This window comes from Allobranchiibius sp. GilTou38 (genome assembly GCF_017565325.1).
In the GTDB taxonomy this organism is placed as follows: Bacteria; Actinomycetota; Actinomycetes; order Actinomycetales; family Dermatophilaceae; genus Allobranchiibius; species Allobranchiibius huperziae.
In genome coordinates, this window is record NZ_JAGEKN010000005.1 from 55,833 (window position 1) to 112,681 (window position 56,849).

Here is a 56,849-nt window from a genome sequence, read left to right on the forward strand (position 1 = left end):
CACCCACTGGTACTCCAGCTGGGGAGCTCCCTGACGGGGAGTGAACGTCAGCAACTTCTGCGTCGGGTGCGCGCGGTTGAACGTGAGCACCTGCTGCTCCGTCGCGGGGTACATGCGGGCCTGCGAGGACCCCTTTGTCGCCTTGTCCTGCAGGGCGCGCGGCGTCTGCGAGCTCCTGCTGAGCGTGATCAGGCTCTTGAAGAACGTGTTGCGCTGCTTGACATTGCTGGTCACCTGCTCGGCGGTCGCGGCGGCGGAGATGGTGGTCGATGAGTCGACCGGGTCACTGACGCTGATCGGCAGCCCGGACGCGAAGATGGTGCGCCAGTCGGTCTTCTTGTTGTACTTGCGGATGCCCTGCAGGCTCTTCGGCACGGCGAAGACCACCGGACTGGTCGCGATCGTGCCGCCCTGGGTGACCCATCCGCTGCCCAGCCTGCTCGAAACGTCATCGACCCAGATCGGGCTGTCGGGGATCCACACATCCGGCACGCTGTCGCCGCCGGACGTGATCTGCTGGGCGACCTGGCCGGCGGGTTCGTCCACCACGGTGTACGCCGCGCACCCGCCTGCCTCCTCGGCAGCGCGAGCCTGGTCGAGGACGAGGCTGTACATCTCGTCGGGCACCGCGACCTTCACCTGGCTCTTCTTCGGGCACGCACTGGCCACGCTGCTGCTTCCTTGGCCGTAATGCCACACCAACGCCCCGGCGATCACCACCACCAGGATCAGGGCGAGGACGCCGAGCCTGGCGACCTTGCCCACGGGACCCTGCCGCCCGCCGCCCCCGGCGACGGTCGCTCCGGACACGCCACCCCCGGCCGCGCTGGACGCCGTCGATGCATCGGCAGAGAGGACGGCCCGGGACGCGCCCGTGACGACCGGGCGGGTGGACCCGGCAGGTCGGGCAGAAGGCCCCGGACGTCCCGACCTACCGGCCGACGCCGGAGTCGCGCCTCCGACCGACGGCCGTGGGCGCGGGGCAGCGGGCCTCGGGCGTGCCGTCGTGCTGCCAGAGGGTGCCGGTGCTTTCGCGGCAGGCGGCCGCCCCGGTGCCGCGTTCGGACGCTGAACTGCGCCCGGACGGCCCGGTGCCGTCTCGTCGCGCTCCTGCGGCTCGTCCGTCGGCCCGCGCCCGGAGGAACGCGGACCTCGACGTGGCCAGCGGGAGTCCGAAGGACGCTCGGGATCGTTGTCGCCTGCCATGGTCGTTCCGAGGTTACCCGGGCGTATCCACGCGCGTAGGCGATCTGCAGAAGCCTCCCCTGCAGTCACAATGGACCTGACCTGGTTGGGTGGGGCCCAGCCGTACGTGACCTGGTCACGACCTCGACGAAGGGCACATCATGACGCAGAGGCCGAGTCCGGCGTCCCTGGAGAGACCGAATGTCGAGGAACGCACCGACACCACCCGCCAGGACGCGATCGACCGCTCCCCGAACGTCGGGGTGGACCGCTCCCAGGTGATCAGCGCTGGGCTGCGCTGGAGCGCCAGCTGGTCGCTGCGGATGGTAATTATCGCCGCCGGCATCTGGGTGGCGTTCAAGGTCATCGGGATCTTCTGGAGCGCGCTGCTCCCGGTCATCCTGGCGCTCATCCTGTCCACCGTGCTGTGGCCGCCGGCCCGGTGGCTGCGCAGCAAGGGCTTCCCCCCGGCGCTGGCCGCGGCGAGCACGATGATCGGGATGTTCGTGGTCCTGGGCGGGGTCTTCACCCTCATCGGCACCACCGTGAGTTCGCAGTGGGGCGACCTGACCGACAAGGCCGTGGCCGGTGTGCACGACCTGCAGAGCCGGCTCAGCGAGGCGCCCTTCAACCTGTCGTCCACCCAGCTCAACAGCGCCGTGAAGCAACTGACCGGCAAGCTGCAGACCAGCGGGGACAAGATCGCCAACGGCGTGCTCTCCGGAGCGACCATCGCCACGCAGGTCCTGGTCTCTCTGCTGGTCGCCATCGTGCTGACCTTCTTCTTCATCAAGGACGGGCCGCGTTTCCTGCCCTTCGTCCGCCGGATCGCCGGTCGCGGCGCCGGTTCCCACATGACCGAGGCGCTGTCCCGGGCCTACAGCACGCTCGGCGGCTTCATCCGGGCCCAGGCCATCGTCAGCGCGATCGACTCGATCTGCATCGGCATCGGCCTGTGGGTGCTGCAGGTGCCGCTCGCGCTGCCGCTGGTCGTCCTGACGTTCTTCGGCGGCTTCATCCCGATCGTCGGCGCGTTCGTGGCCGGTGCCATCGCAGTGCTGGTCGCGCTCGTGACGGTCGGGCTGACCAAGGCGCTGATCCTGCTGGGCGTCATCGTGCTGGTGCAACAGCTCGAGGGGCACATCCTGTCGCCGATCTTCCAGAGCCGATCGATGGAGCTGCACCCCGGCGTGGTGCTGCTGTCGGTGGCGTTCGGAGGTGACGAGTTCGGGATCACCGGCGCGTTCCTCGCCGTGCCGGTCGCCGCCACCGTGACGGTGATCTTCCGTTACATGAACGAGCAGATCGACCTGCGCACCGGCGACGTGCACGCCGACCAGCTGGAACCCATCACACCCGAGGGAGTGATGGCCGCCGAAGCCGGCGAGAAGCACGGGATCGTGATGGCGAAGCGGTGGCGGTCAGGTCGGCCCGACGCGCAGGAGGAGTCGACTGGTCGCGTGGGTGCGCTGCTCGGTCGGGTCCGTCGTTCGAAACCCGACGCCTCTCGCGGGACGGTCGACCCGGACGTGGCCGACACCCTGAAAGACGACTAGCGCACCTGGCTAGGCGCCCCGCGCTCCCGCACAACGGACCGCGCGGCGCCCGTATGGAGCGCAGGGAGCCATCCCCTCCCACATAAGGGACCACGCGGCGCTCGTTTCGGCCCGCCTGGACCCGAACCAGCGCCCGCCGCTGGTCGCCAGCCGTCGTTTCGGCCCGCTCGGTCCCAAACGCACGGGTGGGCGACGAGACGTCAGGCCAGCCAGCTCGGCGGCCGCTTCGCGAGGAACGCGGCCATCCCCTCGCGTGCCTCGGACGAGGCGAAGAGCCGCGCGGACTGCTCGATGGCCCACTCGCGGTCGTGGTCGAAACGGGCCAGGAGCTGGCGGTTCACCAGCGCCTTGGACTCCGCGAGCCCCTGCGGTGACGCCTGCGTAAGGCGCTCGACCAGCCCGCCGGCACCCGCTGCGGCATCCTCCGCGGCTTCGGTCACCAGACCGATCTCGCGCGCCATTGCCGCGTCGAACGTCTCACCGGTGAGGAAGTAGCGCGCGGCCGCCCGGCTCGTGAGGCGTGGCAACACGGTGAGGGAGATGGCGAACGCCGCGAGTCCGAGCCGCGATTCGGTCAATGCGAAGGTCGACTTGGGGCCGGCGACCACCAGGTCGCACGCGGCGACCAGGCCTACCCCGCCCGCGCGTACGTGCCCGTCGATCTGCCCGACCACCGGGCAGCGGTGCGCGGCGATCGCCCGCATCACGGAGGTCAGGCGGATCCCCCGGGCGGTGTTCGGGTCGTCCTCGCCGGTGACTTCGTTCAGGTCCACTCCGGCGCAGAAGGTGCCGCCGGTGTGCCCGAGGACGACGACCCGCACCGACTCGTCCTCCGCCCCGCTCTCCAGCGCCTGCAGCAATTCGTCGAGCAGGCGGGTGCTGAGCGCGTTGCGGTTGCGGGGCGAGTCGAGGGTGACACGCGCGACCCGCCCGGACACGTCGTATGTGACGAGTGCGGGCGGGTCGGTGGGCTGCGCGGAGTCGGTCATCGGGCCATTGTGACCCGAGGAGCGCTCAGGCCAGGAACTCGAGCAGCGCCTCGTTGAACTCGGCCTCGTGGCTCACGTTCGCCCCGTGCGGCGCACCCTCGATGACGTGCAGCCGGCTCTGCGTGATCGCCTGGTGGGTGCGCTTGCCGGACCCTTCGAACGGCACAGTGCCGTCGGCGTCGCCGTGGATGACGAGCGTCGGCACGGTGACTTTCGGCAGGTCGTCTCGGAAGTCGGTCGTGCCGAACGACGTCATGCACTGCAGGGCAGCGAGCTTGCTGGCCTGACCGGCCATCCGCAGCGCGTCCTGCCGCGCGGCCTCGGTCACCTTCAGCTCGCCGTTCGCCGAGAAGAACTGCGTGGTCAACTCGTCGTAGAAGGTGTCCTGGTTCTTCGTCAACTGCGCGGTCATCTGCGCGGCGGCGGCCTTGGTGAGTGGACCGTCGGGGTTGTCACTGCCCTGCAGCATGAACGGCGGTACGGCGGAGGCGAACACGACACTCCGCAGCCGGCTCTCGCCGTACTTCACGACGTAGCGGGCCACCTCGCCGCCACCCATCGAGAACCCGACGAGCGTGGCGTCGCGTGCATCGAGCTCGGTGAGGACAGCGTCCAGGTCCTCGGCGAGCGTGTCGTATCCGTAGCCGGTCTTGGGTTTGTCACTGCGCCCGAAACCGCGGCGGTCGTAGAAGATCGTGCGGTAACCGGCCTCCTGCAGCGCGGGCACCTGGCCGGACCAGGACTCCCCCGACAACGGCCAGCCGTGGATCAGGACGACGGGGCGGCCCTCGCCACCGGAGTCCTCGACGTACAGGTTGGTCTTGCCCAGGATCCCGGAGCTTGCGGTCACGGTGGTCATGGCGATGAAGCCTCCTTGTCGCTGTCCTGCGGTTACGTCGTCGTGTACCCGGGCCGGCGAGACTCCATGCGCTGCACGTCAGCGACGGGACGTCGGCACGCGCCCCCGACTCAGGCTGACGGTGACCGAGCGCACCCGGTAGGAGACGAAGACCAGGCACGCCGCGAGCGGGATCTCGATGAGACACGCGGTCGCGAGGCTGATGGCCAGATCCGAGCCGGGCGCGGAGGTGGTGACGTCGAACCACGCGTCGCACAGCAGCAGCGTGGCCGCGACGATAGTGGCCGCGATGGCGATCGTCTGGCGGCGCCACAGCGACCACGACGCCCAGGCGAGCGCGCCGAACAGTGCGATGTCGAAACCGGTCCACACCACCTGCCAGTGGCCGGCGACGTAGTGCCGCGGCAGGCGGGCCGCCAGCACGACGATCCAGGGAACGAGCAGCGCGCAACAGGCGGCGAGGATCCGCGGGAACCACCGCCTCGCCCGCACCACCCTCGTGGGTGGGTGGTAGTCGGCCACAGCGAGCGCCTGCAGTCGGGCGGTCAGCCGTCCGCGTTCGGCAGCGGTCAGCTGCAGCAGCATCTCGTCGGTGATCTCGGGCACGAGAGCATCACGACCTTCGTACGCCGGCGGCCCGGCGATCGGCAGGGTGCATGCTCCAGCGTCCCATGCGACGCCCCCGCCCGACCCTGCCCGCGGTCACCGTGCGTCGCGGGCGAACGGTGACCGCTCGGCTACGATCGGGACGCTCGAACCTGCGGCGCGCCAGCTCCGCAGCGGCGAGCGCCGGTCGACGCGTCGTACGTCGTCGCGAACCGACCATCCCCGCCCTCGTAGCTCAGGGGATAGAGCACCGCTCTCCTAAAGCGGGTGTCGCATGTTCGAATCATGCCGGGGGCACGTATGTAGATCAATTTCCATTATGTATCACCGTTTCCAACCCGCGATGGGCTCTCGCACCCTGGGTGCGAGAGCCGTGACAACATCCACCCATGAGCGGCGCCGAGCAACCCGACATTTTTTCGCCTACGCTTCCCAGCCTCCGCTACGAGCTGAGACCATGCGGCAGGTTGTAGAGGGCCTGCCTGGCCGTGGGGTTCCAGCTACTGGTTGGGAGAAGCTCCTCACTGGTGGTCAAGTCTTAGTTGATTCGATCACTACGCGCATCGACGCGAGTGCGGGTCTAGTGGCAGAAGTAAGTTCCATGAACTTCAACGTTTTGTTTGAGCTCGGTTACGCGGTTGCCCGCAATAAACCAACCTGGCTTGCATTTGATGAAACAGATGAGGGCGCAATTCGAGCGTGGTCGGATGTAGCCATATTTACAACCATTGGGCGAACAGATTATGGAGGAAGCGCAGAGACGCTGATTTCTAAATTGGCGGCCGCCCCTCCCAGTCAAACCCCTCCGCTTGCTGAAACTATTCTGGCCGGCGCTAGTCCACGAGCCGCGAATGCCGTATTCGCGCCGTCTTTACCCATTAAGCTGACTGCTGCAACTAATTTAGCAAAATTTCTGGATCGTCAAACTCATTTAACAATTTTGGCATCAAGCGAGGACTTGATGATTGCGCCACTTGAGTTTTATGCTCGCGAGATTTACCGATAATCAGCCGTCGTTCTTTATCTTCTTGGATCGCAACGTCGCCGGTCGTCCGAACATAACGCGCGAGCAAGTTTTCCTCGCTGGATTTGCTCACGGCCTGGAACTTCCACTTCTAATGGTTGTACAGGCGGGCTTTGACGCCCCACTAGATTACCGTGATCTACTTTTTCAATACAACACCTCTGTGGAGCTTATTGAAAAGGTGACAGCGTGGTTAGAATCCATCCCGAAGCCTGCCGGAACCCAACGGCGGCTTGGGCGACTTGAGCTTGACATTGAACTGCCCATTCGGAGCTTCGGCCAATACGTGGCTGAGTACGAAACCGAAGAGCTGCAAAACTATTTTGTTCAAACTAGCGAATTCTCCGCAGTAGTGGATGGCAGCGCCCGAATTTTCGCCGGAAGAAAGGGGACCGGCAAAACTGCAACTATGTCGCAAGTAGCTACAGAACTGATGCGCGACCGCGAAACCCTTGTCATTCCGATGAAACCTTCCTCTTATGAGCTTTCGGGCCTGATTTCGACTCTGGAACAATTTTCCACGTCAGGACACGCAGAGTATTTCATGACAACTGTCTGGATATACCTCATAGAGACCGAGGTTGCGCTTTGTGTCATCAAGAATAGCGAGAGCCGAGCGCTCTCTCTCAAAGAACAGACAAAGATCGATGACCTGCAAGAAATATTGCGTCAGACGGGAGTGTCGGAGCAAGAGGACCTATCCATTCGACTCGAACGTGCCGTCGGTAAAGTGACTGACGGCCTGAGTACGAGTGCTGCTGATCCCGACACTGTCGCTCGATCGCTGCGCATCGATCAGCTGGACAAAATTCATAGCCTTGCCCTCGAAGCAGCCACAACCTTCAGACGCATCGCAATCTTGATTGACAATCTGGACAAAAGCTGGGAGCACGGGGCAGACCTAGGTGTCATATCGAGATTTATCCTTTCGTTGTTAGTCGCTTCAGGCAGGATTGAAAAAGAACTGGGAAGATCGAAGGCCTCTAGAGAAGCGGAGCTGCGCATCACCTTGGCCGTGTTTCTCCGTACCGATATACTCGACGCCGTTCACGCCCAAGGACGCGAGCCAGACAAAATTGGTGCAAGAACAGTCGACTGGTCAGATGAGCAACTTCTCGTCCGCGTATTAGAAGAACGCTACTCGGCAAACAGCAGAACCCGTCACCCCGACTCTATGTGGACTGAACTATTTTGCTCCGAGGTACATGGATTGGGGGTTCGCGACTACTTCTTATGGCGCACTCTCCGCCGACCACGCGACTTCATCTATTTTGCAAATGCTGCGCTGACAACAGCTATTAATCGGAACCACTCACTCATCGACGCGTCCGATATTGTTTACGCAGAAAGAGAATATTCGCGATTTGCGATAGAGGCCCTGCTTGTTGAAAGTCAAGCAAACTCGTTCGATCTTGAGGAGGTGCTATATGAATTTGCCGGGCTAGACTCGACTCTTGATGCCGACGCGTTAGATGTGGCTCTCCGAGCAGTGGTCCGAGATGCTGAACCTGTTAGGGCGTGGCTGACGTCAGCATCCTTTTTAGGCATTGAAGTCACTGAAGGAAAATTCGAATATGTCGAGGGTCAAGTCGCGTCGCGCCGTAAAACGCGGGTGGCACTTCGGAATAGTGAATCAGGAAAGCGTCCGATGCGCTACCGCATCCACCCCGCCTTCCGTCCCTATTTGGAGATTAGAGACGACGATCTTCATGACTAAATCCGGCGTTAGGCACTAACTCGCAGAAGCCCGGTCTACGCCAAGCAACTCTTGGGCTTCAAAGTGCGCGAGGAACAACCGCCGCCGCACGTCGACATCTTCTTTTTCAAAGTTTGATGCAACTTCTCAATTGCGATGGGAAACGTTCGCGGACCCGCATACTAAACTCGTTCAGCGCCCAAATGAACAGCTCTCCCTTTCACGCGGAGGTTTGGAAGCACGTAGGTTCAAGAACACGTTAATCTTCACCCGTGAGCCGTTTCCTAGCTTATGGCGTGTCAAACGGGTAGACATGGGGCAAGCAGCGTCGCTGACCCGGATTCGGCGACGTCGCTGTGCCGGCGGCAGGTCCTGTCCGCCCGGCACGACCCCATCGGACGACGTACGCCGGAGGCAGACCGTGACCAACCTGGCCGACAACCTGACCCAGACCGCCGAGCAGCACGGGGACCGTCCCGCGATCAAGCTCGACGATCTTGTGCTCACCTACTCCGAGCTGCAGGACGGCGCTCGGCGCGTGGCGGCCCTGCTGAAGGACAAGGGCGTCGGGCCTGGTGACCGGGTCGGGCTGGTGCTGCCGAACGTGCCGCCGTTCCCCGTCCTGTTCTACGGCGCGCTGGCCGTCGGTGCGGTGGTCGTGCCGATGAACCCGCTGCTCAAGGGTCGCGAGGTGAAGTACTACCTGGAGGACTCCGGCGCCTCGAGCGTCTTCGCTTGGAAGGACATGGCGGCCGAGGCCGGGAAGGGCGCCTCGGAGGTCGGGATCGAGTGCGTCGAGGTCGGCGCCGACTTCGCCGAGGTGCTCGGCGGGTACGAGCCGGACGAGGAGGTCGTGGACCGCGCGGACGACGACGCCGTCGTACTCCTCTACACCTCCGGCACCACCGGCGCGCCGAAAGGTGCGGAGCTGACGCACCACAGCATGAGCAGCAACGCCGCCACCAGCGCCGAGACGCTGCTGGAGCTCACCGAGAAGGACGTCGTGATGGGGTGTCTGCCCCTCTTCCACGTCTTCGGCCTCACGTGCGGGCTCAACGCCTCGATCCTCAAGGGCGCGTGCCTGACGCTGATCCCCCGCTTCGACCCCGACAAGGCGCTGGCGATCGTCGGCCGCGACCAGGTCACCGCGTTCGAAGGCGTGCCGACCATGTACGCCGCCATGCTGAACGCCGAGAGCGCCGACGAGGCCGACATGTCCAGCCTGCGCGCCTGCATCTCCGGAGGGTCGGCGATGCCGGTCGAGGTGATGAAGAAGTTCGAGGAGCAGTTCGACTGCATCGTCCTGGAGGGCTACGGCCTGTCCGAGACCTCCCCCGTCGCGTCGTTCAACAAGCCCGGCCAGGAGCGCAAGCCGGGATCCATCGGCACCGAGGTGCGCGGGGTGCAGATGAAGCTGGTCGGTGACGACGACGAGGACGTCGCCCAGGGCGAGGTCGGCGAGATCATCGTCAAGGGCGAGAACGTGATGAAGGGCTACTGGGGGCGCGAGGAGGACACGGCCGAGGCCATCAAGGACGGGTGGTTCCACACCGGCGATCTGGCGAAGGTCGACGAGGACGGCTACTTCTTCATCGTCGACCGCAAGAAGGACCTGATCATTCGAGGCGGTTACAACGTGTATCCCCGCGAGGTCGAGGAGGCGCTCTACGAGCACGAGTCGGTCGCCGAGGTGGCCGTCATCGGCATTCCGCACGACGACCTCGGTGAGGAAGTGGGCGCCGCCGTCGCGCTGAAGCGCGGCGAGGAGGTCAGCGAGGAGGACCTGAAGGCGTTCGCGAAGGAACGGTTGGCGGCGTACAAGTATCCGCGCACCGTCTGGATCGTGAGCGAACTGCCGAAGGGGCCGACCGGGAAGATCCTGCGGCGCGAGGTCAGCGCACCGGACGGCGAGTCGAAGTGACGACCACCGGAGCGCGGCCCCGACGCCCCCGGACGAGCACGGCCACGAAGTCGACCGGGTCGAAGCAGCTGGCGCCTCGGGCCGCGGAGAGAGCAGCCTCCGAGAGGGACGCCTCCGCCACGACGGCCGCGCAGGCCGAACGTCGCATGCACGACGTCGATGAGTCGCAGGAGGCCGCCGAACGATCGGCCGACACCGCGCTGGCGACGCCACTCGACCTGCTCCTGTCCAAGGCGGGGAGCGGGCTCCTTCGCCAGTTCGTCCCCGGTATGTCGGGGGTGCGGCTCGCCGCCGGGGTCGCCCGTCATCCGAGGGTGGTCGCGAAGCGGACGGCGGGGCTGGCGTACGAGCTGACCCGGGTCGGCCTCGGTCGTTCGCAGCTGGCCCCGGGCGAGAAGGACCGCCGCTTCGCCGAGGAGGGTTGGGCGAAGAACCCCGCCTTGAAGCGCACCCTGCAGAGCTATCTGGCCCTCGGTGCGGCGGCCCGTGGCCTGGTCGACGACGCCGGCCTGAGCTGGGGCGACGACCAGCGGATGCGCTTCATCGTCGAGAACGTGGTCGAGGCGGCGGCGCCCAGCAACAACCCGTTCCTCAACCCCGCGGTGCTCAAGCGGACGCTCGACACCGGTGGGGGCAACCTGGTCGCCGGCAGTCGCCGGTTCGTGAAGGACTTCGCGACCGCCCCGCGCGTGCCGTCCATGGTGGAGGCCGACGCCTTCGAGGTGGGCCGCGACATCGCGGTGACACCCGGCGCCGTGGTGCTGCGGACCGATGTCTTCGAGCTCATCCAGTACACCCCGCGGACCCCGAAGGTCCGCGCGGTGCCGATGCTGATCGTGCCGCCGACGATCAACAAGTACTACGTGATCGACCTGGCGGAGCACCGCTCGCTGGTCGAGCACCTGGTGCAGAACGGCCAGCAGGTCTTCTGCATCTCGTGGCGCAATCCCGATGTGCGGCATGCCGATTGGGGCCTGGACACCTACGGTCAGGCGATCCTGGAGGCGATGACGGCCTGCGAGAAGATCACCCGGCAGAAGCAGACGTCCATCTTCGGGATCTGCTCCGGCGGTCTGATCGCCTCGATGGTGCTGGCCCACCTCGCCGAGATCGGCGAGGCCGATCGCGTCGCGGCCTACAGCCTGGCGGTGACGGTGCTCGACCAGGAGCGGGCCGGCGTCACCAGTGCGCTGCTCTCGGAGGAGGCGGCCGCGGCCTCAACCCTCGCCTCGAAGGAGAAGGGGTACCTCGACGGGCGCACCCTGGCCGAGGTCTTCGCGTGGCTGCGGCCAAACGACCTGATCTGGAACTACTGGGTGAACAACTACCTGATGGGGCACGCCCCGAAGGCCTTCGACATCCTCTATTGGAACGCCGACCCGGTGCGGATGAGCGCCGCGATGCACCGCGACTTCATGGACCTCGCCATGCGCAACGCGCTGGTGAAGCCGGGCGCCTCCACCATGCTCGGCACCAAGGTCGACCTCGGCAGGATCACCACCGACTCCTACGTCGTCGCCGGGATCGCCGACCACCTGTGCAAGTGGGAGTCCTGCTACCAGACCACCCAGCTCTTCGGCGGCGACACCAAATTCGTGCTCTCCACCAGCGGCCACATCGCCGCCATGGTCAATCCGCCCGGCAACCCCAAGGCCAGCTTCCAGACCGCGCCCTCGGGCGGCGGCCGGCAGGGCAGAGACAACCCGAAGGACACCGTGAAGTGGCTCTCCAGGGCGGTGAAGGTCAAGGGCAGCTGGTGGGATGACTGGACCGAATGGCTTGCCGGTCGCACCGGCGAGGAGCGGACCGCGCCGCGCTCGCTCGGCAACGCCGCGTACCCGCCGCAGGACAAGGCCCCCGGCACCTACGTCCATGACCGCTGAGCGGGCCCGCCCGCGCGCCGAGGACCGGGTGCGCAACGTGACCGTACGAGGCGTCACCGGCCGTGTCTCGGTGCGGCCCGGCGTCGGCTCCTACACCGACCAGGTCCCGTTGCTGCTCTGCAACGGGATCGGCACGAGCCTGGAAGCGCTGCAGCCGTTGGTCGACGAGCTGCATCCCGACCGCGGCCTCGTGCGGTTCGACGTACCCGGTGTGGGCGGCTCGCAGCTGCCGCCGTTCCCCTACACGATCGCCGGGCTGGCCTCCTGGGTCACCGCGCTGATGGCGAAGCTGGGGCATCGCCGGTTCGACGTGCTCGGCCTCTCCTGGGGTGGCGGGCTCGCGCAACAGCTGGCGGTGCAGGGCCCACGTCGCGTACGCCGGGTGGTGCTCGTCGCCACCGGCACCGGGACGCTGATGGTGCCGGCGCACCCCCGCGTGCTGCGGATCATGTCGACCCCGCAACGACACCGCGATCCGGCGTACGCCGCGAAGGTCGCGCCGCAGATCTACGGCGGCTCTATGCGCACCCATCCCGCCCGCGGGGCCGCGCTGCTGCACGGCGCCACCCGATCGGGCTCCAAGCTCGGCTACTACTACCAACTGGCGGCGATGACCGGCTGGACGAGCCTGCCGTTCCTGCGCCTGCTGCGGCAGCCGACCCTGGTCATGGGCGGCGACGACGACCCGATCATCCCGATCGCCAACCCGAGGATGCAGGCCGCGCTGATGCCCCACTCGCAGCTGCACATCTATCACGGGGGCCACCTCGGCATCCTGACCGAGGCCGACGCCCTCGCCCCCGTCATCGACACGTTCCTCGACGACGAGGACCCGACCCGCACCAGGAGCACCCCCGATGAATGACGACACCCCGGCCCTGGAGGACTCCCCCTTCTCCGACTTCCTCGGCTTCGAGCTGCTGCTGCAGGACGAGGACCGTGAGCTGCTCACCCGGGTGCACGCGTTCATGACCCGTGAGGTCGAGCCGGTCATCAACGACTACTGGACGCGTGCGGCGTTCCCGCACGACCTGCTCCCCGGCATCGCGAAGCTCGGCATCGCCGGCCTGGCGTACGACGGTCCGGGCTGCCCGAACCGCGGCGCCCTGGTCGACGGGATGGTCGCGATGGAACTCGCCCGGGTCGACCCGTCGATGTCGACCTTCATGGGCGTGCACGGCGGTCTGGCGATGGGGTCGATCCAGCTCTGCGGCTCGCCGGAGCAGCGCGAACGCTGGCTGCCGGCGATGGCGCGTCTGGAGTTGATCGGCGCGTTCGGGCTGACAGAGCCGGACGTCGGCTCGGCGATCTCCGCCGGTCTCGCGACCAGCGCGCGACGCGACGGGGACGAGTGGATCCTCAACGGCGAGAAGAAGTGGATCGGCAACGCGGTCTTCGCCGACCTCGTCATCATCTGGGCGCGTGACGAGGAGGACGAGCAGGTCAAGGGGTTCGTCGTCGAGAAGGACACGCACGGTATGACGTTCGACAAGCAGGAGGACAAGATCGCCCTGCGCGTCGTCCAGAACGCCGAGATCCACCTGCACGACGTGCGCGTCCCCGAGTCCAACCGGCTGCAGAACGCGACAAGCTTCCGCTCCACCGCCGACGTCCTGCGGGTGACCCGGATGGGTGTGGCCTGGCAGGCCGCGGGATGTGCCCGCGGCGCGTTCGAGCACGCGCTGCGCTACACCACCGGCCGCGAGCAGTTCGGCCGACCGATCTCCTCGTTCCAGATGGTGCAGGACCTGTTGGTGAAGATGCTCGCCAACGTCACCGCCTCCACGGCCATGAACGTGCGTGCGTCACAACTGCAGGATCAGGGACTCCTGAAGGACGAGCACGCGTCACTGTGCAAGGCGCACTCGACCGTGCGGATGCGCGAGGCCGTCGGCTGGGCGCGAGAGGTGCTCGGCGGCAACGGCATCCTGCTCGAGCACCACGTCGGGCGGTTCGTGGCCGACGCGGAGGCCATCTACTCTTACGAGGGCACCCGCGAGATCAACACGCTGATCGTCGGACGCGCGATCACCGGCGAGAGCGCGTTCGTCTGACCCGTGTCCACGTCCCGGCGAGATGTCATTTCCGGAGTGTCCGAGCGGCGCACGACCCTCGCATATCGACATCTCGACACGGATCTTCCACTGCAGTCACCCTTCGTCCGGCGTCCCGGACGAGCCACCTGCCACCTCGTAGTTCCACACCTCGCTGTGGGTGGAAACGGGCCGCGGTGCATCACCGCCGGCCCGCTCGACGGCGGAGCGGTGGCCGTCGGCGAATGCGGGCGAGGTCACCCAGGCCTGGAAAGACGCTTCGTCGCGCCACCGGGTGATGACCAGCCACTGCTCCCTGTCGTCGGTGGGGCGCAGCAACTCGAAACCCTCGAAGCCATCGGCATCGTCGACCGCGCCCGCTCGGGCAGCGAAGCGGTGCGCAAGCTCGCTACCCGAACCGGCTGGGACGGTGATGGCGTTGATCTTGATCGTGGTCATGAGGCCAGACTGTCACCGCGCCCTTGCTGGCACGACACGCGCTCCAGACCCGCCGGCCAGGCAGCGAGAGGCAGCGGTGTCGATCGTTGCGTTGTCGCAGTAGCGCTCAGGACCCGTCGACGCGAAGGCGGCCGCCCAGCTGATGCGCGCTGACCGCGGATCCCGTTCGCTCCTCTGCGACATCCCCGGTGTCCCAGAGTCTCCGGAACGGTTCGCTGTGCGTCGCGAGGGTCTGCACAAGTTCTGCAATTCGGGCGTCGTCGGGCCGTCGACCGCCCATCAGTCGTAGTTGGGAGGCGGTCTCGGATGCGATGGCCTCCCAGTTCGCATACCGCGATCTCGCCTCGGGGTGCAGGAACACCCGCCGCGCAGAGTTGGGCGGCTGATCCATCTGGCTTACGCCGGCAATCGGGCTCGGCGGGTACCCGTTCACCTCGAGCTCCTCGCCTCGGGCACGTCGCTGGACCGTCTGAGCCATCGACGTGCGCCCAGGGAGCGGAGGCGTCCATTGGTGTTCGCACACCGGCTGATGGGCGCGAAGGAGGGGTGGAGGTATAGGCCGGGTGAGCGGCCCAGGAACCAATGAGACCCTCGCGTCCATGACACAGCCCAGGGGCTCCATGCGGAATCGGGTATGGCGAGACGGGAAGCTCGAGAAGGAGGACTTCCCATTCGAGCAGATCTCCGACTATCTGGACCAGGACGGCGCTCTCGTGTGGGTGGACCTGTGCGACGCGGACCATGACGATCTTGCGGCCTTGGCCGAGGAGCTCACCCTAGACCCGATGGCTGTCGAGGACGCGGTGGGTCACGCCGAGCGGGCCAAGGCCACGCGGTATGCGACGCATACCTTCATCACCGTGTACGCGGTCAATGCCTGAAAGGACGAGCGGCCGTTGCGGGACCCACTGACCTCATCCATCTCCATGACACGGGTCTCGGCCTTCGTGATGCCCCGCGGGATCGTCACGGTCCGTCACGGGCAGGAGTTCGATATCGACCAGGTCGTACAACGGTGGGATGAGAACCCGGACCTTCTCAAGTTCGGTCCCGGCGCTTTGGTCCATGGCTTCTTGGACTACGTCGTGGACGGACACTTCGATGCTGTGCAACTCATCGATGATCAGATCGAATCGTTGGAGGACACCTTGTTCGACGACGAGTCGTTGAGCAAGGTCGTGCAACAGCAGACCTACCGAGTGCGTCGGGACCTGGTCGATCTACGTCGCGCCGTGTTGCCGATGCGGGAAGTCGTGAACTCCGTGCTGCGGCATCGCAAGGACCTGGACTCTCCGGTCGAGCTGAATTCCTTCTACGACGACCTCTACGACCACGTGCTGCGGGCCACCGAATGGACCGAGTCGTTGCGCGACATGGTCAGCACCATCTTCGAGACGAACCTGTCGCTGCAGGACGCCCGGCTGAATACCGTGATGAAGAAGCTGACGTCCTGGGCGGCGATCATCGCCATCCCGACGGCCATCACCGGGTACTTCGGTCAGAACGTGCCCTACCCGGGTTTTGGCAAGACGTGGGGCACCATCACCAGCGACGTTGCAATCGTGGCTGTGGCATTGATCCTCTACGTCTCCTTCAAACGACGCGACTGGCTGTAGCTCCCAGGGATTGGGGGAACGCGGTGGGGTGGATGGGTCTTGAACCCAGGACCAACGGACGACGGGTTGCTTGATCCAGTGCCGGGCTGCGGGAGCCATCGCGATAGACCGTGGGCAACCAGGCGTACGCGGCCAGGTCGGAGCCAATCTGCCTGTCGACGTGGGCGAACCGGATGCAACCACGACGGCGTCCAGCAACGTGTTGACAGAGGCGCCAGTCAGCGGCCGGCCACCGGCTGGCGGATATGCAGCTCCACGTTGGCGGATTGAACGACGGTTCTTGAACCGCACCGACGCCAGACCCCGCCCTGGTCATCGCTGCCGCCTCTGCAGGCGGCGCAGCGAGACGGTCGTGCACCCGGCGGTGTGGGGCACAAGCGGGGGTATGACCCACCTCTTGCCGGAATTTGGGAGGAGCATCTCTGGGCGCAGGTTCTCAGCACTCAAATGTCGCCATCCGCACGTACAGGCCTACCGTGAGCTTGAATGTCGAGCATGTTCCTTGCGCTTCGACGTCACGTCAGTACCCACGCTGCCAGCACAGCATGGGATGGAGTCGGTTCCTCCGCGTTGGGAGGTCTTGTAGGTGGTGTTCTCAGCGGACTTGTAGTGCTTGTTGGCGTCTGGCTGGCGCAACTGCTCCACGACAGAAGCGAAGATGAAGCCGGATGTCGTCGGACAGCTAGGGGACTCATCCCGATCGTTGGCAATCTGCGAGATGCCGTCATTTACAGCCGAGGAGGACGAAGGGGCGAGTTCGACCTGTATCCCCTGCGGAACGCGCTGCTGGAGGCAGCGGCCTCTATCGCTGACACCGATGCCTACGCCGAAGTGTCAGTTCTGCTGTCGCAGTGCACGGATTACCGCGAATGGCTTCGGGCGGGTAATGGCGGCGTCGTAGCGGACCCGCAACTGCCAGAGGACTACGATCCAAACGTCGACGCCGATGAGTTCAGGGCGGTCTTCGCAAGGCATGCCGAGCACGTGTTGAAGCTTCTTAGCGCCGGACTCACCCGTACGGGGACGGGTTCCTCGACTACCTACCCGCGTCTATCTTGGTCCGTCAACCCGGACGACGTGCTTACGACCCGCGCTGACGGGTCGTGGGTTCGCCCCAGCCGGTGAGGCAGCGCGGCCGAGGTAAATATCATGCTTGCAATCGCGACGGTATGACGTGCCGACGCCAGCGTTACGGCGAGAGCTTGGTGAGGTAGTCGTCACGCTTGTGCCACCACACTTGTTTCCACTCGAGTGCTGCCGCGAACTATTCGTTCTTGCTGTTCCCTAGGTGCCGAGTCCCTAGCGCGAAGATGAGTAAGGCTTCGATGTCGGCTACAGTGTTCGCCGAGTCGGTCAGCAACTTAGTGGGGACCGTCTTAAGGTGCTGCAGGCCCCGTTCATCTTGTGACGTCAGAACGCCTCGCCAACCGAACCACGAGAAGCGATCCCACTTGCCGTGGTGGGGACTGTCGTTCGTGCCGAGCGCATGATGGCGGAGTCGGGCGCCGAGACACAACGAGTGTCCGAGCGTTTTGCCTACGTAGTAGGGCCCATAGTCGTTGTAGGGGACATATATGCCTCGTTGGTCCCAAAGATTCGCCACTTGAAGGGCGGGCTTGTTTTCGTTCCGATGTCCGAGCAGTTCAAGGCGCCCTCCTGATTCTTTGCCAGACCCGTCGACCTGGCCCGCGTCCCAGAACAAGCCGTAGGCCCGAATAAAGCCCGCGGAGGAGGTCGCCTGCTTCTTGAGGGGAGTGGCGTTCACGACATCAGCATCTCAAGAACACGCCCATCGCGGTGGTAGGGGAGCATTTCCGCAGCGGTGCTGGCGTACCGACGCGAAGCGAGCGTCTATCTGGGCGAATCCGTTTTGAGGTCGCTCAGACGCCGGCGACGTAGGCGGTGAGGAAGTGGACGCCGCGCCGGTCGAGGTTGCCGCGGGCGCGGTCGTAGTGCTCGGTGGTGCGGGGGTCGGCGTGCCGCGCCAGGATCTGCGCGTCGCGCAACGGGACGCCGGCGTCCAGGGCGTTGGTGATCGCTGCGTGACGCAGGGAGTGTGGGCTGATGTGCCGCCGGATGCCGGCTGCTTTCGCGATCCGGGTGACCATCCGATAGACATCGCGGCGGTCGAGCGGTTCCCGGACAGCGGCCGCAGCAGGAGCGGGCCAGTGGTCCGTTGACCGCGGCAGGTCTCCAACACTCGCAGGACGGGCACGGTCAACGGCATGGTGGCCGGCTTGTTGCCCTTGCCGATCAGCCGCAGCACCCGGTACCCACGGAGGAAGTCGGCGTAGTCCTCGATTTGGACCGCGGCGGCTTCGGAGGCACGCAGGGCGTTGATGCCCAGCAGGTACGCCAGGGCGCCGTGGTGCACGGTGAGGGTTTGGGCGACCTGCAGGAACCCAATCAGCTCCAGACGGTCCAGTCCTTGCGTGCGGCTCTCGTCGCGGGTCACCTTGGGTAGCCGTGCGTAGATCGCCGGGTCGGCAGCAATGAGCCCGTCGATGTGCGCGAAGCGGAAGTACCCGCGGACCGCGTGCATCATCGTGTTGATCGAGGAGTCCATAAGCTCACGTTCGCTCAGATCGCGGATGTACAGCTCGACGTGGGCGCGTTGGATCCCGGTCAACGGGTCGAGCGCGTTCGTTTCGCACCAGGTGAACCACTGGCGGAGCTGGAACGTGTACAGCGCGTGGGTTCGCCCGGAGTACCGAGCCAGGAAAGACACCGCCGCCAACTGTGCGCTCGACATCGTTGCCGGTTCAAAGGGCATCGCCATCGTTTTCGTGGACATCAGGTCACCACGCGGCGACCATGACTGACCCAGACCCCGCTCGCCGCCCGCGCGGCCAGGCAGATGGACCCTCCGACGCTACGTCGCTTGCGAGATGCGACGCCGCACCGTCTGGCGGCGAAGGACGCGCTCGCGGGGCCCATCCGAACGACGTGAGGACCGTGCCACCGCATCGGATTAGCGCGCGTCGCATACGGACTACGCACCCCGGCGACACTCAGCAAGACGCCTGAATCAGGTTGTCCTACCGGCATATGTCGAGGCATGGCTGGGTCGAAGGAATGAATACGTGCTTGAGCACGGCTTCCACGAAGGCAGCATCGGATCCGTTTGGTGGAACAAGCAGCTTCACATCCAAGGACTGGGCCAACGTGTCGGCTTGTTCGAGCATGGCGGGGCCCAGCGGTTGACCGGGGGGGACCTCTTCCGACTCGCTCAACCAGCGAGCCGGTCGGATGCAACCGACAACGATGTCCTGACATTCCTATGGCATGTTCTCGCCCGGGGAACCGGCCCGAGTCAGCGCGGCAATCGGCAGCGCATCGAAGCGTTCGTTCCTCCCGCCGCCCGCGAGCGTAACGTCGCCCGGCTCAAGGAGGCCAACTCCCACGCTCGCGACGGCGACGTCGCGGCCGCTTACCGATGCCTGATCCGGCGTGGTGGCGGTCAAATCCGCGGTCTCGGACCCGCGTTCTTCACGAAGCTTCTGTACTTTTCGTCCGAAGGTACACCCGGAACACGCTGCCTCATCTTGGACGCTCGCGTCGCTGAGAGCCTTGCTGAAGCAGGGTGGTCATCGCTCCCATGCTCCTCCCGCAACCGATACAGCTACAACTGGTTCACGACCACCTATGACAGCTACTGCAAGTTGCTTCGGGAATGGGCTGAAACAGCCAGCAACTCCCGTGGGTCCGAGGTCTGGCCCGATGAGATTGAGCGCGCCCTGTTTGACCGCGGCGCGTGACCCTGCACCCGAAACAAAACTCGCCTTGGCGTTCGACCGCCTGGTCTTTAAGGTCACCTCGCGGCGGAAGGAGCACGGGGCTGCCGGTCGAGGCGCTAGCCGGTGAAGGGTTCTGTGCACAAAGTCGCGACGGCTGAGGGCGCAAGCAATTAGGTTGACTCGATGGAGCCTGTGCGGAGTGTCCTCTTCCTCGACTTTGACAACGTGTTCAGCGGTCTGTTGAAGCTCGACCCTAAGAGCGCGTTGCGCTTCGCCGAGGACCCGCGACTCTGGGTCAACCGTCTTGCTGGTGGGACTCAGGGGGTGGCACGGCGCTGGCTCGTCCTGCGCTGCTACATGAACCCTGCTGGTTGGGTCCCGAACCCGGAGAACGATGGGGCACGGCTGTACTTCTCACGATTTCGCCCGTCTTTCACTGACGCAGGATTTGAGGTCGTCGACTGTCCGCGCCTTTCCCACACTAAGAACGGCGCAGACATCCGCCTCGTCATCGACGCGATCGACGCGCTGCGCGCCGACGTGCAATACGAGGAATTCGTAATTGCCTCGGGCGATTCCGACATGACGCCGCTAATTGTGCGGCTGCGCGCCTCGGATAGGCGAATCACGCTCCTTTCACCATCAGATTCTGCGGTGGTATTAGGAGCAGTGGCAGACCGGTTGATTGGCGGCGAAGATGTCCTCGAGTTGCTGGGTACAGAATCCGAGGAGCTGATTGACCCTCTCGTGGATGATTCTGATACCGGTCCCAGGGCCCCCGCCGCGGCGCGAACATCGGAGGTCAACCTAACGCCCGGAGAGGCCAACGAAAAGTTCAAGCTCCTTGTGGTCGAACGCTACGCTCAAGCCTCGGAACCCATCAACCTCGCGACGCTGGCAAACGATCTACGCAAGGAATTGGGTGAGGTGGTAACTACGAGTCGTTGGTTCGGTCACGACGGCTTTGTCAGGGCGGTTCAGGCCCTCAACCTTCCAGACGTCCACATGTCCCAGCACTTCCTGTGGGACGTCACAAGACACTCTCCACCAACGCTCCCAAACGATGCCCAGGATGGACCCGCGCCCCCCGATCCGGTGGCACGTGTTGTTCGCGCCCTCAAGCTCCCATCGCTTCCCACCGAGAGCTGGCGCAGCATCTCTGATTCACTAGCGGCGTTCGTGCACGCGTATGAGTTCAACCTCACCGAAGCCACCCGGTGGTCGCGCGACCAATTGTCAGCCGAAGGAATATGGGTGAGCCGTCAGGCCGTAGGCATCGTGGCACGTGGAGCGGCGTACGGCGGCTGTCCACTCTATGGCCAGCCGCGCCCGTCAGCCGATGCCATCGCCGCTGCTTTTGCGGGCAACGTCTTGAGCCGCGCGGCCGCTGCCGATGTCGACCTCTCGAGTGACGAGATCGACGAAGTCCAGAGATGGTTTGGGTTACCCTGACACGAAGATGCTCACCAACGCGGCGGTGTGACACAACGCGAACGGGGCGCGCGAGTCCCGGCGAAATGTGCGCTTGCCGAGCGGCAGCGCCAATTCAAGGCATTCCCGACACTCATGCGAACGACGATCCCGAGATCCGTGCTTGATTCAACGCTTGCGGCCCCGTCAATCGGCGTCCGTTGGACCAGGACAGGAGCGCCAGACCAGACGCCACCGCCACTCCGAGCGTCCAGATAGTCTCGAAAAGAGAACTGCACGCAATTTTGCTGTTGTTACCTTTCATGGGCGCCTCCTCGTTCTTGCGCTTGCTGGTTTCCGCCGACGGTTCAGAACGAACTTCAGAGAAACGAACCTAAAGAGAGCGAGAACCAAGAGGACGCCCAGAGCGACAAGGACTCCCGGGATCGAACCGAGAACTACCGCCCCTGACCTGACCCAACGGACACCGGAATCATAACCGAAACGACCGTCGCTCGCGACGAAATGACGCACCGGTTAGGGCAGAGGCCAGATCTCTCCACCTTCCCGGCCTGAGGTCACGGCACCCGCTGATACTGAAATCGGCGAGAGTGTCGCGAATGTGACGGTCTACTCGATTGGGAGAGCGGCAGCCGCGGCGGCGATCTTGGCGGCCACATCGTCCAGCGAGGAGTCCGCTGTGTCGAGTCCGGCGTGCGACGCGAGCATCGGGCTTACGTCGTACAGCTGGTCGAAGGTCACGCTGTGGGTGACAGGAACGACACGCCTGCTGTTGAGGAGTACTGCGAGTTCCTTCTCGGCAACGCCTTCGTTCTCGATGCTCTTGAGCAGCGCTGGCGTCACAAGAACGATGCCAATGCGCGAGTTCCGCAGCCCTTTGTCGATCTCGCGAGTCATCAGGGAGCCGAGGGGGATGTCTTCTTCGCTGAACCATACAGTCGCGCCATTCGCTTTCAGCTGGCGGTGAAGGTCAGCCGCACAGCCTTGACGGTCGTCCCAGGCATGGCACAGGAAGAGATCGCGACGGTCCGGGTGCGCGCGAGCTTGCTCGGCAGCCCTTTCGGTGTAGGGCTCGACGGAGCGCCACTCACTAGGGCTGTACGAGACCGACCTTCCAGTCCTAGTGCGTCGGGTGGCCGCGGAAGATGATGACCCGTACGACGATCTGTACGTCGACCCACCCCCGCCGCCATACGACGACCCACCATAGGACGAGTAGGAAGACCCGTAGCGCGAACGCCCGCTGCAGGCAGGGCAACTCGCAGCCGCGGCGGATGAGCGGTGACCGTAGACAGGGGCTGTGCACTGCGCCATGAAGTTACTCCTGTGGAGATGCGAAGACATAGTTCGTTGCATGCGGCGGCCGCAGCAATGAGATAACTGGACTCTTCCTCTTTTCGTGCCGATCGGCCGCCTTGGCGAGGTTCGATTGGCCATCGCTGGGCGCGGGGCTGCCAGTCGCGTCAACAATGGGGGTGCGGCCAGTCACTGCCTGAAATAGGTGGGACGGAATACGACATTGAGCGATCAGTTCGTCCGCGGTGATGCCAACGGAGTTGAGGAGCTCTAGTGAGCGTGGCATCAGTGACGGTTGTTCGATCGAGGCGATGGCCCCGGGTTCGTCGCGCCTCCAACCTTGCTGCGACATGCGGATCATCGCATTGCGGTAGGACACGTCTGAGAGACGCCCGAGCTGCCGTGCTCGGAACAAGAGAGCGCTGACGCTTACACCCCACTGCTCCTTGAGTCGGAAGAGAGTCGTCCAGGCGCTGCGGCCCATGGCTGTAGGGAGCAAATCGTGAACCTCCTCGGCCGGCATCAGGAACTCGGATGCGAAACGATGTGCCTGATCTTCGATGGCTTTGCTGCCTGGCTCTGCTTCGCCGTGCATGACCAAATGGCCGAGTTCGTGGGCGACATCGAACCGTTGCCGGTAGTAGTCCTTCTTGATGGGGTTGAGGACAACGGTGGGCCTGTCCGCTGCTGCGAAGGAGTAAGCGTCGATTGCTGCGGCGCCTGGTGGGCTAAAGACAACGAGCACACCGTGGGTCTCAAGGAGCCTGACTTGATGTCCGGCCGGTCCATGGTCCAGGTCCCACGCTTGGCGCACGTGGCGGGCGGCCAAATCAGGGCCGACTGTGTCGCCAGCTTCGACGTGGAACTCGGGCAGCTGAGGGGCTGGGAACTCGGCGTGCACCTCGATGGCGGATGCAACGTCGACAGCGATCTGCCCGTATGCGAGCGCTTGGTCGCGCATAACTTGCGATGTTGAACGAAGCGACCTGAAGTGCGGCGCGACGTCGATGATGGTGACGTCTTCGCCGCGGACCGCAAAGAACCACGGGTCGACCTTCAAGCCGATGGCGAGTTCAGCGATGTTGGCAGCAGTTGGCAGTTTTGCGCCGCCTTCCCATGCCGTGACAGCGCTTGGGCTGCGGTCGATGTTGTTTGCGAGCTCGCTCTTCCTCAATCCCGCCAGGTGCCGGGCAAGGGCTAGTCGCGTCCCGTCGAAGAACGGGGCAACTTCCTGAGCTCGTGTCCGGGGATTCACTGGTCCTCGGCGGCGCGCGGAGCGTCGACGTTGCTCATCGGAGCGGCCTTTTCGGCGGGGGTGCGCAGGCGGACCGGGGCGTCAGGGACGTTCGCCGGACCGTCGGGCTCGGTCGCCGGGAGCTTTTGGCGACCCCCGTCGGCCGGGGGAGCGGCGAGGAGATTCTCCTTCCACGCCCAGGCGTTGTCCTTCCCCTCCATCGAGGGGAGGCCGAGGTACAGCTCACGGTCGTTGGTTTCGATGTCGTGCGTGTGGGTGACGACCAACGTGGTGATGTCGAACTTGCTTGCGTGCTCAAGCGCCTCCCGAAGCTTCGCTGCGCCGGGGTCGTCTACGAGGACGTCGAGTATGGAGAACTGGTCGTTGTCAGGGTCGAATTGCTTGGCAGTGCGCTGCTTCACCTGGCTGCGATGGGACCAGTTGATCTCGTCGACCCCCCCGAACTCGGCCGAGGCGAGGAGCCAGCGCACGCCACCGAAGCTCCAGCCGGGACTACCGACGAGGTTGTCACGGCCCACGGTGCCCGGTGGGATGTGCGGGAATGTGGCCTGCTCTTCGCCGGTCAAGGTCGCGTACAGGACGTCTAGACCCACGGTGCCGGAGCTGCCTTCGCGTGTGGCGTATCGACCGCAGGAGAACACCCGGTCCAGGCGGTCGCACAGCAGTATCCACCGGTTGATGCCAACCCAGGTGGCGTTGTGTCCGGTGGGCTCGTCATAGTCCTCCCGGGTTCGGCGCGCGGCGGACTCATACGCCCACCGAATGCCCCCCAAGACCTCAGCCTCGCCCAGGACGCCCAAAATCCGCTCGCGTTCGCTCATGGCGCATACGTTACATGAAATCAGTAAATCGTGTCATCAAGTTCACCATCCGCGAACCGCGCTGGTTTCGGCTGCACTGCCGGGTGACGCGGCCAGTGCAGCCGGCTCGGCGCCCGATCTGACATTGCAGGCCCGGCTCCATCGAACCAAGCCGGATTACCCACAACGTCCGAGGCAGCGAGGCGCTCAGCAGTCACCAGATCGAGCATGAGGCACAACAGGTCACCGCGACCCGGTGCCTGTGATCGCGTCATCCTCGGCGCGGAGACGTAGCCCTAACTGGGCGGTAGGACGCGGGTCGAAACGCGGGGCCCTTGAGTGTCGAACCGGGAGTCCGTGATCAGTCCTTAACCCGTCCTTCCCATCGACGCAGACGGTGCAACACGTTCCCAGGTCAACGCTCCGCTGCGCGGCTCGCGCGTCGACCGCGCCAGGGGCCTACGTCGGCGGTGGAATGTAGGCCGCGCGCGACCAGTAGCAGGGCCTCGGGCGACGCATAGTGGGCACATGACTTCACACGACACCCAACCGGATGAGCAGTCCGACGGCCGCCTCGATGGCCGGGTGGCGCTGGTGACCGGAGGCACCCGGGGTATCGGGCTCGCCGCTGCCCGTGGGCTGGGTGCGCGCGGCGCGACCGTGGTGCTCGTGGGCCGTAGCGAAGACTCCGCCAAGGCAGCGGCCACGGCGCTGGTGCAGGAGGACATCGACGCTCTCGGGGTCGGCTGCGACGTCGGCGACGCCGAGCAGGTGGCAGCCCTACCCGCGCGGCTGGGCCCGCTGGCGACCGTCGACATCCTCATCTGCGCGGCCGGGGTGATGAGCGAGCGCACCGCCAAGACGCTGCGTACCAGCGAGACCGAATGGCGCCGGGTGATGGCGGTCGACCTCGACGGGGTCTGGCGGACGATCGCGGCGTTCGTCCCGGGCATGGTCGAACGGCGCCACGGCCGGGTGATCGCCGTCAGCGCCTGCCTGGGTCGGATGAGCGGCCCGGGCAACGCCGGCGGCCTGGCGCCGTACCGGGTGGCGAAGGCCGGCGTCAACGCACTGGTGCGCAACCTGGCCCACGAGCAGGGCATGGGGATGCGCGGCGTACTCGTCGACGCGACCTGCCCCGGCCACTGCCGCACCGATATGGGCGGACCCGACGCGCCACGCTCCGCCGAGCAAGGAGCCGAGACCGCCGTGTGGCTCGCCGGTCGGTCCGCCGACGGTGCGGTGACCGGCGTGCTCTGGGAGGACCGCGAGATCGTCCCCTGATAGGTGGTGCCCGAGGCCGGAATTGTGGAGAGTCTGCCCATCACTGTGAGCGGGCCTCGCTAGGTTCAATCGAAACCGTCGAGCCGAGGGGTGTGCCGTGGCCATCGATGCGAGTCGTTTCTACGAGAGCGCGCCGCGAACGGAATGGGTGCTGACGTTCGAGGGCGCCCTGGCTCATTTCGTCTGCCCCGACCCGTCGGCCAGGGTCGAGTTCGCTCGCCAGGTAGTAGCGGCGGCGGGCGAGGAACTGTCCCCCGATCTGGAGCTGCGCAGCAGGGGCGTGACCGTCCGACTGGCCGCCACCTTCGAAGCCGGCGGCCTCCCCGACGCCGCAGCCGACGTGGCGCCCCGCATCTCGGCCGTCGCGAAGGAGCTCGGCCTGGTGGCGGACACCGCGCACCTGCAGACGATCCAGATCGCCGTCGACGGCGGATCGGGCGCGGTGCCCTTTTGGCAGGCCGTGACCGGGTACGAACGCCCCGAGGACGCCGACCTGATCGACCCGCTGCGGCGCGCGCCCGGTGTGTGGAATCAGGCCGTCAACGACGAGCGTGAGGCGCCTGCGCGGCTGCACATCGACATCTCCGTCTCGGCCGTCGAGGCTCCGCGTCGTGTCGCGGCAGCCCTGGAGGCGGGCGGGCGCGTGGTCAGCGACCGGTTCGCCCCGCAGTGGACCACTCTGGCCGACCCGGACGGCAACCTCGTCGACATCGCGGCCTGGCCCGACCTGCCCTGACCGGTCGCGAACGGACGGCCCCGAACGCCCGTCTCAGGCGTGGGACTGCGCCGTGATGTAGTCGCGCAGCAAGGTGGGCGCGCTCCCGGCGATGTCCTGCACCGCCGGGCTCAGGGCGGCCAGTTCACCGGAGGCGATGGCGGTGTACGTGCTGACCCAGGCGTCGTACTGCCGCTGCGGCGGCTCCCGCGACCCCACGCACCCCTCACGGCTCGTGCTGCCGTTCACGACGCACGGGTGAACGCGCGCGGTGCGTGTCCGGCGCGTCACATGAGCCCGCGGATCAACTCCACCGTCCGGACGAGGTGCGGTTCGTTGCGCTGCGCTTGGTGGGCCAGGGCCAGTTCGACGGTCTTTGCAGGACGTACGAGGCGGCGGTAGACGACTCCCTCGAGCGCGAGCGCGGTGACGGGTTCGGGCACGACGGCGACCCCGAGTCCTGCCGCGACGAGCGTGATCAGCGTTGAGGTCTCCCCCACCTCGTGCCGGATGCGAGGCTCGACGCCGGCGTCGCGGAACAGTCGCACGACCACGTCGTACATCACCGAGCGCCGCCCGGCGGAGTGCACGATGAGCCCGGCATCCTGCAGGTCACTGACCCGGATCTGCGCGCGCTGTGCCAGGGGGCTGTCGGACGGCACCGCGACCACGAGGCGGTCGCGTCGCAGGGTCGTCACTGCCAGCGAGGTATCGGCCACCGGGGGGCGGAGCAGGGCGATGTCGATCTCGCCCGTGAGCAGAGCTCGCACCTCGTCTGGCACCAGCATCTCGCCGCGGAACGAGAAGTCGACCCCTGGCAGATCCACCGCCAGCCGACGGGCCAGCGCGGGCAGCAGGCTGTAGGTCGCGGATCCCACGCACCCGATGGTCAGGTGTCCCACGGCGCCGGCGGCGACCCGTCGCGCCAGATGTCCGGCGTCGTCGACCCCTGCGAGGATGGCGCGGGCTCGCGAGAGGTAGGCGGTGCCGGCGTCGGACAGTTCGACCCGCCGGGTGGTCCGGTGCAGCAGTTCGACCCCGAGCTCCTCCTCGAGACGTCGGATCGCCTGGGACAAGGGCGGCTGCGCCATGTGCAAGCGCACCGCTGCACGACCGAAGTGGCGCTCCTCGGCGACGGCGACGAAGTAGCGCAGCTGGCGCAGCTCCATCGTCAAGACCTCGCAGATATGAATAATGCCGGATATAGATATTTCACACTATCAACGTCGCGGCTTACGGTTGCCGTATGGATGCCTTCCTCTACTCCGCCGTCCGTACGCCGTTCGGCCGCTTCAACGGAGCCCTCGCCGGGGTCCGCCCGGACGACCTGGCCGCCCGGGTCATCGAGGCGCTGCTCGCGAAGGCACCGGGTCTGGACGGGGCCGCGGTGGACGACGTCATCTGGGGCAATGCCAACGGCGCGGGTGAGGAGAACCGCAACGTCGGTCGGATGGCCGCGTTGCTGGCCGGTCTTCCGACGTCGGTGCCCGGCACCACCATCAACCGACTGTGCGGGTCGAGCCTGGACGCCGCGATGAGCGGCTCACGGGCCATCGAGACCGGTGACGCGGACGTCGTCGTGGTCGGTGGCGTCGAGTCGATGACGCGCGCGCCGTGGGTGCTCCCCAAACCGGCCAAGGGATTCCCGGCACGCGATGTGACCGCCGTGTCCACCACTCTCGGATGGCGGCTGACGAACCCGCAGATGCCGAAGGAATGGACCGCGTCGCTCGGTGAGTGCAACGAGCAGCTGCAGGACAGATTCGGGGTCAGTCGCGAGCGCCAGGACGAGTTCGCGGTGCGCTCCCATCAGCTGGCCGTTGCCGCATGGGACGACGGTTTCTACGACGACCTGGTTGCACCGGTCGAGGGCCTGGCACGGGACGAGGGCATCCGCGCGGACTCCACCGTGGGCAAGCTCGCCGGGCTCGCCCCCGCCTTCCGCCCCGACGGCACCATCACTGCCGGCAACGCCTCGCCCCTGTCCGACGGTGCGTCGGCTGCGCTGCTCGGGTCCGGTGCAGCCGCCGATCGGATCGGACTGCAGCCGGTCGCGCGGATCGCAGGGCGTGGGACGTACGCGCTCGACCCGCAGGCCTTCGGGTACGCACCGGTCGAGGCCGCGAACCGGGCGCTGGTCCGCGCCGGCATCGGCTGGGACCAGATCGGCGCCGTCGAACTGAACGAGGCCTTCGCGGTGCAGTCGCTGGTCTGCGTGGACGCCTGGCTCGCGGAGGGCCTGAAGGACCCGTCGTTGGTCAACACCCGGGGCGGGGCGATCGCGATCGGCCATCCCCTCGGCGCCAGCGGCGGCCGCGTGCTCGCCACCCTGGCCAAGGTGCTGCGCGAGCGCGGTGAGCGGTACGGCGTCGCCGCCGTGTGCATCGGCGTCGGCCAAGGCCTGGCCGTCGTGCTGGAGAATCTGCAGGTGGCCGGATGAGCCAGGTGCAGCACCTGGACACCGTCGACGAGGCGGTCGCCGGCGTCGAGGACGGCGCCACCGTGCTGGTCGGCGGATTCGGGCTGGCGGGAATGCCGTTCGACCTGATCGACGGCCTGATCCGGCAGGGTGCCACCGATCTGACCATCGTCTGCAACAACGCCGGCAACGGCGAGGTGGGCCTGGCGGCGCTGCTCAAGGCCGGCCGGGTCGCGAAGGTGATCTGCTCCTTCCCCCGCCAGGCCGACTCCTACGTCTTCGACGAGCTCTTCCGCGCTGGGAAGGTGGAGCTGGAGGTGGTGCCGCAGGGCAACCTGGCCGAGCGGATGCGTGCCGCCGGCGCGGGCATCGGAGGCTTCTACTCCCCCACCGCCGTCGGCACGATGCTGGCCGAGGGCAAGGAGACCCGCACCATCGACGGGCGCGACTACCTACTGGAATACCCGATCAAGGGCGACGTCGCGCTGGTCTCCGCTCACCGCGCGGACCGGATGGGAAATCTGGTCTACCGCAAGACAGCTCGCAACTTCGGGCCCGTCATGGCCACCGCGGCGAGCACCACCGTCGTGCAGGTGCACGAGGTCGTGCCGACCGGCGACCTCGACCCGGAGGCCGTCGTGACCCCCGGCATCTTCGTGGATCGCGTCGTGCGCGTCGCGCCCCGCCACTACACCGTGCAGGGAGCCCGCTGATGGCGCTGAACCCCGACGAGCTCGCCGCGGTCATCGCCCGCGACATCCCGCCGTACTCCTATGTCAACCTCGGCATCGGCCGGCCGACGCGGGTGGCCGACCACCTCACGCCAGGATCGGGCGTCGTGCTGCACACCGAGAACGGCATGCTCAACATGGGCCCGGCCGCCGCCGGTGAGCAGATCGACACCGACCTGACGAACGCCGGCAAACAGCCGGTCACCGAGCTGCCCGGCGCGTCGTACTTCCATCACGCCGACTCCTTCATGATGATGCGCGGCGGCCACCTCGACGTCTGTGTGCTCGGCGCCTTCCAGGTCGCGACCAACGGCGATCTCGCGAACTGGCACACCGGTGAAGCGGACGCCATCCCCGCCGTCGGCGGGGCCATGGACCTTGCGATCGGCGCTCGCCAGGTGTTCGTCCTGATGTCGCTCTTCGACAAGCAGGGCCGACCCAAGCTCGTGCCGCAGTGCACTCAGCCGCTGACCGGCCTGGCGTGTGTCAGCCGCGTCTACACCGAGCTCGCGGTCTTCGACGTCGGGCCGGGCGGCGCGGTCGTGAGGGACACCTTCGGGATCACCGTGGATGAGCTGCGCGAACGGCTCGACGTGCCCCTCGCCGCGCTTTGAGGACCCGGACCCCACCCTCCTGCCGTTTGCGCGTCGTCGGTGTGAGAATTAACGCTGACACCACACAGCCCGTGCGAGGCGTGGCGACTGACCAGCAGGAGTGACGAGAACCGTGACGACACAGGGGTTGTCGCACCGACGCGACCAGGTGCGCGAGGAAGTGCTGAGGGCCGGCTACGTCCGGGTCGAGGACCTCGCGCAGACCCACGGCGTCAGTCTGATGACGATGCACCGCGATCTGGATCAGCTGCAGGAAGAGGGTTGGATCACCAAGATCCGCGGCGCTGCCACCGCCAATCCCACGGCTCTGCGTGACGCGGGCGTGGCCGAACGCAGCCTCTCGATGAGCGCCGAGAAGGCCGCCATCGTGCGGGAGGCGGGACGGCTGCTCGGGCGAGGGCAGACCATCTTCCTGGACGACAGCACCACCGCCGTCGGACTCGTCCCACTCCTGTCGGCGCACGTGCCGATCACCCTCGCGACCAACTTCGTGCCGGCGATGGCCATGCTCAGCCCATCGTCCGGCGTCGAGGCCAAACTGCTCGGCGGCGCCTACGACGAGCGTTTGCAGTCGTGTTCGGGACTGCAGACCATCGACGCGATCGACGCCCTGCAGGCCGATCTGCTGTTCATGTCGCCCACCGGGATCACCGGCGGCCGCTGCGTGCACCGCTCGGAGGCGACCGTCATGGTGCGCCGTGCCCTTCTGGCGCGCAGCCTGCGCAAGGTGCTGCTGGTCGACCACGCCAAGTTCGGTCGTCCCGCGACCCACGTGCTGTGCGGCGTCGAGGCGTTCGACACGGTCATCACCGACGACCGGGTCTCCGACGAGGACCTGCAGCTCCTGCGGGACCGCTGCCCCGACGTGCGGGTCGCCTCCACCGGCGACGAAAGCGTCTGATTCCGAACGCTTCTCGCGCGAGCGGTCACCCGAACAACTTGCCCCGCACCTGCAGGAACTGCTCGTAGCGCTCGGCCAGCACCTTCGTGCGTTCGGGGTCCGGCTCGAGCACCTGCCGTGGGCGGACGGCCGCCGTCACGGCGTCGTGCAGCGAATCGAACATCCCGATCTCGTAGGCGCCGATGAGCGCCGCACCGCGCGCACCGATCTCCTCCACGTCCGGCAGCGTCACCGGCACCCCGACGGCATCGGCGATCACCTGGCACCAGCTCACGCTGCGCGCACCGCCGCCGGAGATCGCGACCATGGTGGCCGACCCCGCACTGGCGACGCAGTCCTTCACCGCCATGCTGAGCCCGTCCACGATGCCGGCGGCGACCTCCTCGCGGGTGTGGGCGACGTCCAGGCCGAGGATCGCACCACGCGCCCGCGGATCCAGGAACGGGCTGCGCTCGCCGGCGGTGGAGAAGTAGGGAAGCACCATCGGCGCCCGGCTGCGGTCCGAGCGGTCCGCGAGCCGGATCACGTCGCCCGGCTGGTCCAAGCCGAAAAGCCTCTGACACCAACCGATCACCTCGGTGCCGACCATCGTGGGGTAGGTCAGCAGCCAGCCGCCCTCCTCCGCTGCGGGCAGCGACATGCCGTTGCCCGGCCGGTCCAGCCGGGGGTCGTCCGAGACCAGCCCGTTGCACAAGGTGGTGCCGAGGATCGCGAACGCGTCGCCCGGGCGGTGCGCTCCGCTACCGGTGGCCATCGACGCCACGTCGTACGGCGCGACGACCACCGGAGTGCCCTCCATCAGCCCTATCTTCCGGGCGACGTCACCGAGCAGGGGCGCCACCCGGTCCTTGCCGCGCACGGCGTCCGGGAGCAGACGACGCAGGTCCGCGATGCCGTAGAGATCGAGGATTCGCTCGTCGTACGCACGTCTGCGGGTGTCGAAGAACGGGTTCGCCGCCTCGCTGTCGTCGATCGCACGCCGGCCCGTGAGCTTGAAGTAGGCCCACCCGCCGCAACTGAGCAACGTCGTCGCCCGCTCGATGACCTCGGGCGAGTTCTCCTGCAACCAGCGCAACTGCGAGGAGGCGACCCCGGCGAAGCCGAAACATCCGTTGATGTCGAAGGCCCGCTGCAGCGTGCCGTCGGCCTCCCAGGCGTCGACGAGGGAGGTCGCGCGGGCGTCGTTCCAGAGCAGTGCCTGGCCGGCCGGGTCGCCGTCGGCGTCGATCAGCCAGCAGCCGTCGCCCTGGGCGGTGACGGCGACCAGCGCTATGTCGTCGGGCGACCGGTCCGCGACCGTCCGGACGACCCGCACCAGAGCGGCCCACACCTGGGCCATGTCCTGCTCGGAGTGACCGGGCGACGGGCGCCTGACCACCGAGTCCTCGGCGCAGCTGTCGGCCTGCGCCCAGTCGTCGTCGTACCGGACGGCCTTGATCCGCGAGGTGCCCAGATCCACCCCGATCACACTCATGGCTACTCCTTCAACGCGTCGGGATTTGCGCAGTGCTCCATCCGGCCACTGTCCAGATAGGCCGCCACCTCGCGCACGACCCGCAGGACCGACTCGGAGCTGACCTGCTGCGAGGCGCCCGCGAGATGCGGCGTGCCGATCACGTCGGGCCTGCCGACCAGTGGGTTGTCCGGGCCGGGGGGTTCGGGGTCGAAGACGTCGAGTGCCGCGCCGCTGAGCTGCCCGGAGTCCAACGCCTCCAGCAGGGCGGCCTCGTCGACGATCTCCCCACGGGCGGTGTTGACGAAGTAGGCACCGTGCTTCATCGCGCCGAATGCTTTGGAATCAAAGGACTTCCGCGTCTCGTCGGTCAACCGCGAATGGACGCTCACGATGTCGCTGACCGACAGCACCGCCTCCAGGGAGTCCAGCAGCTCGATCCCATCGGCACGGTCGACGTGCGGGTCGTAGGCGACCACCCGCGCGCCGAACGCGTCCAGCAGTTGCGCGACCCGCCGCCCGACGGCGCCGATGCCGACCAGCCCGACCGTGCACGCACGCAGCTCCGGACCCGCCGTCTCGTAGCGGAACGCTCTGGGGCTCCAGCGTCCGTGGACCAGCTCGGCCGACCCGCGTACGACGCCGCGCGGCATCGTGATCATCACCCCGATCACGAACTCCGCGACCGCGCCGAGGTTGCGACCCGGCAGATAGACCACCGGGACGTGGTGCGCGGTGGCCGCGGCCAGGTCGACGTTGACCGGGCCACCGCGAGTTATCCCCACCACCTTGAGCCGGTCGGCGCGCGCCAGGACGGTGGCGGTGACCGGGCCGAGATGGGTGAGCAGGACGTCTGCGCCGGGCATCAGCTCGGCGATCTCGTCGACCGATCCGGACGACTCCTTGACCCCTTCGACCGCCCCGTACGCCTCGTCCGGCCAGCGCGTGGAGTATTCGACGGTCTCGGTGTCCGGCCCGAACGCCTCCTTCGCCGCGTGGGCGAAGGAGGCGGCCGAGATGAACCGGTCGCCGACGCAGACGACGCGCATCAGGCCGTCCCGTGCTGGACGCGGGAGCGCCGGGCCAGGGAGTCGATCAGCACGGCGAGCGCCAGGACGGCACCGGTGATCATGTAGCGGTAGGCCGACGAGAGGTTGAGCAGCGTCAACCCGTTGGAGATCGACTGGATGACCAGGATCCCCAGCAGTGCCGAGTACGCGCTGCCGCGACCACCGAACAGGCTCGTGCCGCCGATGACGGCCGCGGCGATCGCGTTCAGGTTGACGTCACCGGTGCCCGCGCTCTGGCTGGACGACGCCAGCCGTGCGGCGCTGAGCACGCCGCCGACCGCCGCGAACAGACCCGTCAGCACGAAGGCCGAGGTGTAGATCATGTTCACGTTGATACCGGCGCGACGCGCGGCCTCCTCGTTGCCGCCGACCGCGAACATGTGCCGGCCCCAGTTCGTCTTGGTCAGCGCGTAGTTCGCCGCCACGATCATCAGCACGAAGATCGCGAACATCCACGGCACGCCGTTGTCCCGATTGAGGTACCACGCGGCCAGCAGCAGGACGACCAGCAGTGCGACGGCCCGGATGACGACATTCGCCGGGGAGCTCGCGGACAGGTTGGCGGCCCTGCGGCGTCGGATGTTGAGGATCCCGGCGACGAAGACGGCGGCGGCTGCGAGCACCGCGACGATGTACGCGAGGATCGGCGTCAGGAACTGCTGCTGTCCGAACGTGACCAGCCCCGATCCGTACGGCAGGTTGATCGAGCCCTGGGACCCCAGCAGTTGCAGCTGCAGTCCGAGGAAGGCGAGCAGTCCGGCCAGGGTGATCACGAAGCTCGGCATGCCGAACCTGTTGCGGACCTGCGCGTAGACGAAGCCGATCAACGCTCCCGACAACGCCGCGACGACGATCGCCAGGATCGGGTTCCAGCCCTTGTTGACGTAGAGCACACCGAGCAGGGCCGACGACAGTCCGCTCAACGAGCCCACCGACAGGTCGATCTCACCCAGGACCAGCACGAAGACGATGCCGAGCGCGATCATGCCCACGGCCGAGCTGTCGTAGATCAGGTTGACCAGGTTGCCGGAGGACAGGAAGAGGGAGTTCAACGCCTGGAAGACCACGGCGATGACGATCAGCCCGATCACCACCGGCAACGGGCCGAGGTCACCGGAGCGGACCCGGTAGCCGAAGTTGGTCAGCATGTCCTTGGGGCTGCCGCTGCCGACCTTGACCCTGGCGTCCTGCTGGTCGAGCGCCTTCGGGGGCGGGGTTGCCGTCTGTGCCATCAGGAGTCCTCCTTCGACAGAGTGGGAGCGGCGTGCGCCCCCGCGGTGGGCGCCGCGGCGTCGTCCGCCGTGGCGTCGGTGGTGTCGGCGCCGCCGGACCGGCGTGCCGTCCGGCGCGTCACGACGTTGTCCGTGGCCCCGGTGATCGCGGCCACCAGGTCGTGGTTGCTCGCGTCGGGTCCGAACTCGCCGTTGTTGCGGCCGAGACGGAGGACGACGACGTTGTCGGCGACAGCGCGCACGTCCTCCATGTTGTGGCTGATCATCACGACTGCCAGTCCTCGTGCCTTGACCCGCTCGATCAGGTTCAGCACCTCGGCGGTCTGGGCCACGCCCAGGGCCGCGGTGGGCTCATCGAGCATGATCAGTCGCGGATTGACCAGAAGAGACCGCGCGATCGCGACCGTCTGCCGCTGGCCGCCGGACAGCGAGGCGATGGGCACCCGCACACTCGGGATCCGGGCGGACAACTCCCCGAGGAGTTCCCACGACCTGGTCTCCATCGTGACCTCGTCCAGGTGGCCGCCCTTGAGCTCGCGCCCGAGGAAGAGGTTGGCGACCACGTCGAGGTTCTCGCAGAGCGCCAGGTCCTGGAAGACGGTCGCGATCCCGAGCTCCATCGCCTTGGACGGGCTGTCGATCGTCACCTGCTTCCCGTCGAAGAAGACCTCGCCCGACGTCGGTGCGTGCACCCCGGACAAGACCTTCACCAAGGTGGACTTGCCGGCTCCGTTGTCCCCTACGAGGGCGACGACCTGACCTGCGTGCACCTCGAGATCGATGTCGGTGAGGGCCGACACCGCCCCGAAGGTCTTACCGACCCCGCGCAGGCGCAGGACGGGTGTCCCCGACGGTGCCTGCGTGGTCTCCGTGGCTGTGGCAGTCATGCCGCGCCGTCCTTTCTCGCCGTGTCTCGCATCAGCACACCCACGATCAGGAGATGCCGAGCTTGGTGCAGCCGACCTTGTAGCTACCGGTGCACAGCTGGGAGGCGGTGGCGATCTTGGTGGAGATGATGTCGGTCTTGAGGTTGCTCTGCGTGATCACCTTCGGGACGAAGAGCATCGTCTTGGTGCCGAACACGGTCGTCAGGCTGCCGCCGCCGACCGCCGTGACCGACTTGCCGTTGAGCAGGTCGACGGCGACGTCGGCCGCCGCGCCCGCGACGATCTCGCTCGGCTTGGAGATGGTGTTGTACTGGTCGCCGGCGATGATCAGCTGCAGTCCGGCGGTCGTGGCGTCGTTGCCGGTCACCGGGGGCAACGGGTTGACGCTGGCGGCCTTGAGGGCGGCGATCGCGCCGCCGCCGGTGCCGTCGTTCGCGGCGACGATGCCGACGATCTTCTTACCGAAACGTGAGACCTGGCCGCTGACCCAGGACTGCGCCTTGCTCGGGTCCCATTCCGGGGTGTCGTACTCCGACAGCGTCTTGTAGCCGCTGCCCGCGAGACCCTCGTGGACGCCCTTCTTGATCAGACCGGCCGCGGCGTCGGTCGGGGACCCGTTGACCTCGAGGATCCCGTTGCCGCCGCCCGTCGAGACGCCCTTGGCCTTCAGGTCCTGGACCAGCGACTGCGCGATCGACTTGCCGATCTCCTCGTTGTTGAAGGAGACGTAGAAGTCCGGCTTGGCCTGCGGGATCGGCCGGTCGTAGGCGATGACCTTCACGCCCTTGGAGTGGGCGGCCGACACCAGGCTCGACGCGGCGGTGGAGTCCACCGGGTCGAGCACGATGACCTTCGCGCCCTGGGTGAGCGCCGCGTTGAACTGCTGCTGCTGCTTGCTGGCGTCACCGGTGGCGTTGTTGTAGAGCGGCGTGCACGTGGGGCACACCTTCTTCAGCTCCGCCACGAAGCCCGGCCTGTCGTGCTGCTCGTAGCGGGTGGATGCCTCGTCCGGCATCAGGAAGGCGATCTTGGCGCCCTTGTCACCGCCGGCTGCAGCGGACGAGCCGGCTGCACCCGACTTGGTCGAGGAGTTCTTGCCGGAACTGCACGCACCCAGGATGGGCAGTGTGGCAGCCACGGCAACAGCGACGGAGATCTGCGTGATCCTGCGAGCGGTCATGATGTTCGGTTCCTTCGTGGGATGGGTTGAGCGGGCTGACGAACGGTTGGTCGGGCAGATGCGGAAAGGGGCGGGCGTCACGTCGGCGCCGCCCTCGTCGGGACGTTGAGAGAACGCAGTGCGGCCAGCCCGTGGCCGTCCAGGGGGACGACGACCTCGGCGACCGCGGTGTTGTCCAGCCGGGGGAAGACGCGCCGGTACTGCGCCGGGGGTATGCCGAGCAGCTCGCACAGCGCGAGCCGCAGCAGGGTGTTGTGGGCGACGACCAGCACCTTGCGACCCGCATGCTCCGCAGCGATCTCCCGCAGCGTGCCGGCACCGCGCGCCGCGGCGTCGGCCGCCGACTCCGCGCCCGGGAAGGGATTGGCCACCGGGTCGTCGCGGAAGGCCGCCATCACCGCCGCGTCGGAGGACTCGATCTCGGCGGCCGTGCGACCCTCGGCCACTCCGAAGGCGACCTCCTTCAGACCCGGGCACACCACCAGGTCCGCCCCGATCGCCGACGCGGAGGGCTGCGCGGTCTCCTGCGCGCGCCGCACCGGTGAGCTGACGACCACCTCGATCCCGTGGCGCAGCGACCAGCGGCCCAGGTCGGATGCCTGCTCGTGCCCCGCGGAAGTCAGGTCGATGTCGCTGTCGCCGCCGGCGTACCTGTTCTCGGCGTGCCAGACCGTCTCGCCGTGCCGGGCGAGCCACAGACTCACGCGATCGCTCATCGAGGCACTCCCCCGGCCTCGGCCAGCGCGTACGACGCGGCCTGCGACCCGAGCCACCCGCGTTCGGCGAGGGCGGTGACCAGTTCGGCGTACCCCTGCCGCAGCTGTCCACCCCGGTCGGCATCGGGGCTGTAGGACCGGCCGATCCCGACCATGGACGCGACGGTCTCGGTCAGCCGGCCGGGCTCGGCCGCCGCAAGCATGGCCATCCCGGTCGACGGGTGCGGTTCGCGCGGCACCTGCACCGGGCGGCCCAGCAGATCGCACCTCAGCTGGTTCCACCACTCGTTGGCGGTAGGGCCGCCGGTGAACGAGACCGGGCCCGTGGTGTCGGCGCCCAGGGAGGCCAGCACGTCGTAGCTGAGCCGCTCGACGTACGCGATGCCCTGGCAGAGCGCGGCGAAGCGGGCGGCGTCGGAGTCCGCGTGGCCGCCGACGAAACCCACCGCGTCCGCCGCCACGAACGGGAAGCGCTCCCCACGACCGATCAGCGGATACGTCGCACCGGGGATCACCCCCAGACCGGCGGCCTGTTCGGTCAGCCGGCCCAGGTCCTCGCCGTGCGTGAACGCATCGCGCAGCGCACCGGCACCGGTGCTGGAAGCGCCCCCCGGCAACCAGCCGCCGTCCGGGTGGCGGTGGCAGTAGACGGCGCCGGAGGGGTCCAGCACCAACTCGTCGGTGGAGCCCTTCACCACCAAGGTGGTGCCGAGGGCGCTGCTCCAGTGGCCGATCTCGAGCGCGCCCGCCGCGATCTGCGCCGCGCATCCGTCGGTCATGCCGAGGCGGACGACGGCGCCCGTCGTCAGCCCGGTCTCGGACGCGGCCGACCTGCTGACCACACCCGCCACGGTGGTCGGCAGAGCCACCCCCGGGAGCAGGTCGAGCGGGATCCCGAGTTCGGCGAAGACATCGGCCGGCCAGGCGGCCGTCCGCAGGTCGACACCGGTCTTCAGAGCGTGCGAGGTGTCGGTCGGCACGACGGAGCCCACCAGTCGACGCACCAGGTGATCGGACTGATGCACGACCCGGTCGCCGGCACCGAGGACGTCCTCGCCGCGCAGCCACAACACCTTGGCCAGCGCCCAGGCGGGCTGGATGCGATAGCCGAGAGAGGACCAGAACGACTCTCCGGCGCGCTGCGCACGGTCGGCGAACCCGTGCGCTCGGGTGTCGTCGTACATCAGGGCCGGTCCCGCCGGGCTGCCGTCGGCGTGCTCGACCAGGACCGTGCCGGACGTCGCGTCGATCGCGATCGCGGTCACGTGCACCTCACCCGCAACGTCCAGCGCCTGCCGGACCGCGTCGCACAGCGCCGTCCACCACTGCTCGGGGTCCTGCTCGTGGCGACGACCGTCACGGTGGTCGCTGGTGATGGGCGCGGCTCCGGAACCGAGCGTGCGGCCCTCGGCGTCGACCAGGGAGGCGCGCACTCCTTGAGTGCCGACGTCGATGCCGCACGTGGCGTCGATCGCGCTCACGGTGCCTCCTTCGTCGACGTCGGTTGCTGTGACTCACACCACATTACTCATAGAAGTTGTTAAATTTATAGCCGCCGCACTGTGATCGTTACCCCTTCGTGACCCGTCCGTGCAAACTGCGCTCCTCCTCTCTGCGGCATTGAGCCAAGATCAACGGACGCTTCGACGGGGTGACTCCGACCGTATTAGCTACACGAAACCTATTGCGCGAAAACGCTTTATGGCTCAACTACAGGGCGCTCAGGTCAGTGGCGGCACCGATGGACAGACCGTGGGATCGTCCGCTCATGCCCAGAGCCCCGCCGCGCGCGACGGGTAGGAAAACTTCTCAGCATCTTCGCCCTTTCACCGCAAATGTCACATCGAAAAGCGACAGCGTCGCGTAGCCGGAGGCCTCCCGTCACATGTCGAGCCGCACCGTGGTGTCGCCCGGACCCCGGCGCGCGGCGCCGGGCCGTAGGAGCGTGGCCGGTGCGGTGCGGCCGTCGGCGGCCACCGCGTGCCAGGCTGGACTGAAGGAGAGGCGGTGGTCGATGCGTCGGGACACGTTGCGCGTGCCGCGTCCGCTCATGCGGGGTTTCCGGCGAGCCTGGCCGACCTTCCCCTCGACCTGGTCCGAGGCATCACGCCGTGTGCAGCCCGCCGCCGCACAGATCGGCCGCCTCACCGGGGCGGCGGTGCTGGCGTACCTGGGCTCGACGCTCCTCTTCACTCACGTCGTCGATCTGACCGCGCCACTCACGGCACTGCTCGTCGTGCAGGCCTCCACCGTCGGCACGCTGCGGATGGCGATGGTCCGCGTCGGAGCCGTCCTCACGGGGGTGCTGGTCGCCACGGGGTTCTCCAACTACTTCGGACTGTCGTGGTGGTCTCTCGCGGCCGTCATCAGTGCCTCCCTGGTGCTGGCCAAGATGTTGCGGCTGGGTGCGCAGTCCCTCGAGACGCCGATCAGCGCGATGCTGATCCTGGCCGTGAGCTCACCCGGGCTCGCCGCGGAGATCCGGATCGGCAACACCTTGATCGGCACCGTCGTCGGGGTCGCCTTCAGCGTGCTGGTGCCCGTCGCGATCCCCAACACCCGGGCCCGGGACGCCGTACGCGGAGTGGCCCGCTCACAGGCCGCCCTGCTCGGCCAGCTCGCGCGCACCCTGTCATCCCGGGCGCCAGGGGTGGAGGAGGCGCAGTCCTGGATCGGTTCCGCCGAGGCGATCGGCCGGGAGCTGGCCGAAGCCGCCACCGCCGTCGAGGCCCTGGAGGAGAGCCGCAAACTCAACCCGCGCGCGCTGGTCGCGTTGCGCATCCATCCTGAGCTGCGGGTCGCGCTGCAGCGACTGGACCGCTGCTGCGCCGCCGAACGCGCCCTCGCCGTCCTGGCCGAGCGCAGGGCCTTCGCCTCGGACGGCGCGGATGGCGCGGACGCGTGGGACCCGAACCTGCGGGTGGTCTTCTCGGTGCTGCTGGACTCCCTGGCCTCCGGCGTGCACGAGTTCGGGGACCTCGTGGCCGCCGATCGGGTGGACGAGGCCGAGCAGGCGCTCGACCGGATCCGCGAGGTCGTGCTGGAGACCCGGGCCCGGCACACCGAGCTCGTGATGATCGATCCCATGACCGACACCGACTCCTGGATGATGCAGGGATCCATGCTGGCCGCCATCGACCAGATCGTGCGCCAGCTCGACCTGGAACATCCCGAGCAGGCGACGGCCGCGTGGAACGTGCGGCCCGGACTGGAGTGGGCTCCACGCACCTGGGTCCAGACGGGGCAGCGGATCGTGCCGCCTGTCGCCCGTCGACCCGGACGCCGGCGCGGCGCGGAGGACGGCGTCACCACGGACTGACCCTGGTGGATGCCCTCCCGACATCCCTGCGGGCCGGCAGCAGCCCCACAGATCGCGCACCGTCGTTACGGCGTCGGTTGCGTACGGACCGCCAGCTGGTCCCGGAAGATCCGGGCACTGTCCGGGTCCAGGACACCTCGGCGGACCAGCTCCGCGATGCAGAGCAGCGTCACGCCGTACGACGCGTACGCCAGGTCGCAGATCAGCCCCAGGTGATGCAGTTGGTCCTCGCTCAGCACATCGAGGCGCGCCAGGTCGCGCACGTAGAGGACATCGGCCTCCACCAGGTGCCGAGCCTGTTCCTGCAGCGGGTCGGCCCACTGCAGAGGCGCGAGCGGCCAGGTCTTGGTGTTGACGAACAGGTGGGGCACGAAGCCTTGGGTCCGCAGCTCCAGGTCGAGGTCGGCGAAGGTGGGCTGGTCCTCGTACAGCCGGGTGAACCCCACCTCGGTCTGCACGGCGACCGCTCTGGCGAGCAGCCGCCGACCGTGCCGGAAGACGTCGAGCTCACCGCCCTGGATGTCGATCTTGAGGTAGTCCAGCTGCTCGATCTCGGTGATGTCGTCCAGGCGTCGGGTGGCCATCGGGACGCGGTCGGTCACCGACGCCATCCCCGGGAAGTCGGTCAACAGTCCCAGTTGGGCACGGTCCGGCTCGAGCATGCTGGCGAAGCCGCTCTCGACGCAGAGTCGCAGGGTGTGCTCGGTCCCGTCCCCCACGGCGTACGGCAGGTAGCGGTGCGCCCCGTCCTCTCTCGTCGTGAGTTCGGCATACGCGGACTCCTGCGGCTCGAACCCGGTCACCCGGGCGACTCCCGGCTCCAGCAGCGGCGCGTACGGCGGCTCCCCGTCGATGGGGTTGGCGCCGATGTCGACGATCTCGACCGGACGTCGACCGCTCAGCACATGCGTGGCGGCGTCGGGTGCGGGTGGGGTGGAGGGCACGAGCGTCAGCCTAGGTGGGCCCGGTGCGGACATACTGGCCGAATGAGCGATGACGCGAACGACCCGAACCCCCAGGAACCCGCCCAGCAGCTCAGCCCCGACGAGGGTGAGGCAGGCGACACGGGGCTCGTCGCGGACTCCGAGGCGAGCGGCGGCAGCGGCGCCGCGACCGGGGAGGACAAGAGCTTCTCGCAGCAGGAGGACGAGAAGCGACCGGGCGACGGCCCTGCCGCCCGCGACTGACCGAACCTCCGCACGACACGACGATGCCCCCTCACCGATGGTGAGGGGGCATCGTCGTGACGTGGACGCTCAGGGGCGGCCGTACCCCGAGGGGGTGCCGTAGACGGCCTCGATCTTCACGTGGTCGCCGGGCTTGGGCGCGGCGATCATCATGCCGTTACCCAGGTAGATGCCGACGTGGTAGGCGGGGCTGCCGAAGAACACCAGGTCGCCCGGCTGGGGGGTGCTCACGGGAGTCGCCGACGCCTGCTGGGCCGCCGCGGTGCGCGGCAGGTTGATGCCGAGCTGGGCGTAGACGTAGCTGGTGAATCCGGAGCAGTCGAACCCGCTGGGGGTGGTGCCGCCGTAGACGTAGGGAACACCGATGTAGCGCTCCGCGATCGCGACGACGCCGCTGGCGGACGAGGGCGCCGAGACGGTGCTGCCACCGCCGTTGGCCGACCGGACCGGCGTCGTGTGCTTCGGCGCGGGCTGACTCACGGCGTGGCGCACCGGGGCGACCGCGTGGCGCACCGGGGCGACCACGTGGCGCACCGGAGCCAGCGCCGCCTTCTTCACGACGGGCGCGACGTAGGTGTCCGCGTGGACGGCGACGAGCCGGGTGTGGGCGTCGACCGCCGCGGCGACGTGCGGGGCGGACGTACGAGCGGTGTTCTGCACCAGCGTCATCGACGCCTGGGCGGGAGCCGCGGCGGAGGCCGGGCCCTGGTGCTTCGTGTCAGCGGCCTGCGCGGACTGGGAGAACACGGCGGAGGCCACGAGGCCGCCGCCGACAGCTACCGCGGCGGACACGCGTGCGGTGGTGTTGAAGGACGTGGACAACTTGCTCGGGGCGCGATGACGCCCCCGGGGCTGCATGACAGACACGGATGAAAACCTCTCGGCGCCTACGAGGTGAGCTGTCGGGCTCGGGTGGAGGTGTTACCCGGTCCGTGGCAGTCCGTTCCCCGATGACTGCCCGTGACTTAGCCCCGAGGCCGTCCCGATACTGCGAACGGCCGAAGGTGGGTCCCCCGCTCCTGCCTTGCGGATCGTTGCATTCCCGGGCTGCTTGGCAGGACTCGGCGGTGCCGCTCGGGGGTCCTCAGGCTGAGAACCGCCGCCTAAGATACATCAGCTGCACACCCAGGTCACAACGAGGTCACAACGACGGTGGACATCTCCCCGAGCCGGCGGACCGCGCCTCAGGAGACGGGCACGGCTCCCGCGGCGAGGGCCGCCGTGGAGGGCAGCTGCACGAAGACGTGCGAGGCGATCTCAGGGGGAAGCGAGACGCCCTCCGGCCCGTCCTCGACCCGGGCCAGCACCCGCCCGTCCTCCAGGCGTGCGCGCACGACGGCGCCGGGTGAGATGCCGGCGGCGGTCAGCACCTCCAGAGTGGCGTGATCGGCCTGCGCGGGTTCGCCGATGCGGCGTACGACGAGCAGCGACGGCTCGGCGGAGACCACCTCGGTGAGGGAGGCGACGCCGTCCCGGAACTTCTCGATGGTCCCGGTCTCCCCCAGTTCGGCGAGACCGGGGATCGGGTTGCCGTAGGGGGAGAGAGTGTGGTCCTTCAGCATCGTGAGGATCTTGCGCTCGACCCGCTCGCTCATCACGTGTTCCCAGCGGCAGGCCTCGTCGTGCACGTACTCCAGCTCCAGCCCGATCACGTCGACCAGCAGCCGCTCGGCCAGCCGGTGCTTGCGCATGACGCGGGTGGCCAGGGTGCGGCCGTGCTCGGTGAACTCCAGGTGGCGGTCGCCCGCGAGGGTGAGCAGGCCGTCGCGTTCCATCCTGGCGACGGTCTGGGACACCGTCGGCCCGGAGTGGCCGAGACGCTCGGCGATCCGGGCGCGCAGCGGGACGATGCCCTCCTCCTCCAGATCGAAGATGGTGCGCAGGTACATCTCGGTGGTGTCGATCAAGTCGGTCACAGGGTCGATCTTCCCATCCCGGACCGGCGTCGGCACCCGTCGGCGCACAGTGACCACGCAGCGCCCGTTCGGGAATCATCCGGGCCGGGCGGTCGTTCCAGTGAACGTGGCAGCACGGACGTCCCCTCGTCTGCTGTCACGCGAAGGTCTCGGACTCCGGTCCGGGGCGAGCGGGCTGCGAAGCCCGGCTCGGGCGGCCGCCATCTCCCCCCTGTATGGCGGTCGCCCTCTTCCTTCCTCAACCGCCTCGCGAAACCCCGTTGCGGGCCACCTGCCGACGTGTCTACCGTGCTGGGTACACGAGAAAGGAGGTGGTCCGAGAGTGCATTCATCTAGGACGCGTGAGGTGGTTGCGCACTAGCGCAGCCGTTGGTCGGCCTCCCATTCGGTGACCGGCTCTTCAACGGACGGCGTTGGTGAAGACCACGCACCACCGCAGCCCGTGGGGGCGCGACCCGTCCATCGCGCACCGGCCACCAGGTCGGACCCCGCGGGCTGTTTCACGCCCACTCCCGAGTGGCATACCTATGTTTCGAGTGGCGCACTCCCACCGGGTGCACTCGAGCGGCTTCTCCGCCACTCGACAGGTCGAGCGGGTCAGGGCTGCAGGCGCTCCCGGGTCCAGACCGACGGGTCGTCCAGGGCACCCTCGCCGGTACGCGTGAAGCGCACCCGGTCGTGCAGCCGGCTCGCCTGACCCACCCAGAACTCCACCTCGTCGACGTGGATCACGTATCCGCCCCAGAAGGGCGGCACCGGCACGTCGCCGGCGCGGCCGTGGTCTGGATAGCGCTCGGCGTACCGCTGCTCGGCAGCCTCCAGTGCGGCGCGGTCCGCGACCGGGCGGCTCTGGTCCGAGGCCCACGCGCTGATGCGCGAGCCCCACGGACGGGAGTCGAAGTACTCGGCGACGATGTCGCGCGGCAACTGCTCGGCGCGGCCGGTGAAGCGGATCGCGTGGTAGAGCGCGGGCCAGGTCAGGGTGGCGGCGATCCGTGGGTCGGCCGCCAGATCGGTGCCCTTGCGCGACTCCAGGTTGGTGTAGAAACCAGGTCCCGCGGGGGTGAGGTACCGCATGAGCACCGTACGGACCGTGGGGGCGCCCGAAGCGTCCACGGTGGCGACGCTGATCGCGTCCGGCTCGTGCACCCCGGGCTGGGTGTCGTCCGCCGCGGCCTCGCGGGCCTGTCGCACCCACTCCTCGATGACCGGCCAGGGCGCGTCCGGCACCTCGCCCTCCTCGAGGCCGCGCCCGTCGTAGTCCCACCGGGTGATCTCACTCATCGAGCCAGCGTAGGCGCTGGCACACTTTCGGCCGTGAGCATCGTCATCCCGCGCGAACTGCGGCCGTCCGACGGTCGGTTCGGTTCCGGACCGAGCAAGGTGCGCCCCGCGCAGCTGGACCTCCTGCGCGACCTCGGCACCGACGTCCTCGGCACCTCCCACCGACAGGAACCGGTGCGCGCCCTGGTGCGCGAGGTCCGCTCCTCGCTGCACGACTTCCTCGGCGCCCCGGGGGACTACGAGATCGTGCTGGGCAACGGCGGTTCCACGCTCTTCTGGGACGTCGCGACGTTCTCGCTGATCAGGGAGCGGTCCGTGCACGGCGTGTGCGGGGAGTTCAGCTCGAAGTTCGCGGCCGCGGTGGCAGCGGCACCCTTCCTGGCCGAACCGGTGGTCACCCGTTCGGTGCCCGGCGAGGTCGATCCGCTGAGCGCGGTCCCCGGCGCGGACGCCTACGCCTACGCCCAGAACGAGACGTCGACGGGCGCGATGCAGCCGGTACGCCGCGTCACCGGCGCCGATGCCGGCGCGCTGATGCTGGTCGACGCCACCTCCGGCGCGGGCGGCCTGCCGGTCGACCTGCGCGAGGCGGACGTCTACTACTTCGCGCCGCAGAAGTCGTTCGCCTCCGACGGCGGCCTGTGGTTGGCGGCGATGTCACCGGCCGCACTGGAGCGCACGGCCACGATCTCCTCGAGTGACCGATGGATTCCACCCAGTCTGAATCTGCAGACGGCAGTGGACAACTCACGCCTCGACCAGACCTACAACACCCCTGCCGTGGCGACGCTGGCCCTCATGGTGAGCCAGCTGCGGTGGCTGCAGGCAGGCGGCGGTCTCGACTTCGCCGTCGCGCGCAGCGTCGAGAGCAGCCGGCGGCTCTACGACTGGGTCGAGCACACGTCGTACGCGAGCGCGTTCGTCGCCGACCCGGCCGCCCGCTCGTGCGTGGTGGCGACCGTCGACTTCGATGACGCGATCGACGCGGCCCTGCTCGCCAGGACCCTGCGCGAGAACGGCGTGGTCGACACCGAGCCCTACCGCGCGCTGAAGCGCAACCAGCTGCGGATCGGCATGTACCCCTCGGTCGATCCGGACGACGTCAGCGCGCTGACCGCGTGCATCGAGTACGTCGTGCAGCGGATCGCCTGACGCTCCCGTCGGCACGCTGACGGCGTTCGCGTTCGTTGACGGCGTTCGAACACCGTCAACGAACGCAAACACCATCAGGGTGGGGATCTACGAAGGCGCCTTCAGTGGTGGTGGGCGTGGGCCGGTTCGTCGACCGGGTCGCCGTTCATGTAGGCCAGCATCCCCACCCCGCCGGTGCGCACGAACCGCAGGACGAGCCCGGCCGCCACCACGAGGAAGACCAGGTTGAGCCAGGTCGTGTAGTTCCAGCTGATCGCGCCGTTGCCGGTGAAGGCGTGCCCCGCCGCGGGCACCAGGTGCAGGACGCCGAAGACCACCTCCACGACGTACCCGGCGACGACCATCGCCAGGTAGAAGAAGCCAGCGATGACGAGGGTCATGCGGGTGCCGTAGTACTTGCGGTAGATGAGCAGGATCGGCACGATCAGCAGATCGGCGAACATGAACGACACCACCCCGCCGAAGCTGATGCCGCCGTTCCACAGCACCGCCGCCAGCGGGACGTTGCCGATCGAGCACACGAAGCTGGCCACCGCGATGACCGGGCCGATCAGCGGCCCCCACACCTCGGACCAGCCGCCGTGGCCGGCCAGGAACAGGTGCCCCCAGAAGCTGTCGGGCACCCACGCGGCCACCGCGCCCGCGATGAGCAGCCCGATCACGATGTCGCGCAGGACCGCCAGCCACTCCATCACGAAGATGTGACTGACGCTCGTGGCGCCTGCCGGCGAGAGCAGCCGTCGGGCGAAGGAGCCTTCGCCGCCGACCGTCATGTCCATGGCCGCGTGTCCCTCCATCGAGCCCGCGGCGCCGCGATCGGCCTGCTCCCTCGCCGCCTGCACCACCCGTGAGCGCAGGAAGAGCCGGAAGCACACGGCGACCACGAGGATCATCAGCGGGCCGCCGACGAACTCGGCCAGGGTGAACTGCCACCCGAGCAGCAGCGCGAGGATCACTCCGAGCTCCACCACCAGGTTGGTGCTGGCGATCTCGAAGACCATCGCCGCGGTGAAGCTCGCACCCTTGCGGAAGAGCGAGCGGGCGAGCGCGACGGCTGCGTACGAACAGGACGAGCTCGCGATCCCGAAGCCGGTGGCGCGCGCCAGCGTGGCCGGGCGGTCATCGCCGAGGGTGGCGATGATCGCCTCCCGCCGGACCAGTGCCTGCACCACCGCGGAGATGCCGAAGCCGAGGATCAGCGACCACAGGATCTGCCAGGTCATCAGGCCGGCCATCCGCAACGCGTCCGCGACCTGCGCGACGGGTCCGCTCTCCATCGTCCGAATATATACCCCATGGGGGTATGTGTCATGGGTAGGTTTGAGCGCAGCCGAAGGGAGACCGTGATCGACACGCACGCTGACCAGGACGAACTCGGATCACTCGAGCGCTACCTTGACCTCGCTCCCCGCGCGGTAGCGGTGTCTAGGGAATGCGGGCCGTTCACCGTCTTCGTGCGGGACAACCCGCGCGGACATCCCCTCTACGCCCGGCCGCGTCTCGGCTACTCCCGACCCGTCTCCCCCGAGGAGGTACGCCGGGTCCTGGACTTCCAGCGCGCGATCGGGGTGCCCCGCGCGCTGGAGTGGGTGCACGAGACCACCCCCACCCTGCTGCCGGCCGCACGGGAGGCGGGGATGAGCGTTCAGGAGTGCGCGCTGCTGCGTCTGGGGCGGTTCGCGCCGACGAAGACGCCGACCGGATACCGCGTGCACGAGATGACCGCGGACGATCCGCAGACCGGCGCCGTGCTCGCCGCCATCGACGCCAGCTTCCGCGACAGCGACCGGATGGGGCCACCGGAATCCAGCGAGCAGAAGCTGCGCATGCGCGCTCGCCTCCTGGTGCTGGTGGGTGCGTTCGACACCCTCGGGCGACCCGTCGGCGGTGGGATGCACAATCCAAGGGGTGACCTCACCGAGGTGACCGGGATCGGCACCCTGCCCGCCCACCGGGGCCGCGGCATCGGTACGGCGATCACCAGCATCCTCACCGGGACCGCGTTGCGAGAGGGTCGGTCGCCCTTCCTCTCGGCAGCCACGCGGTCCGCGGTGTCCGTCTACGAGACGGTCGGATATGCACGCGTGGGCACCGCGTGCATCGCGACCGAGAACGAGCGAGGTTGACGACCGTGGCCGACCTGAACCTCACCAGGCAGGAGTGCGCCCGGCGTGCCGAGCAGGTGCGCCTGCTGGAGCACCACGTGCGCCTGGACCTGCGGCACGCCGCCGATCCCGCGGAGAAGACCTTCGAGTCCCGCAGCACGGTGCGGTTCACGGCGACCGGCGACGCCAGCTGGATCGACATCGTGGCGCAGGAGATCGTCTCCGCGACGCTCAACGGCACCGCCCTGGACGTCAGCGGCTACGACGGAGCCCGGCTGCCGCTGCCCGGTCTCGCGCCGGACAACGAGCTCGTCGTCCACGCACGCTGTCTCTACAGCCGCACCGGCGAGGGGATGCACCGCTTCACCGACCCCTCCGACGGCGAGACCTACCTCTACACCCACTTCGAACCCACCGACAGCAGAAGGGTCTTCGCGGTCTTCGAGCAGCCGGACCTGAAGTGCCGGTTCACCTTCGAGGTCGTCGCCGATGCACGATGGCTGATCCGCTCCGGCCAGTCCGAGGTGTCCCGGCGGGAGTACGACGGGCTCGCGGACGTGCGCTTCGCCCCCACCCCGCTGCAGTCGTCGTACGTCACGGCCGTCGCCGTCGGCCCCTATCACCTGGTCACCGATCTGTGGTCGGTCGACCGTGCGGGCGGCACGCGGCACGAGGTGCCGCTCGGCGTCATGTGCCGGGCGTCGATGGCCGACCACCTGGACGCCGAGGACATCCTCCAGGTCACCAAACAGGGTCTGCTCTACTTCGACGAGCTCTTCGGATTCCCGTACCCGTGGGGCAAGTACGACCAGATCTTCGTTCCCGAGTACAACATCGGCGCGATGGAGAACCCGGGCCTGGTGACCTTCGTGGAGAGCTTCGTGCATCGTGGGCAGCCGACGTTGCCGGAGCTCGCGAGCCGTGCCGAGGTGGTCCTGCACGAGATGGCGCACATGTGGTTCGGCAACCTGGCCACGATGCGCTGGTGGGACGGCCTCTGGCTCAAGGAGTCGTTCGCGGACCTGATGGGCTACCAGGCGAGCGTCGAGGCCACGCGCTACACCTCCGGCTGGACGTCCTTCGCGATCGGGCGCAAGCAGTGGGCCTACACCCAGGACCAGCTGCCGACGACCCACCCGATCGCCGCCGACATCCCCGATGTCGAGGCTGCGGCGCAGAACTTCGACGGCATCACCTACGCCAAGGGCGCGGCGGTCCTCAAGCAGCTGCAGGCGTACGTCGGACGCGACCGGTTCGACGACGGCGTCCGCCGCTATTTCGCTCAACATGCCTACGGTTCCACCGAACTCGAGGACTTCCTCGAGCCGCTCTCCGCGGCCAGCGGACGCGACCTGAGCGTCTGGGCGCAGGCGTGGCTGCGCACCTCCGGACCGAGCGAGATCAGCGCTGAGGCCGGCGAGGATCGGTCCGAGGACGTCCTCGTCGTGCGGCAGGCGACCCCGGAGACTGCCGGCGCCGCGGTCGACCCGCGACCCCATGTCTTCTCGGTGGGCGTCTACACGGAGAAGGATGCTGCCCTGCAGCGCACCCAGCTCGTACGGGTGGGCCTCGACGGCCCTTCGGTCGAGGCACGGCTCGACCGTGCCGTGCGCGATGCGCCCGACCTCGTGCTGCCGAACGACGAGGACTTCACGTACGCCATCAGCCGACTCGACCCCGGTTCGCAGGAGACCGCCCACCGGCTCCTGTCGACCGTGCCGTCGGAGGTCTCCCGCGCCCTCATCTGGTCGGCGCTGTGGAACCACACCCGTGACGCTCAGCTGTGCCCGGTGCGCTTCCTGGAGACGGTCCGCGGCCAGCTGGTCACCGAGGGCAGTTCGTTCCTTCTGCGATCCGTGCTCGCCATGGCACGTTCGGCCGTGCACCACTTCCTGCAGGGCGACGACCAGCGCCGGACGGCGACCGACCTGGCCCGCCTTGCGCACAGCCGGATGACCCGGACCACCGGCGATGTGCAACTGGTGTGGGCGCGGGCGCTGGCCTGGTTCGGGGCCCTCACACCGGACGTCGCGCCGTTGATCCAGCCGCTGGTGACCGAGGACCAGCCGCCACCCTGGCTGAACGTCGACCCCGAGCTGCGGTGGTCGTTCGTGACCGCGCTGAGCGCCACCGGTGCACGGCCGCGGACTCTGTTGGCCCAGGACCTGCGACGCGACTTCACGATGAGCGGGCAGACGTCGTACGACCAGGCGCTGGCGAGTCTTCCCGAGCCCGAGGCGAAGGCGCAGGCGTGGCACTCGCTCGCGGACGCGTCCGGCGCGGGGCTGACCAACGACCGGCAGCGCGCCCTGATCGTGGGCTTCGGTCAGCCGGTCAGCAGCGACCTCACCAGGGAGTACGCCGAGCCGTACTTCGACGTCCTCACCACGGTCTGGGCGCAGCAGTCGCAGACCATGGCGAGCCGCTTCGTCAGCGGCATGTTCCCGGCGCCGCAGGCGAGCGACGACGTGACGGCCGACGACGAACCCGTCGTGGTCATGGCGCGGGACTGGCTGCGCCGCCACGACGAGGCACCTGCGGCGCTGCGGCGCGGTGTGGTCGAGGGATTGGACGACGTCGAACGCACGCTGCGGGTACGCGCGGCGCGCTGAGCCTCAGTGCACGAGCGCCGCGACCACGGCGATGCCGACGAAGACCGCGAGGGCCACCAGCACGATCAGCCGGCGGAACCTCGGCGACATCAGGCGACCCGCTCGGGGATGATCTCGCGGGCGACCTCGCGCGCCGTCACCTGCACCAGCGGCAGGTGCGGCAGGGGCTGACGCTCGATCCGCAGCCGCAGCTGTTGATTGCGCATGAGGTAGACCATCGCACCGATCACCGTCAGACCGGTCGCGATGCTGCCGACCAGGATGGTCCAGCGCGGGCCCCAGGCTCCGCCGATCCAACCGATCACCGGCGAGCCGAGCGGGGTGCCGCCCATGAAGATGGCCATGTAGAGCGCCATCACGCGTCCGCGCATCTCCGGGCTGACGCCGAGCTGCACCGTCGCGTTCGCGGTGGTGAGCACGGTCAGGGCGCACAAGCCCGTGGGGATGAGGAAGAGGGCGAAGAACCAGAACGACGGGGCCAGCGCGGCGGCCGTGGACGCCACGGTGAACCCGGCCAGGGAGACCAACAGGATGCGCAGCCGTGGACGCGGTCGGCGCGCCGCCATCAGTGCGGCCGCGAGGGAGCCGATCGCCATGATCGAGCCCAGGAGGCCGTACTCGGTGGCGCCCTCGTGGAACTCCGAGGTCGACATCAGGGCGATGGTGATCTGGAAGTTCATCCCGAAGGTGCCGAGCATGAACACCATGACCATCACCAGGACGATGTCCGGCCGGTGCCGCACGTAGGCGAGACCCTCGCGGATCCGACCCTTGCCCGAGCTGCGCGGGGAGGGTCGCAGCTCACTGGTGCGCAGCAGCCCGAGGGCCACGAGCACCGCGATGAACGACCCCGTGTTGAAGACGAGGGTGTAGCCCGTGCCGACCGCTGCGATCAGCAGTCCCGCGACGCCGGGGCCGATCAGCCGCGCGGCGTTGAACGATGCGCTGTTGAGACCGACCGCGTTGGCGAGCCGCTCGCGGGGCACCATCTCGGAGACGAACGCCTGTCGCGTTGGGTTGTCGAAGGCGGTCGCCACTCCCTGTAGGAGCGCCAGCACGTAGACGTGCCACAGCTGTACGACGTTCCCGAGCACCAGCCCGGCGAGCAGGGCCGAGGTGATCGCGAGCGCCGACTGGGTCGCGATGAGCACCTTGCGCTTGTGGAACCGGTCGCTGACCGCGCCGGCGAACGGCGCGAGGAGCACCACGGGCGCGAACTGCAGCGCGGTGACGATGCCGAGGTCGGTGGAGTCATGCGGGGTGAGCTGGGTCAGCACCAGCCAGTCCTGGGCGACCCGACCCATCCAGGTGCCGATGTTGGAGACCAGTGCGCCCGCGGCGTACACCCGGTAGTTGCGGATCCGCAGCGACGCGAAGGTGGGGCTCATCGAGCGACCACCCCGTCCAGGATCCGCTGGGCCTCGCGCAGCACTGCACACTCCTCATCGCTCAGACATCTGATGCGTTCGAACATCCACTCGTCACGGGACCGGCGACCCTCGCGCAGCATGGCGCGACCCGCATCGGTGATCGTCACGACGACGCGGCGGCGGTCCTGGGGGTCGGTCTCCCGGGTCAGCGCGCCGAGCTGCTCCAGGCCGGTGAGCGTGCGGGTCATCGACGGCGCGCTCACGCACTCCAGTTCCGCGAGCGTGCGCGGAGTGGAACTGCCGGAGTCGAGCTTCGCGAGCACCGAGAACTGGTGGGGTGCGATCGTCGCGACGTTCTCGAAGCGGGCGCGACGGCTGATCCGCATACAGACGGAGCGCAACTCGACGGCCAGGCGACGGCGGTCCTGTTGCTTCATGTACTTAGGTTAACTCATTACTTGTGCTAAGTATTTCTTTCCAGCCGCTCATGGACCTCGCACACCAGCGACTTTCAGGTAACGTCCAGGAATGGTCCCGATACTGCGCGTATGACGACAGCCGAAGCCCGCCTCCTCGTCGCCGAGGACGAGCTGAACATCCGCGAGTTGCTGTGCACGAGCCTGCGTTTCGCCGGGTTCGAGGTATTTCCTGCGGCCAGTGGCGCCGAGGCGCTGGAGGTCGCGAACACCCAACAGGTCGATCTCGCCGTGCTCGACGTCATGCTGCCGGACTTCGACGGGTTCAGCGTCACCCGCCAGCTGCGCGATCATGGCAAGCAGATGCCGATCGTCTTCCTCACCGCGCGCGACGCGACGGAGGACAAGGTCAAGGGCCTCACCGTCGGCGGTGACGACTACGTCACCAAGCCCTTCAGTCTCGAGGAGGTCGTCGCACGGATCCGCGCCGTGCTGCGGCGTACGAGCGTGGAGCAGCGAGAGAACCCCGCCCTGCGGGTGGCCGACCTCGAACTCGACGACGACTCCCACGAGGTCAACCGGGCCGGACGGATCATCGACGTCTCCCCCACCGAGTTCAAGCTGCTGCGCTACCTGATGCTGAACAATGGACGGGTGCTGTCCAAGACCCAGATCCTCGACCATGTGTGGGACTACGACTTCCGCGGTGAGCCGGGCATCGTCGAGAGCTACATCTCCTACCTGCGTCGCAAGATCGACATCGACGCGGCGCCGCTGATCCACACCAAGCGCGGCATCGGCTACGTCCTGCGCGCACCCCGCGAATGAGGCACGGGTGAGCGGCGCGTGACGTCCGGCCACCCCTCCCTCACCCGGCGGGCAGTGCGCGAGCTGCACGAACTGCCCCTGCGGCTGCGCCTCGCCGCGCTGCTGGTCGCGCTGCTGATGGCGGCTCTGGTCGTCACGGGCGCCGCGGCCACCTACCAGTTGCGCTCCTTCTTGCAGCAGCAGCAGGACACCGAGCTGCAGGTGACCGCGAGGGAGTTGGTCGCCGCAGCTGTCGCGCGTCCGCAGTCGACCGCACCGGTACGTCCGGCGGTCGCCTCCCGCAACGGCTACGTCGTACGGCTGCAGTGGACTCCAACCACCTCGGAGGACTACTTCCGCAGCGGCACCGACCGGCCGCGCTTCCCCGAGCTGCAACCGGGGTCGCCCCGCGTACGCACCGGGCGGCCGTTCACCGTCGGTTCCCTGCAGTCCGACACCCAGTGGCGCGTGGTCGCGGGCACCGCGACCGTGGGTGGCCGCACGATCCCGTACGCGGTCGCGCTCTCCCAGGACCGGGTGCACGACACCGTCGACCGCCTCGCGGCGATCGTCGCGCTGGCCGGACTGATCGCCCTGCTGGCGTGCGCGGTGCTCGGGTGGTTCGCCGTACGCCGGGCGCTACGTCCGCTGCGCCGTATCCAGGACACTGCGCGAGCCATCGCCGCCGGTGACCTGACCCAGCGCATCCCCGTGCAGAACACCCGCGACGAGGTCGCCGGCCTCGCGCAGTCCCTGAACCGCATGCTGACGCGGATCGAGGAGTCCTTCGCCGCGCGGCGCGAGTCCGAGGAGCGGATGCGCCGGTTCGTGGCCGATGCCTCGCACGAGCTGCGGACCCCCCTGGCATCAGTGCGCGGCTACGCCGAGCTCTACCGGATGGGCGCGGTCACCAGCACCGACGACGTCGCCTCGGCGATGCGCCGGATCGAGGAGGAGGCCACCCGGCTCGGGCTGATGGTCGATGAGCTGCTGCTCCTCACCCGGCTCGACGAGCACCCCAGCGGGCCGGGCGACCCGCCGCGCCCCTTCGCACCGGTCGATCTGATGGTGCTGGCCGCCGACGCGGTGCAGGACACCCGCGCCCGCGCGCCGGGTCGGACGGTGCGGATGACCGGGCTGAGCGGGCCGCTGCGCAGCACCATGGTCTCCGGAGACGAGGCGGGGCTGCGCCAGGTGCTGACCAATCTGCTCGCCAATGCCGTCCGCTACACCCCTGAGGGCACCGACATCGAGGTCATGGTGGGGCTCCGGGAGGAAGCGGCACACGTCGTGGTGCGCGATCATGGTCCTGGGGTCGGCACGGACCTGCGCGAGCGGGTCTTCGAGCGCTTCTTCCGGGCCGACGCCGCACGCAACAGCGCGCACGGAGGCAGTGGCCTGGGTCTCGCGATCGTGTCGGCCATCGTGGCCGCTCACCGCGGCTCGGTCGACCTCTTGGAAACACCGGGCGGCGGCGCGACGTTCACCGTGCAGATACCGTCCATCGCACAGCAGGCCCACAGTGACGACGAAGGTCCGGCTCAGTCGACCACCGAAGACTTCGGTGCAGATCGAATCCGCGCCGATTGAGGAGCAGCACGTATGCCGCAGGACCAGTTCCCAGGAAACAGCGATCAGTTCGATGATCGGGACCGCACCGACCCCGGCGCTCCGGCGCAGGGTGCCGGCGGCTCGGCACCGGCCGGTGGCAGCTCCGCGGGCGGGCCTTCTCACACCCAGCCGATCTATCCGCAGCAGCCCTACGGCCGGCCGATGAACCCGCAGGGGCAGCACCCGCAGGGGCAGCATCCGCAGCAGGGCGGGTACGCCGCGCAGAGCCAGCAGGGTCCACAGAGTCCGCAGGGTCCGCAGGGTCCGCAGGGGTCCCCTTACGCCTACCAGTCCGCTCATGGTGGCAGCGCGTTCGGCCCCGCCCCCGCGGCCCCCCGGCGTCGCAACCGGTCGACGTTGTACGCCGTTCCGATCGCGGCGATCCTCGCCGCGGCGCTGGCATCGGGGACCACCTACGCCCTCACCGACCACGGGTCCACGACCTCGGCCGGCGCCACCAGCCCGGCCACGGTGAAGCTGAACCCCGCCGACTACCAGAACAACAACGCCGTCAACTGGACCAGCACCGCCAGCAAGGTGAGCCCGTCGGTCGTGTCCATCACGGTGCGCTCGGGCAACAGCGGCGACCAGGGCTCCGGTGTCGTCCTGGACAAGAGCGGTGACATCGTGACCAACAACCACGTGGTGTCCGCCGCCGTGAACTCGGGAACGGTCCAGGTCACGCTCAGCAACAACGAGACCTACGGCGCCTCCATCGTCGGCACCGACGCCAGCACCGACCTGGCCGTCATCAAGCTCAAGAACCCGCCCAGCACGCTCACCCCCATGCCGCTCGGCAGCGCCGGCTCGCTCGTCGTGGGCCAGCCGGTCATGGCGGTCGGCAACCCGCTCGGGCTCTCGGGCACGGTCACGACCGGCATCATCAGCGCGCTCAACCGGCCGGTGAACACCTCCGAGTCCGACTCCGCCGCGAACACGCTGCCGGTGGTTACCAATGCGATCCAGACGAGCGCGGCGATCAACCCGGGCAACTCCGGTGGCGCCCTGGTCAGCGCCAGCGGCAAGCTGATCGGGATCAACTCCTCGATCGCGACTCTCGGTCAGTCCTCGGGTTCCTCCCAGTCGGGCAACATCGGGATCGGCTTCGCTATCCCCGTGGATGTCGTGAAGAACATCACCGGGCAGCTGCTCAAGAGCGGCAAGGCCACCCATGCCCAGCTCGGGGTGATGGCCGAGGACGGAACCACCAAGCTGAACGGTGCGACCGAGGCTGCCGCTCAGGTGAAGTCCGTCAACAGCGGTAGTGCCGCCGGCCGGGCCGGTCTGAAGCCGGGCGACTACATCATCGACGTCGACGGCCAGCAGGTCGCGAGCAGCGACTCGCTCGTCGGTTTCATCCGGGCCCGCAACGTCGGGCAGAAGGTCGTGCTGACCGTCGTACGCGGTGGCCAGCAGCAGAAGGTCACGGTCACCCTCGGGGAGGCTTCCTCGAACTGAGTGACGTGACGGGGTCATCGACGCGGAGTCTCCCTTCCTTCGCACGACGACCCTGACGGGGTGG

Annotated in this window: 49 protein-coding genes, 1 tRNA gene, 1 pseudogene and 1 riboswitch (1 of these 52 only partly in view); of the genes and pseudogenes, 25 read left to right on the forward strand and 26 right to left on the reverse strand. The window is 67.8% G+C overall.

Annotated features, from left to right (window positions below; all coding sequences use genetic code 11):
- On the reverse strand, positions 1-810 hold the start of the coding sequence (locus JOB34_RS18025; protein ID WP_208051458.1) for a VWA domain-containing protein. The gene continues 846 nt to the left of window position 1, outside the view; 810 of the gene's 1,656 nt are visible here — the first part of the coding sequence; its start codon is at positions 808-810; the stop codon falls past the left edge of the window.
- A gap of 536 nt (positions 811-1,346) precedes the next feature.
- Here JOB34_RS18025 and JOB34_RS03710 point away from each other — a divergent pair.
- Positions 1,347-2,741: an AI-2E family transporter gene (locus tag JOB34_RS03710; protein WP_208051459.1), complete on the forward strand. Its 1,395-nt coding sequence runs from the start codon at positions 1,347-1,349 to the stop codon at positions 2,739-2,741.
- Positions 2,742-2,941: 200 nt separating this feature from the next.
- Here JOB34_RS03710 and JOB34_RS03715 read toward each other — a convergent pair whose 3' ends face one another.
- From JOB34_RS03715 to JOB34_RS03725, 3 genes are all read right to left on the reverse strand, one after another.
- Complete coding sequence (locus JOB34_RS03715; protein WP_208051460.1) at positions 2,942-3,730, reverse strand: enoyl-CoA hydratase family protein; 789 nt, start codon at positions 3,728-3,730, stop codon at positions 2,942-2,944.
- A gap of 25 nt (positions 3,731-3,755) precedes the next feature.
- Positions 3,756-4,589 carry an alpha/beta hydrolase gene (locus JOB34_RS03720; RefSeq protein WP_208051461.1) on the reverse strand — a complete coding sequence of 278 codons (834 nt, stop codon included), beginning with the start codon at positions 4,587-4,589 and terminating at the stop codon, positions 3,756-3,758.
- A gap of 78 nt (positions 4,590-4,667) precedes the next feature.
- Positions 4,668-5,195 (reverse strand): hypothetical protein, encoded by a 528-nt coding sequence (locus tag JOB34_RS03725; RefSeq protein ID WP_208051462.1) that lies wholly within the window; start codon positions 5,193-5,195, stop codon positions 4,668-4,670.
- A gap of 224 nt (positions 5,196-5,419) precedes the next feature.
- Between JOB34_RS03725 and JOB34_RS03730 the strand changes: the two genes are divergently transcribed.
- From JOB34_RS03730 to JOB34_RS03760, 7 genes are all read left to right on the forward strand, one after another.
- A tRNA-Arg gene (locus tag JOB34_RS03730) sits at positions 5,420-5,492 on the forward strand.
- A 160-nt stretch (positions 5,493-5,652) separates the two neighbouring features.
- Positions 5,653-6,201, forward strand: coding sequence for a hypothetical protein (locus tag JOB34_RS03735; RefSeq protein ID WP_208051463.1), 549 nt, complete (start codon positions 5,653-5,655; stop codon positions 6,199-6,201).
- Complete coding sequence (locus JOB34_RS03740) at positions 6,170-7,936, forward strand: hypothetical protein (protein WP_208051464.1); 1,767 nt, start codon at positions 6,170-6,172, stop codon at positions 7,934-7,936. The genes JOB34_RS03735 and JOB34_RS03740 overlap by 32 nt, the downstream gene beginning before the upstream one ends.
- Before the next feature lie 400 nt (positions 7,937-8,336).
- Positions 8,337-9,836: a long-chain fatty acid--CoA ligase gene (locus JOB34_RS03745; protein WP_208051465.1), complete on the forward strand. Its 1,500-nt coding sequence runs from the start codon at positions 8,337-8,339 to the stop codon at positions 9,834-9,836.
- Positions 9,837-9,982: 146 nt separating this feature from the next.
- Positions 9,983-11,719: an alpha/beta fold hydrolase gene (locus JOB34_RS03750; protein ID WP_208051466.1), complete on the forward strand. Its 1,737-nt coding sequence runs from the start codon at positions 9,983-9,985 to the stop codon at positions 11,717-11,719.
- The gene (gene phaZ / locus JOB34_RS03755; RefSeq protein ID WP_208051467.1) at positions 11,709-12,584 is read left to right on the forward strand and encodes a poly(3-hydroxyalkanoate) depolymerase; all 876 of its coding nucleotides are present in this window, start codon (positions 11,709-11,711) and stop codon (positions 12,582-12,584) included. The genes JOB34_RS03750 and phaZ overlap by 11 nt, the downstream gene beginning before the upstream one ends.
- Positions 12,577-13,773, forward strand: coding sequence for an acyl-CoA dehydrogenase family protein (locus JOB34_RS03760; RefSeq protein ID WP_208051468.1), 1,197 nt, complete (start codon positions 12,577-12,579; stop codon positions 13,771-13,773). The genes phaZ and JOB34_RS03760 overlap by 8 nt, the downstream gene beginning before the upstream one ends.
- A 96-nt stretch (positions 13,774-13,869) precedes the next feature.
- Here the strand turns inward: JOB34_RS03760 and JOB34_RS03765 are convergent, their stop codons facing one another.
- Entirely contained in the window at positions 13,870-14,211 is a 342-nt protein-coding gene (locus JOB34_RS03765; RefSeq protein WP_208051469.1) for an antibiotic biosynthesis monooxygenase, read from the reverse strand.
- Positions 14,212-14,831: 620 nt separating this feature from the next.
- On the opposite strand from JOB34_RS03765, the pseudogene JOB34_RS03775 reads away from it, so the two are divergent.
- A pseudogene (locus JOB34_RS03775) lies at positions 14,832-15,827 on the forward strand (magnesium transporter CorA family protein).
- 1,777 nt (positions 15,828-17,604) lie between these two features.
- On the opposite strand, the gene JOB34_RS03780 reads toward JOB34_RS03775, so the two are convergent.
- Complete coding sequence (locus JOB34_RS03780; RefSeq protein ID WP_208051471.1) at positions 17,605-18,621, reverse strand: site-specific integrase; 1,017 nt, start codon at positions 18,619-18,621, stop codon at positions 17,605-17,607.
- 289 nt (positions 18,622-18,910) lie between these two features.
- Between JOB34_RS03780 and JOB34_RS03785 the strand changes: the two genes are divergently transcribed.
- Both JOB34_RS03785 and JOB34_RS03790 read left to right on the forward strand, forming a co-directional pair.
- A complete protein-coding gene (locus tag JOB34_RS03785; RefSeq protein ID WP_208051472.1) occupies positions 18,911-19,585 on the forward strand; it encodes a hypothetical protein in 675 nt (224 codons plus the stop codon).
- Positions 19,586-19,747: 162 nt separating this feature from the next.
- A complete protein-coding gene (locus tag JOB34_RS03790; protein WP_208051473.1) occupies positions 19,748-21,016 on the forward strand; it encodes an NYN domain-containing protein in 1,269 nt (422 codons plus the stop codon).
- A gap of 588 nt (positions 21,017-21,604) precedes the next feature.
- Here the strand turns inward: JOB34_RS03790 and JOB34_RS03795 are convergent.
- Genes JOB34_RS03795 through JOB34_RS03805 form a run of 3 tightly spaced genes read right to left on the reverse strand, consistent with a single transcriptional unit; the run spans position 21,605 to position 24,367 of the window.
- A complete protein-coding gene (locus JOB34_RS03795; RefSeq protein WP_347813706.1) occupies positions 21,605-22,432 on the reverse strand; it encodes a toll/interleukin-1 receptor domain-containing protein in 828 nt (275 codons plus the stop codon).
- Positions 22,314-23,546: an ImmA/IrrE family metallo-endopeptidase gene (locus JOB34_RS03800; RefSeq protein WP_208051475.1), complete on the reverse strand. Its 1,233-nt coding sequence runs from the start codon at positions 23,544-23,546 to the stop codon at positions 22,314-22,316. The genes JOB34_RS03795 and JOB34_RS03800 overlap by 119 nt, the downstream gene beginning before the upstream one ends.
- Positions 23,543-24,367 carry a hypothetical protein gene (locus tag JOB34_RS03805; RefSeq protein WP_208051476.1) on the reverse strand — a complete coding sequence of 275 codons (825 nt, stop codon included), beginning with the start codon at positions 24,365-24,367 and terminating at the stop codon, positions 23,543-23,545. The genes JOB34_RS03800 and JOB34_RS03805 overlap by 4 nt, the downstream gene beginning before the upstream one ends.
- Positions 24,368-24,874: 507 nt before the next feature.
- On the opposite strand from JOB34_RS03805, the gene JOB34_RS03810 reads away from it, so the two are divergent.
- Both JOB34_RS03810 and JOB34_RS18030 read left to right on the forward strand, forming a co-directional pair.
- Complete coding sequence (locus tag JOB34_RS03810; RefSeq protein WP_208051477.1) at positions 24,875-25,630, forward strand: SDR family NAD(P)-dependent oxidoreductase; 756 nt, start codon at positions 24,875-24,877, stop codon at positions 25,628-25,630.
- A gap of 97 nt (positions 25,631-25,727) precedes the next feature.
- The gene (locus JOB34_RS18030; RefSeq protein WP_208051478.1) at positions 25,728-26,366 is read left to right on the forward strand and encodes a VOC family protein; all 639 of its coding nucleotides are present in this window, start codon (positions 25,728-25,730) and stop codon (positions 26,364-26,366) included.
- 33 nt (positions 26,367-26,399) lie between these two features.
- Here JOB34_RS18030 and JOB34_RS03820 read toward each other — a convergent pair whose 3' ends face one another.
- Both JOB34_RS03820 and JOB34_RS03825 read right to left on the reverse strand, forming a co-directional pair.
- On the reverse strand, positions 26,400-26,594 hold the full coding sequence (locus tag JOB34_RS03820; protein WP_208051479.1) for a hypothetical protein: 195 nt from the start codon (positions 26,592-26,594) through the stop codon (positions 26,400-26,402).
- A 38-nt stretch (positions 26,595-26,632) separates the two neighbouring features.
- Positions 26,633-27,514 carry a LysR family transcriptional regulator gene (locus tag JOB34_RS03825; protein WP_208051480.1) on the reverse strand — a complete coding sequence of 294 codons (882 nt, stop codon included), beginning with the start codon at positions 27,512-27,514 and terminating at the stop codon, positions 26,633-26,635.
- Between the two features lie 77 nt (positions 27,515-27,591).
- Here JOB34_RS03825 and JOB34_RS03830 point away from each other — a divergent pair, with 77 nt between their 5' ends.
- The 4 genes from JOB34_RS03830 to JOB34_RS03845 all read left to right on the forward strand — a co-directional run bounded on the left by JOB34_RS03830 (position 27,592) and on the right by JOB34_RS03845 (position 31,010).
- Entirely contained in the window at positions 27,592-28,785 is a 1,194-nt protein-coding gene (locus JOB34_RS03830; protein ID WP_208051481.1) for a thiolase family protein, read from the forward strand.
- On the forward strand, positions 28,782-29,477 hold the full coding sequence (locus JOB34_RS03835; protein ID WP_208051482.1) for a 3-oxoacid CoA-transferase subunit A: 696 nt from the start codon (positions 28,782-28,784) through the stop codon (positions 29,475-29,477). Before JOB34_RS03830 ends, JOB34_RS03835 begins: the two co-directional genes overlap by 4 nt.
- A complete protein-coding gene (locus JOB34_RS03840) occupies positions 29,477-30,109 on the forward strand; it encodes a 3-oxoacid CoA-transferase subunit B (protein WP_208051483.1) in 633 nt (210 codons plus the stop codon). Before JOB34_RS03835 ends, JOB34_RS03840 begins: the two co-directional genes overlap by 1 nt.
- A 112-nt stretch (positions 30,110-30,221) precedes the next feature.
- Positions 30,222-31,010: a DeoR/GlpR family DNA-binding transcription regulator gene (locus JOB34_RS03845; protein ID WP_208051484.1), complete on the forward strand. Its 789-nt coding sequence runs from the start codon at positions 30,222-30,224 to the stop codon at positions 31,008-31,010.
- A gap of 25 nt (positions 31,011-31,035) precedes the next feature.
- Here the strand turns inward: JOB34_RS03845 and JOB34_RS03850 are convergent, their stop codons facing one another.
- From JOB34_RS03850 to JOB34_RS03885, 8 genes are all read right to left on the reverse strand, one after another.
- Entirely contained in the window at positions 31,036-32,484 is a 1,449-nt protein-coding gene (locus tag JOB34_RS03850) for an FGGY-family carbohydrate kinase (RefSeq protein ID WP_208051485.1), read from the reverse strand.
- A 2-nt stretch (positions 32,485-32,486) separates the two neighbouring features.
- A complete protein-coding gene (locus JOB34_RS03855) occupies positions 32,487-33,512 on the reverse strand; it encodes an NAD(P)-dependent oxidoreductase (protein ID WP_208051486.1) in 1,026 nt (341 codons plus the stop codon).
- Positions 33,512-34,765 carry a sugar ABC transporter permease gene (locus JOB34_RS03860; RefSeq protein ID WP_233763572.1) on the reverse strand — a complete coding sequence of 418 codons (1,254 nt, stop codon included), beginning with the start codon at positions 34,763-34,765 and terminating at the stop codon, positions 33,512-33,514. The genes JOB34_RS03855 and JOB34_RS03860 overlap by 1 nt, the downstream gene beginning before the upstream one ends.
- On the reverse strand, positions 34,765-35,652 hold the full coding sequence (locus JOB34_RS03865) for an ATP-binding cassette domain-containing protein (protein ID WP_208051487.1): 888 nt from the start codon (positions 35,650-35,652) through the stop codon (positions 34,765-34,767). The genes JOB34_RS03860 and JOB34_RS03865 overlap by 1 nt, the downstream gene beginning before the upstream one ends.
- Positions 35,653-35,698: 46 nt before the next feature.
- Complete coding sequence (locus JOB34_RS03870) at positions 35,699-36,832, reverse strand: sugar ABC transporter substrate-binding protein (protein WP_208051488.1); 1,134 nt, start codon at positions 36,830-36,832, stop codon at positions 35,699-35,701.
- Positions 36,833-36,909: 77 nt separating this feature from the next.
- Positions 36,910-37,548 (reverse strand): histidine phosphatase family protein, encoded by a 639-nt coding sequence (locus tag JOB34_RS03875; protein ID WP_208051489.1) that lies wholly within the window; start codon positions 37,546-37,548, stop codon positions 36,910-36,912.
- Positions 37,545-39,029 (reverse strand): FGGY family carbohydrate kinase, encoded by a 1,485-nt coding sequence (locus tag JOB34_RS18035; RefSeq protein ID WP_208051490.1) that lies wholly within the window; start codon positions 39,027-39,029, stop codon positions 37,545-37,547. The genes JOB34_RS03875 and JOB34_RS18035 overlap by 4 nt, the downstream gene beginning before the upstream one ends.
- Positions 39,030-39,429: 400 nt before the next feature.
- On the reverse strand, positions 39,430-39,600 hold the full coding sequence (locus JOB34_RS03885) for a hypothetical protein (protein WP_208051491.1): 171 nt from the start codon (positions 39,598-39,600) through the stop codon (positions 39,430-39,432).
- Between JOB34_RS03885 and JOB34_RS03890 the strand changes: the two genes are divergently transcribed.
- Positions 39,584-40,867 carry an aromatic acid exporter family protein gene (locus JOB34_RS03890; RefSeq protein ID WP_208051492.1) on the forward strand — a complete coding sequence of 428 codons (1,284 nt, stop codon included), beginning with the start codon at positions 39,584-39,586 and terminating at the stop codon, positions 40,865-40,867. The genes JOB34_RS03885 and JOB34_RS03890 overlap by 17 nt on opposite strands.
- 65 nt (positions 40,868-40,932) lie before the next feature.
- Here the strand turns inward: JOB34_RS03890 and JOB34_RS03895 are convergent, their stop codons facing one another.
- On the reverse strand, positions 40,933-41,811 hold the full coding sequence (locus tag JOB34_RS03895; protein ID WP_347813707.1) for an FkbM family methyltransferase: 879 nt from the start codon (positions 41,809-41,811) through the stop codon (positions 40,933-40,935).
- Between the two features lie 42 nt (positions 41,812-41,853).
- Between JOB34_RS03895 and JOB34_RS03900 the strand changes: the two genes are divergently transcribed.
- A complete protein-coding gene (locus tag JOB34_RS03900; RefSeq protein WP_179478962.1) occupies positions 41,854-42,054 on the forward strand; it encodes a hypothetical protein in 201 nt (66 codons plus the stop codon).
- Positions 42,055-42,123: 69 nt separating this feature from the next.
- On the opposite strand, the gene JOB34_RS03905 is transcribed toward JOB34_RS03900, so the two are convergent.
- The 3 genes from JOB34_RS03905 to pdxH form a co-directional block, all read right to left on the reverse strand.
- Positions 42,124-42,912, reverse strand: a complete 789-nt coding sequence (locus JOB34_RS03905; protein WP_243757636.1) for a C40 family peptidase — start codon at positions 42,910-42,912, stop codon at positions 42,124-42,126.
- Between the two features lie 14 nt (positions 42,913-42,926).
- A riboswitch (cyclic di-AMP (ydaO/yuaA leader) is annotated at positions 42,927-43,131 on the reverse strand.
- A 107-nt stretch (positions 43,132-43,238) separates the two neighbouring features.
- Complete coding sequence (locus tag JOB34_RS03910) at positions 43,239-43,970, reverse strand: metal-dependent transcriptional regulator (protein WP_208051495.1); 732 nt, start codon at positions 43,968-43,970, stop codon at positions 43,239-43,241.
- A 597-nt stretch (positions 43,971-44,567) separates the two neighbouring features.
- On the reverse strand, positions 44,568-45,254 hold the full coding sequence (pdxH, locus tag JOB34_RS03915) for a pyridoxamine 5'-phosphate oxidase (protein ID WP_208051496.1): 687 nt from the start codon (positions 45,252-45,254) through the stop codon (positions 44,568-44,570).
- Between the two features lie 39 nt (positions 45,255-45,293).
- Between pdxH and serC the strand changes: the two genes are divergently transcribed.
- Positions 45,294-46,406 carry a phosphoserine transaminase gene (gene serC / locus JOB34_RS03920; protein WP_208051691.1) on the forward strand — a complete coding sequence of 371 codons (1,113 nt, stop codon included), beginning with the start codon at positions 45,294-45,296 and terminating at the stop codon, positions 46,404-46,406.
- A 101-nt stretch (positions 46,407-46,507) separates the two neighbouring features.
- On the opposite strand, the gene JOB34_RS03925 is transcribed toward serC, so the two are convergent.
- Entirely contained in the window at positions 46,508-47,683 is a 1,176-nt protein-coding gene (locus JOB34_RS03925) for a permease (protein WP_208051497.1), read from the reverse strand.
- Between the two features lie 66 nt (positions 47,684-47,749).
- Between JOB34_RS03925 and JOB34_RS18040 the strand changes: the two genes are divergently transcribed.
- Positions 47,750-48,532: a GNAT family N-acetyltransferase gene (locus JOB34_RS18040; protein WP_208051498.1), complete on the forward strand. Its 783-nt coding sequence runs from the start codon at positions 47,750-47,752 to the stop codon at positions 48,530-48,532.
- Between the two features lie 5 nt (positions 48,533-48,537).
- Complete coding sequence (pepN, locus tag JOB34_RS03935) at positions 48,538-51,123, forward strand: aminopeptidase N (protein WP_208051499.1); 2,586 nt, start codon at positions 48,538-48,540, stop codon at positions 51,121-51,123.
- A gap of 89 nt (positions 51,124-51,212) precedes the next feature.
- On the opposite strand, the gene JOB34_RS03940 is transcribed toward pepN, so the two are convergent.
- Together JOB34_RS03940 and JOB34_RS03945 are read right to left on the reverse strand one after the other, a co-directional pair.
- The gene (locus JOB34_RS03940) at positions 51,213-52,511 is read right to left on the reverse strand and encodes an MFS transporter (protein WP_179478950.1); all 1,299 of its coding nucleotides are present in this window, start codon (positions 52,509-52,511) and stop codon (positions 51,213-51,215) included.
- Positions 52,508-52,930 (reverse strand): MarR family transcriptional regulator, encoded by a 423-nt coding sequence (locus tag JOB34_RS03945; protein WP_179478949.1) that lies wholly within the window; start codon positions 52,928-52,930, stop codon positions 52,508-52,510. The genes JOB34_RS03940 and JOB34_RS03945 overlap by 4 nt, the downstream gene beginning before the upstream one ends.
- Positions 52,931-53,041: 111 nt before the next feature.
- On the opposite strand from JOB34_RS03945, the gene JOB34_RS03950 reads away from it, so the two are divergent.
- From JOB34_RS03950 to JOB34_RS03960, 3 genes are read left to right on the forward strand one after another with little or no spacing between them, the layout of a single operon-like run.
- Positions 53,042-53,737, forward strand: coding sequence for a response regulator transcription factor (locus JOB34_RS03950; RefSeq protein ID WP_208051500.1), 696 nt, complete (start codon positions 53,042-53,044; stop codon positions 53,735-53,737).
- 18 nt (positions 53,738-53,755) lie between these two features.
- The gene (locus tag JOB34_RS03955; protein ID WP_347813708.1) at positions 53,756-55,306 is read left to right on the forward strand and encodes a HAMP domain-containing sensor histidine kinase; all 1,551 of its coding nucleotides are present in this window, start codon (positions 53,756-53,758) and stop codon (positions 55,304-55,306) included.
- Between the two features lie 12 nt (positions 55,307-55,318).
- Positions 55,319-56,785, forward strand: coding sequence for a trypsin-like peptidase domain-containing protein (locus tag JOB34_RS03960; RefSeq protein WP_243757603.1), 1,467 nt, complete (start codon positions 55,319-55,321; stop codon positions 56,783-56,785).
- The last annotated feature ends 64 nt before the right edge of the window (positions 56,786-56,849 follow it).

Excerpts from the sequence above, each read along its gene's own strand:
- JOB34_RS03865 (WP_208051487.1), bottom strand. The coding sequence starts at position 35,652 with ATGACTGCCACAGCCACGGAGACCACGCAGGCACCGTCGGGGACACCC.
- JOB34_RS03765 (WP_208051469.1), bottom strand. The coding sequence starts at position 14,211 with ATGACCACGATCAAGATCAACGCCATCACCGTCCCAGCCGGTTCGGGT.
- JOB34_RS03780 (WP_208051471.1), bottom strand. The coding sequence starts at position 18,621 with ATGTCCACGAAAACGATGGCGATGCCCTTTGAACCGGCAACGATGTCG.
- JOB34_RS03950 (WP_208051500.1), top strand. The coding sequence starts at position 53,042 with ATGACGACAGCCGAAGCCCGCCTCCTCGTCGCCGAGGACGAGCTGAAC.
- JOB34_RS03905 (WP_243757636.1), bottom strand. The coding sequence starts at position 42,912 with ATGCAGCCCCGGGGGCGTCATCGCGCCCCGAGCAAGTTGTCCACGTCC.
- JOB34_RS03720 (WP_208051461.1), bottom strand. The coding sequence starts at position 4,589 with ATGACCACCGTGACCGCAAGCTCCGGGATCCTGGGCAAGACCAACCTG.
- JOB34_RS03855 (WP_208051486.1), bottom strand. The coding sequence starts at position 33,512 with ATGCGCGTCGTCTGCGTCGGCGACCGGTTCATCTCGGCCGCCTCCTTC.
- JOB34_RS03940 (WP_179478950.1), bottom strand. The coding sequence starts at position 52,511 with ATGAGCCCCACCTTCGCGTCGCTGCGGATCCGCAACTACCGGGTGTAC.
- JOB34_RS03810 (WP_208051477.1), top strand. The coding sequence starts at position 24,875 with ATGACTTCACACGACACCCAACCGGATGAGCAGTCCGACGGCCGCCTC.
- JOB34_RS03750 (WP_208051466.1), top strand. The coding sequence starts at position 9,983 with ATGCACGACGTCGATGAGTCGCAGGAGGCCGCCGAACGATCGGCCGAC.
- JOB34_RS03790 (WP_208051473.1), top strand. The coding sequence starts at position 19,748 with ATGGAGCCTGTGCGGAGTGTCCTCTTCCTCGACTTTGACAACGTGTTC.
- JOB34_RS03875 (WP_208051489.1), bottom strand. The coding sequence starts at position 37,548 with ATGAGCGATCGCGTGAGTCTGTGGCTCGCCCGGCACGGCGAGACGGTC.
- pdxH (WP_208051496.1), bottom strand. The coding sequence starts at position 45,254 with ATGAGTGAGATCACCCGGTGGGACTACGACGGGCGCGGCCTCGAGGAG.
- JOB34_RS03795 (WP_347813706.1), bottom strand. The coding sequence starts at position 22,432 with ATGGCCAATCGAACCTCGCCAAGGCGGCCGATCGGCACGAAAAGAGGA.
- JOB34_RS03735 (WP_208051463.1), top strand. The coding sequence starts at position 5,653 with ATGCGGCAGGTTGTAGAGGGCCTGCCTGGCCGTGGGGTTCCAGCTACT.
- JOB34_RS03860 (WP_233763572.1), bottom strand. The coding sequence starts at position 34,765 with ATGGCACAGACGGCAACCCCGCCCCCGAAGGCGCTCGACCAGCAGGAC.
- JOB34_RS03825 (WP_208051480.1), bottom strand. The coding sequence starts at position 27,514 with ATGGAGCTGCGCCAGCTGCGCTACTTCGTCGCCGTCGCCGAGGAGCGC.
- JOB34_RS03870 (WP_208051488.1), bottom strand. The coding sequence starts at position 36,832 with ATGACCGCTCGCAGGATCACGCAGATCTCCGTCGCTGTTGCCGTGGCT.
- JOB34_RS03900 (WP_179478962.1), top strand. The coding sequence starts at position 41,854 with ATGAGCGATGACGCGAACGACCCGAACCCCCAGGAACCCGCCCAGCAG.
- JOB34_RS03835 (WP_208051482.1), top strand. The coding sequence starts at position 28,782 with ATGAGCCAGGTGCAGCACCTGGACACCGTCGACGAGGCGGTCGCCGGC.
- JOB34_RS03850 (WP_208051485.1), bottom strand. The coding sequence starts at position 32,484 with ATGAGTGTGATCGGGGTGGATCTGGGCACCTCGCGGATCAAGGCCGTC.
- JOB34_RS03805 (WP_208051476.1), bottom strand. The coding sequence starts at position 24,367 with ATGAGCGAACGCGAGCGGATTTTGGGCGTCCTGGGCGAGGCTGAGGTC.
- JOB34_RS03830 (WP_208051481.1), top strand. The coding sequence starts at position 27,592 with ATGGATGCCTTCCTCTACTCCGCCGTCCGTACGCCGTTCGGCCGCTTC.
- JOB34_RS03760 (WP_208051468.1), top strand. The coding sequence starts at position 12,577 with ATGAATGACGACACCCCGGCCCTGGAGGACTCCCCCTTCTCCGACTTC.
- phaZ (WP_208051467.1), top strand. The coding sequence starts at position 11,709 with ATGACCGCTGAGCGGGCCCGCCCGCGCGCCGAGGACCGGGTGCGCAAC.
- JOB34_RS03710 (WP_208051459.1), top strand. The coding sequence starts at position 1,347 with ATGACGCAGAGGCCGAGTCCGGCGTCCCTGGAGAGACCGAATGTCGAG.
- JOB34_RS03960 (WP_243757603.1), top strand. The coding sequence starts at position 55,319 with ATGCCGCAGGACCAGTTCCCAGGAAACAGCGATCAGTTCGATGATCGG.
- JOB34_RS03840 (WP_208051483.1), top strand. The coding sequence starts at position 29,477 with ATGGCGCTGAACCCCGACGAGCTCGCCGCGGTCATCGCCCGCGACATC.
- JOB34_RS03925 (WP_208051497.1), bottom strand. The coding sequence starts at position 47,683 with ATGGAGAGCGGACCCGTCGCGCAGGTCGCGGACGCGTTGCGGATGGCC.
- JOB34_RS03945 (WP_179478949.1), bottom strand. The coding sequence starts at position 52,930 with ATGAAGCAACAGGACCGCCGTCGCCTGGCCGTCGAGTTGCGCTCCGTC.
- JOB34_RS03885 (WP_208051491.1), bottom strand. The coding sequence starts at position 39,600 with ATGAGCGGACGCGGCACGCGCAACGTGTCCCGACGCATCGACCACCGC.
- JOB34_RS03715 (WP_208051460.1), bottom strand. The coding sequence starts at position 3,730 with ATGACCGACTCCGCGCAGCCCACCGACCCGCCCGCACTCGTCACATAC.